Genomic DNA, 56576 nt, shown 5'->3' with positions numbered 1-56576 from the left:
GGTGGCAACTGGAAGCCCTTTACCGCTCCAACGCCAAGTACCACCCCGAGTGGTACCCCCGCTTCATCTGCTACGGCGAGACCGCCTCCCTCGCCCGCATCAGCCTCGCCTCCGGCATCGCTGAGGGCTTCGTCTCCGTACCGTCACTGCGCCAACTCTGGGGAAAGGGGCACCAGAAGAGCGGACCGCGGCCCGCGACCACGGCAGGTCTGCCGCCTCTGTCCGCGCTCGACCTCGACAGCGAGGACGAGGGTCCTGAGAGCGGCCTGCCCGAACAGGTCCGCGTCCGGCACCACAAGCTCGACCGCCTCCGCGCCGCCGGCATCGACCCGTACCCGGTCGGCGTTCCGCAGCGCACCCACACCCTCGCCGAGGTCCGCACGGGGGACCAAGTCACCGTCGCCGGGCGGGTGATGCTCGTGCGCGACCTCGGCGGCATCGTCTTCCTCACCCTGCGCGACTGGTCCGGCGACCATCAACTCGCCCTGACCCGCGCTGAGTCGGGCCCCGGCCTCGACCGCTTCGTCACCGACACCGACATCGGCGACCACATCACCGCGACCGGCCGCGCGGGCACCAGCGACAAGGGCGAACCCACCGTCTTCGTCACCTCCTGGCAGCTCACCGGCAAGTGCCTGCGCCCGCTGCCCGACAAACACCGCGGCCTCACCGACCCCGAGGCCAAGGTCCGCATGCGCTACCTCGACCTCGTCGCGAGCCCCGCCGCCCGGGACGTCGTCCGGGCCCGCTCCACCGCCGTACAGGCCCTGCGCCAGGGCCTGTTGGAGCGCGGGTACCTGGAGGTGGAGACCCCGATGCTGCAACAGATCCACGGCGGCGCCAACGCCCTCCCCTTCACCACCCACATCAACGCCTACGACCTCGACCTGTATCTGCGCATCGCCCCCGAGCTGTACCTGAAGCGGCTCTGCGTCGGCGGCCTGGAGAAGGTCTTCGAGATGGGCCGCACCTTCCGCAACGAGGGCGTCTCCTACAAGCACAACCCCGAGTTCACGATGCTGGAGGCCTACCAGGCGTACGCCGACTACGACGTGATGCTCGACCTCGTCCGCGAACTCGTCCAGGGTGCGGCCATGGCTGCCTTCGGCTCGCCCGTCGCCCGCAAGGACGGCGAGGAGTACGACATCTCCGGGACCTGGCCGGTGAAGACCGTCCACGGCGCGATCTCTGAGGCGCTGGGCGAGGAGATCGACGCCGACACCGAACTCGCCCGCCTGCATCGGCTGTGCGACCGCGCGGGTGTGCCGTACGGCGCCGACGACGGCCGCGGGGACGTCGTACTGGAGATGTACGAACGGCTCGTGGAGGAACCGACCCGGCTGCCGACCTTCTACAAGGACTTCCCGACCGACGTCTCCCCGCTCACCCGCCAGCACCGCACCGACCCCCGGCTGGCCGAACGCTGGGACCTGGTGGCCTTCGGCACCGAACTCGGCACCGCCTACTCCGAGCTGACCGATCCGGTGGAGCAGCGCCGCCGCCTCACCGCCCAGTCGCTGCTCGCCGCCGGGGGAGACCCCGAGGCGATGGAACTGGACGAGGACTTCCTGGACGCCCTCGAATACGCGATGCCGCCCACCGGCGGACTCGGCATCGGCGTCGACCGACTCGTCATGTTCCTCACCGGTCTGACGATCCGTGAGACCCTGCCGTTCCCCCTCGTCCGGCGCCGCTGAGCGCGCAAGAACTGGGCCGGGCGGGTGTTTTCCTGCCGCCGCACCGGTGTTGCCGTGGGGCGCCGGGTCCCGCGCGGGCGACTGATGAGTCATGAAGAAGGATCAGTCGCTCACGCGCCGACGGGCCCTGCTCGCCGGCGCCGCCGCCGTCGGGGCGGCCGGCACCGCCGGTCTGCTGTACTCCGGACTCTCGGACGACGCCCCGGTCCGGGCCGCCGCCCCCGCAGCCGGGCCCCCGCCGCGCCTCGCACGCAAGCCCTCCTCCTACCGCCTCCAGCCCGTGGCCGGATACGGCGCACCCCACGCCGCCCCCGCCCGTGTCCCGGTGCGGCACGAGCCGTTCCTGCGCATGTCGGGACGCGGCAACACCATGGTCCTGACCTTCGACGACGGACCCGACCCCCGCTACACCCCGCACATCCTCGACACCCTCGCCGAGTACGACGTCCGTGCCACGTTCTTCGTGTGCGGCGAGATGGCCGACTGGAACCGGGACATCCTCGCCCGCATGTCCGACGAGGGCCACATCGTCGGCAACCACACCTGGTCCCACCCCCTGCTCACCAAGATGACCCGCGGTCAGATCCGCTCGGAGATGGAACGCACCAGCGACGTCATCGAGGACGCCTACGGCGAACGCCCGCAGTGGTTCCGCGCGCCCTACGGCGCCTGGAACCGGGCCGCCTTCCAGCTCGGTTCCGAGATGGGCATGGAACCCCTCGCGTGGACCGTCGACACCCTCGACTGGGACACCCCCGGCGTCCCCCACATCGTCAACGCGGTCGAGGACGGCGCCGCCCCCGGCGTCGTGGTGCTCTCGCACGACGCCGGGGGCGACCGGACCCAGAGCGTGAAGGCGCTGCGCGAATACCTGCCGCACCTCCTGGACTCCGGCTACCACATGACGCTGCCGCGTCGGCGCACCACCACCTGACGGGCTTTTCGCCCGCCCGGCCGGGGAACGCTCAGCGGACCTCGACCAGGCGGGCGAAGACGACGACGTTCCCGTCGTAGCCGTTCTGCTTGGAGAAACCGCCGCCGCAGGTGATGACGCGGAGTTCCGGAGTTCCCTTGGACGCGTAGACGCGGTCGCCGGGGAAGTCCTTCTTCTCGAAGACCTCGATGCCGTAGATCTCGAATACGGCGGTCTTTCCGTCCTTGCGCTCGACCTCGACGCGATTTCCCTTCTTGAGGGCCCCGAGTCCGTAGAACACGGCGGGGCCCATTTTGTTGTCGACGTGGCCGACGACGACCGCCGTGCCCTTTTCGCCGGGGGAGACGGCGCCGGTGAACCAGCCCGCCAGGTTCGGGTCCTCCGGCGGCGGGGCGCCGACCCAGCCGTCCGCGTCCAGGCCCACCGGCATGACCGGGGCGTCGACCCGGATCGCGGGGATCCGCACCCGGTCGGCGACGGAGTACGGCAGCGGGGCCGGGACCTTGCCGAACGTGGTGTGGCCGGTCCGGGCGTCCGCGGCCGCGGCGGAGGCCGGCTGCGGCGGCCCGACGTCGAACTCCCCGGAACCATTCCGAATGAGCGCGAGACCGGTCAGCAGAACAAGCGCTATCACTCCCCATGGGGCGCGCTTCTTCTGCCGCTCCTCCTCTTCGGCAAGCTCGGACAGCTCCGACGCAGACATTCGCCATCCCCTCTCGACGCGGCCGTCGCCACGTCAATCGCGCATACGAGAACGCTAAATGCCGAAGACGGAACCGGCGACGGGGGAAGCGCGAACGGGTGGCCCGGTCATCCTTATGTGCGCCATACGAGTTGGCGCCCACAGGAATTTTCTGACGGTGTGTGACCTGCGGCAATATCCGATTGTGCGCTTTCCCTCCGGCGTGTCCTCTCACCAGGACGGACCATTCTCGAAATGCGGGCGCGCGCAAGGCATCTGAGGGTGCGTCTGGGAGGCGTTTTCTCGCCGATCGACCGGGGACGGGTCCCGGGGCGCCTTCCGCGGAGGATGACATGCGTACTACTCGTGCCCTGGCTGCCGCCGGTGCCGCGGTGGCCGTCCTGGGGCTCGCCGCCCCGGTGGCCGTCGCGGACGGCATGGGCGCCAGCCCCAGCAACATCGTCGCCCTGCCCAGCGTGATCGCCCGCGGCGGACAGCTCACCGTCACGGTCGACGGCTGCTTCAGCGGCGGCAACGCCATCGCCACCTCACCGGGGTTCGAACGCCCCGCCAACCTGTCCCTGCTCGGCGGCTCCGGTACGACGTCCAGCGGCACGGCCAGGATCAGCCGGTCGGCCACCCCGGGTTCGTACAGCATCACGGTCCGCTGCTCCAACGGCTCCTCGCTCACCCGTGACGACGCCTACACCGTCATCGGCGGTGTCCGCGGCGGGCTCGGCGGCAGCAGCAGCGCCGGGGCGACCCCGACCGACATGGCGATCGGCGGCGGCCTGGTCGCCGCGGCCGTCGTGGCCGGCGGGGTGTTCTGGATGCGCCGCCGCACCGAGCGCGGGATCTGACCTCCTCCCCTTCGGAGTTCAGGCGCAGGTGACAGGCCTTCGCCCCGGACCCTTGCGGGTTCCGGGGCGAAGGCCTGTGCGGGTGGTGCCGAGGTCAGGCGCCGTCCTCTCCGGTGCGGCGGCGGGAGAAGTGGTACGCCGCTCCCACCGAGCCCGCGATGAGGGCCGCGCCGATGCCGAGTTCCTTGAGGTCGAAGCCGGCGATGCTGCCGCCCTCACCGGCGTGGACCCCTCGCGGAATCTGCTGGGCCGGCTGCAGCGGCTGGATGTTGTTGTTCGTGCGGCCCGACGCGATGGTCAGACCCGTGGAGCCGCTCACGCCGTCACACGTGAACGTCACCTGGTACACCGCCCCCGGCCGCGCGTCCCAGTCGACCATCGCCGACGCCGAGGACTGCCCCGGCGAGATCCGGACGGTGTCGAAGACCCCGGAGGAGACCGTGGCGGAGCCCTTGCAGCCCCCCTGGTCACGGTCGAGCTGCAGAGTCACCTGGCCGCCCGCCGCGATCGTCGAGGGCAGGATGCTGAAGCCGAACGGCGTGATGTTGTGGTTGCCGTCGCCCTTCGCGACGGCGACCGGCGCGGACAGGGCGAGGGCGCTGATGCCCAGCAGTGCGGCCGAAGCGACGCGTATCGCGCGCATGGTGATTCCTCCGGGTCCCCGAGGAGCAGCAGCGGACCTTTTCCGCTTGCGCCGTAAATGCACCTCGATGACCGAAACGCTAGGAACATGTGTGCGCTCCCGCGATCGCAGTCGCGCGAATGGGGCAATCGTGTGGGCCGCACAGGGGACCCCGTTCGTGCGACCGGGGGACGCCCGCGGCGTGGCGGACGTCCCCCGATGGCCTGCTCCGGTGAGGGGCCGTCAGTCCTTGATGTGCGGGAAGAGGTTCAGGAACGGCTGCGCCGAGGCCGTGATACCGCGGCTGTACGGCGCGTCGAAGTCCCAGATCAGGAACAGCAGGAACGCGATCAGCGCCGAGAACAGCCCGGCGAGGATCAGCTCCCGTGTCGTACGCCGGATCTGCAGCGCGAACACCATGCCGATGGTGATCACGGCCCCGGCGAGCAGCCCGAACCACACCACCGACGGCATGGTCGCCCCCGTGGAGTCCGAACGGGCGTTGCGTGCCGAGTCCACGGCGGTCACCTGGTCGACCAGCGGCTGGTAGGCCTGCGCCTGGAAGTCCGTCGTCGGCCGGTAGTCGGTGACGTCGGCGCGGATGCGCTGCAGGAGGTCGGTGCCGCGCTGGGTGAGCTTCTCGTGGTCGGCCATCGTCTTCCACTCGACGTTGACGACCTGGGAGACATAGGCCTCGACGTCGGCCCGCACGCGGTCACGCTCGGCCGGCGGATAGACCCGCACCCGCTCCGAGATCTCGTGCAGCGCCTGCGCCTCCGCCTGTACGTGGTCCTGGGCGGCGCTGCGGGCCTCCCAGACACCGGCGATCGCGAGGCCCAGGACGATGGCGTACACCACGCCGATCCACATCGTCATGTACTCGATGACGTCCGGGGTCTCACTGGGGTCCTCGTCCTCGGACGCCGAGCGTTCGCGCAGGAAGGTGACGATGACGACGACGACACAGGCCGCCGCCATCGCGAGGACGAGAACAAGCCATTCCGACAAGAGGTTCCTCCGGGGATCAGCGTGGACGCAGCGCGACGATGGCGACCACCGCGGGCAGGGTGATGAGCAGGACGTAGACGACCGGCGGCGTCCGGTTGGGGGCCGGCCGCGGACTCGGCTGGGAGTGGTACTTCGGATAACTCACCGGGGACGCCGAGGGATGCGGGGTGGGCTTGGGCGTTGGAGTCGGAGTCGGAGTGGGCGTCGGTGTGGGCGTGGGTGTCGGGATCACCCGGGGTACCGGAGCCGCGGGGGCCGGCCGCGGCGCCGGGGCGGGCGGTGGCGGGGTGGGCTTCGGCGTGGGCCGGGGCTTCGGCGTCGGCTTGGGGGTCGGGGTCGGGGTGGGTTTCGGCGGGGGAGGCGGTGTCGGCTTGGGCGGTGGCGGGGTGGGTGTCGGCGAGGGGCAGGGCGGCGGCGGGGTCGGCTCCGGGCAGACCGGGGGAGTCGGCCAGTCGCCGCCGGCCACCGCCACCGCCTCCGTGCCGTCCGGCCCCGTCGAGGCGTACGCGCACGCGTCGGCCGCTGCCAGGCCCGCCGGTGCGCCCGCCAGCAGCCATGTCAGCGTCACCAGGGTCAACACCCTTGCGGCGAGGGCGGTTCGGGTCGGTTCGGGTCCATGCACGACGGAGATCATGAGGCCTCGCGGGCGGGGGCGCGCCGGGGCGCGGGAGGAATGCCCCGAAGGAGTGGAAGACGGGGTGCGGCCGTTTGACGCACCGGCCGCCGGACATGGCCGGATGCGCACGGGCGTACGAGAAGGAGCCGCCGGGTCACAGGGGTCGGAAAGAAATTTGTGCGGCGGTTGAACACTTCCGTGGTCCCCACCCGTACCTAGGACCGTGCGGCGGCACAGACGGGCGCTGCAACATCCAGGTGATTATGGGGAGTTGACGATGAAGACCTCCTGGCGGAGCGCCTCACTCGCGGCGACGGCCGTGTCCGTCATGGCGTTGACGGCGGCGTGCGGTTCGGAAAATGTGACCACGCCTTCCTCTGCGGCACAGAACGTCGGTGCCACGGCGGCGGCCGGAGGTTACGGAAGCGTCGGTGCCACGGCGAGCGCCAGCACCGGTGCCGGCAACGGGTACGGAGCCGACGGCCAGCAGGCCGCCGCCGCCGAGCCCGCGGGCCAGTTGACCGTTGCCAACAACCCCGACCTCGGCAAGGTGTTGAGCGACGGTGCGGGTCTGACCCTCTACCGTTTCGACGCCGACACGGCCAATCCCCCCAAGTCGAACTGCGACGGCGACTGCGCCACCGCCTGGCCGCCGGTTCCCGCGGACGACGCCACGGCCGGCGCCGGTATCGACAAGGCCCTCCTCGGCGAGGTGACCCGCACCGACGGCACCAAGCAGCTGACCATCGGCGGCTGGCCCGCCTACCGCTACGCCAAGGACGTCAACGCCGGTGACGTCAACGGCCAGGGCGTGGGCGGCAAGTGGTACGCGCTCGCCCCCGACGGCAAGAAGGCGACCCTCGCCTCGCTGCCCGGCCTCTCCGTCCGCAAGGACGCCAAGCTCGGCGACATCGTCGTCGACAAGAACGGCCACACGGTCTACCGCTTCCTCAAGGACAAGGCATGGCCGAAGTCGGTCTCGAACTGCCTCGGCGACTGCGCGAAGAAGTGGCCGGCCGTCGGCATCGTCTCGGCGAGCGACACCAAGGGCGTGCAGAAGAAGGGCCTCATGGGCTTCACCCGCTCCGACGGCGTGAAGCAGATGACCGTCAACTGCTGGCCCATCTACACCTTCTCCGGTGACACGGCCGCCGGACAGACCAACGGACAGGGCGTGGGCGGCACTTGGTACGCCGTCTCCCCTGAAGGCAAGCCGGTCGGCGCGCCCGCGGAGTAGCGAGAACCTCCCCAGGGTTGATCGCCCCCCGCCCACTCGGCACCCGAAACGCGGAAGGGAGGGTCGCGGGCAAGCGACAGAAATGCCGAACAACACAGCAGCGCGCGCGACCCCAGGTCCGCCCCCTCCGCACCGCACGGAGGGGGCGGGCCGCTTTGGCGTTTTCCTGGCGCCAATTCCGGCATTCGCCGCGCCTCTCCGCATGTCCCCGCACGTCAATTCGGCACGTGCCGCTGGCAATCGGCGGGAACGGATGGTCAATTTCCGTTTCCGCTCGACCCTTTGGCGGGCGATCAGTAGCCTCAGCTCGAACACCGGATCGCCTACGCCTTGGAGAGATACATGGAGCGTCCCGCCTGGGCACCACGAAGCATCGACATCTCGGTGCCGAGCGTTTCGCGTATCTACGACTACTACCTGGGCGGTTCGCACAACTTCGAGGTCGACCGGGAGGCGGCTCGCAAGGCCATGGAGTTCCTCCCGGGACTTCCCAAGATCATGCAGGCGAACCGGGCGTTCATGCGTCGCGCCGTACGCTTCGCGGCCGCCGAGGGCATCACCCAGTTCCTCGACATCGGCTCCGGAATTCCCACCTTCGGAAACGTCCACGAGGTCGCCCAGAAGGCCAGCCCCGGCGCCCATGTCATGTACGTCGACCACGACCCGGTGGCGGTCGCGCACAGCCAGGCCGTCCTCGCGGGCAACGCGACCGCGGACGTCGTCGCGGCCGACCTCCGCAAGCCCCAGGAGATCCTGGCGAGCGCCGAGGTGCGGCGGCTGATCGACGTGAATCGGCCAGTGGCGCTGCTTCTCGTTGCCATACTGCACTTCGTGGAAGACGCGGACGACCCGTACGGAGCGGTGGCACAGCTGCGCGAGGCACTCGCGCCCGGCAGCCTGCTGATCCTCACGCATGCCTCGTACGAGGGAATCCCGTTGCCACCGGAGCGGGCGGAGGGCGCGGTGGACGTGTACAAGGACATTCGCAATCCGCTGATCATGCGCTCGCGCGAGGAGATCGCGCGGTTCTTCGAGGGGTACGACATGGTGGAACCGGGACTGGTGCCGATGCCGGAGTGGCGGCCGGACACAGTGCTGGAGGACGAGGATCCGTACTCCTTCTCCGGATTCGCCGGCGTAGGACGCGCGGCGTGATCGCCGAGCCGGACGGGCCGGAGGACAGACTGCGCAGGTTCGCGACCATCTGGAGCAGGGCGGTGTTCCCGGCGACCTCCACGTCGCTGACCCGGCCCGAGTTCGAGGAGCTTCTCCTGCCGCTGGCACGGCGGTTGAGCGAGGCGCTGCGCGCCAGGACCTTCGAGGCCGAGGAGGGCAAGGCGGTCGGCTCCGCCCTCGTCTCCGCGCACTGCACCGACCCCGACGCCCTCACCCGCAGCCTGGAGTGCGTCGACGCCTACCTGGTGCTCTACTGCGGCGGCGACGGCTCCCAGGAGGACCTGCGGATCCGCTCGGCCCGCCTCCAGCACGCCATGGCCGCCGGCTTCGCCCAGGCACTGCGCGAGCGCACCCTGGCCGAGCAGGAGGCCATCTCCGTGGCCGCCCTCCAGGCCCAGGGCGTCGTCGCACAGGCCCTGCACGCGACCGAGGCCCGCTTCCGCGCGGTCTTCGAGGGCGCGGCCATAGGTATCGGCATGGCCGACCTCGACGGCAACATCCTCCAGGTCAACGGCGCGCTGCTGCGCATGTTCGGCATCAACGACCAGACCATGGGCGGCCGCAACGTCCGCGAGTGGACCCACCCGGACGACGCGCCCCAGACCTGGACCCTCTACGACGAACTCGTCCGCGGCGAGCGCGAGCACTACCACGTCGAGAAGGCGTTCTACCGGCCTGACGGAACGGTCCTGTGGACCAACCTCACGGTCTCCCTCCTGCGCGACGCCGACGGCAACCCCCAGTACCAGCTCGCCCTCATGGAGGACACCACCGAGCGCCGGCTGCTGAACCTACGGCTGCGCTACGAGGCGACCCACGACGCCCTCACCGGCCTCCCGAACCGCACCCTGTTCTTCGAGCGCCTGGAGAAGGCGCTCGGCGCGGGCAACAACCAGCGGTTCGGCCTGTGTTACCTCGACCTCGACGGCTTCAAGACCATCAACGACAGCCTCGGCCACGCGGCCGGCGACCGGCTGCTCGTCGAGGTCGCCGACCGGCTGCAGTCGTGCGCGACCGCACCCGGCGAGATGGTCGCCCGGCTCGGCGGCGACGAGTTCGTCGCGCTGACCACAGGCCCCGACACCGAGCGCGAGGTCGACGAACTCGCGGGCCGCATCATGAACGCCCTGATCACCCCCGTCAGCATCGACGGCCGTGACCTCACCGTGCGCGGCTCCATCGGCATCGTCGAGGGCCCGGCAGGCGAGCGCGGCCCCGCGGAGGTGCTGCGCAGCGCCGACATCACCATGTACCGGGCCAAGTCCGCGGGCGGCAACCGCTTCGAACTCGCCGACCCGGAGGCCGACGCCCGCGCGATCACCCGCCACGGCCTCACCACGGCCCTGCCGGCCGCCCTGGACCGCAACGAGTTCTTCATCGAGTACCAGCCGCTGGTCCACCTCGGCGACGGCAGCGTGCGCGGCGCCGAGGCCCTCGTCCGCTGGCTGCACCCGCAGCACGGCGTGCTCGGCCCCGACCGCTTCATCCCGCTCGCCGAACACACCGGCCTCATCGTCCCGTTGGGCCGCTGGGTCCTGGAACAGTCCGTACGACAGGCCCGCGCCTGGCGTGAGACGTACGGCGACGCCGTCCCCCTGCGCATCAACGTCAACCTCTCGCCCTGCCAGCTCACCCACCCCGGCCTGGTCCAGGACACCGTCGACATCCTGGAGCGCACCGGCGTCGCCCCCGACGCGCTCTGCCTGGAGGTCACGGAGTCGGCCCTGATCGGCGCCGACGACGACCTCCTGAAGCCGTTGCGGCGCCTCGCCGAGATGGGCGTCGACATCGCCCTGGACGACTTCGGCACCGGCTACTCGAACCTGGCCAACCTCCGCCGCCTGCCGGTCAGCATCCTCAAGCTGGACCGCTCCTTCACCCAGAGCATGCAGCAGTTCCCGGCCGACCCCGTCGACCTCAAGATCGTCGAGGGCATCGTCTCCCTCGCCCACAGCCTGAACCTCGCGGTGACGGTCGAGGGCGTCGAGACCGGCGCCCAGGCCGAACAGCTCCGCATACTGGGCTGCGACACGGCCCAGGGCTGGTTCTACGCCCGCCCGGGCCCGCCGGAGCGGCTGCACGACCTGGCGCTGGTGGACGCGACCGGCTGAGGGCACAAGTCGGTTGCGGGAGGCCAGGGTTCGAGGGTGATCATGTGCGGGTGAGTGAAGCGCGTGCGTCAGACGCCGTGAACGAAGCGATCGCGGGCGAACTGGCCCTTCTGGACCCGGCCGTCCGCGCCTCCCGCAGCGAGGCCGTCCGGCTGCTGGACCCCGAGTTCGTGGAGATCGGCGCCTCGGGCCGCCGGCCATCACGGGCACCCTCCTCGCCCCCGGCCTGGCGGATGTTCTACCACCAGGGGACTCCGGTGCCGCCGGACATCGAGTAGGACCTGTGCGAGGGGCGTCGGCGGGAGAGGATGCCCTCATGGCGGCCGAACAGCCTCCCGCGTCTCACCGAAGGAGTTGGGCTCGATGAGTACCGAACTGCAGGGCAGGACCGCCGTGGTGACGGGCGCCAGCAAGGGCATCGGGCTGGCGGTCGTGAAGGCGCTGGCCGGCGCGGGCGCGAGCGTCGTCGCCGGGTCCCGTACGACGACCGAGGGGCTGGACGCGCTGGTCAAGGAGTTCCCGGTCACCTGGGTGCCCGTGGACCTCGCGGAACCGGGTGCGGCCGAGCGGCTGATCGAGGCGGCGGACGGCCGCGTCGACATCCTCGTGAACAACGTCGGTACGGCACCGCCCCGCACCGGCGGCTTCCTCTCCGTGACCGACGAGAACTGGGCGCGCACCCTCGACCTGAACCTCCTCACGGCGGTACGCGTCACCCGCGCCGCCCTCCCCCTGATGCTGGCCGCAGGGCGAGGCTCCGTGATCACGATCGGCTCGGTCAACGCCACCCTGCCCGACCCGCTGGTCATCGACTACAGCGCGGGCAAGGCCGCCCTGGTCGCCTTCTCCAAGGCCCTGTCCAAGGAGGTCGGCCCGAAGGGCATCCGCGTCAACACGGTCAGCCCCGGCCCGGTCGAGACGGAACTGTGGCTCGGCGGCGGTGGCGTCGCCGCGACGGTCTCGGCCGCAGCCGGCCTCACCCCCGAACAGGTAGTGGCCCAGGCCTCCGCCGCTACCGTCACCGGCCGCTTCTCGAAGCCCGCCGAGATCGCCGACGTGGTCCTGTTCCTCGCCGGCGACCGAGCGGCGAACCTGACCGGCAGCGACCTGGTGATCGACGGCGGGTTCATCCCGACCTGGTGAGCCACCCGGGCGCCGAGGAGCGATGAACTCCCGTACCCCGGCGCCCGGTTGTCACCTCTCCAACAACATCCGCTGCAACTCCCGCGCAGCCCTCGGTGGAGCCACATCACTGCGATGCGCGAGCGCGATCGTCCGGTGCAGCCCGGGCCGCGCCAGCGAGGTCACCCGCAACCCCCGCCCCGACTTCGTCGCGACCATGCGCGGAACGACGGCCACGCCGAGCCCCGCCCGGACGAAACCGAGGACCGCGTCCATCTCGCCGCCCTCCACCGCGAAGTCGGGTTCGAAGCCCTCGGCGCGGCAGGCGGCGACGGTCAGTTCGCGCAGGTCGTAGCCGTGGCGGAACATCACCAGGCGCTCGCCCTCCAGGTCGGAGATGCGCACCGTACGGCCGCGGCCCGGCGCCGGTGCCTCCGGGGAGGAGACGACCACGAGGTCCTCGCGCAGGAGCTCCACCGTCGTCAACGCGGGTGAGGGCGTGGGCAACGGCAGCACCACCAACGCCAAGTCGAGCGCCCCGCGCGCGAGTTCGCGTACGAGATCGTGCGAACCGCCCTCCTCGATCAGCAGCCGGATGCCCGGATAACGGTCGTGGAAGGCGCGCAGGACGTCCGGGAGCAGGCCCGTGCAGAGGCTCGGGGTCGCGCCCAACCTGATCCGGCCGCTGCGGAGTTGGGCCAGCTCCTGCACCTCGTGCCGGGCCGTGTCCGCGTCCGCCAGGATGCGGCGGGCCAGCGGCAGCAGCGCCTCGCCCGCGTCGGTGAGCGTGATGTTGCCGCGGGCCCGCAGGAACAGATCCGCGCCCAGCTCCCGCTCCAGCGCCTTGATCTGCTGGGACAGCGACGGCTGTGCGACATGGACGAGATCGGCGGCCCGGGTGAAGTGCCGGGTCTCGGCGACCGCCACGAAGTACTGGAGCTGCTGGAACTGCATGCACCCACGATAGCCGCAGGCTATGGAAACCAGGCAGACCATGTCTTGGACCGATCGGCCCCTTGACACTTAGCGTGCTTGCCATGGCTCTGGCAACGCGGACGGACCGACGGCCGTCGATGGCGCGCACGGTGTGGGACAGCTCCGTCGGCAAGAAGACGGTGATGGCCGTCAGCGGCCTGATCATGCTGCTGTACCTGGTCGTCCACATGATCGGCAACCTGAAGATCTTCTTCGGCGCGGGCGAGTTCAACCACTACGCCCACTGGCTGCGCACCGTCGGTGAACCCTTCATGCACTACGAGTGGACGCTCTGGCTGATCCGGATCGTCCTCGTCGTCGCCGTGATCGCGCACGCCGTCTCCGCGTACCAGCTCAGCCGCCGCGACATCAAGGCGCGCCCCAGCAAGTACGTGCACAAAAAACGCCGGGCGACCTACGCGACCCGCACCATGCGCTGGGGCGGCATTATCCTCGCCCTGTTCATCGTCTGGCACATCCTCGACCTGACGACCGGCACCGTGCACTCCGGCGGCTTCCAGGAGGGCCACCCGTACCAGAACGTCGTGGACACCTTCTCGACCTGGTACGGCGACACCATCTACATCGTCGCGATGCTCGCCCTCGGCCTGCATGTCCGGCACGGCTTCTGGAGCGCGGCCCAGACCCTCGGCGCGGGCAGCCGCAGCCGCGACCGTGCCCTGAAGACGATCGCCAATGTCCTCGCGCTGCTGCTCACGGCCGGCTTCATCGCCGTGCCCGTGGGCGTCATGACCGGAGTGGTGAGCTGAAATGGCCCTTGAATACGCCGACTTCACGACCGGGGAACCCGTCGCCGACACCAAGTCGCCCACCGGCCCCATCAACGAGCGCTGGGACACCCGCCGTTTCGAGGCCAAACTCGTCAACCCCGCCAACCGCCGCAAACACACGGTGATCGTCGTCGGCACCGGCCTCGCGGGCGGCTCCGCGGGCGCCACCCTCGCCGAACAGGGCTACCACGTCGTCCAGTTCTGCTACCAGGACTCCCCGCGCCGCGCCCACTCGATCGCCGCCCAGGGCGGCATCAACGCGGCGAAGAACTACCGCAACGACGGCGACTCCGTCCACCGCCTCTTCTACGACACCGTCAAGGGCGGCGACTTCAGGGCCCGCGAGTCCAACGTCCACCGCCTGGCGCAGATCTCGGTCGAGATCATCGACCAGTGCGTCGCGCAGGGCGTCCCGTTCGCCCGCGAGTACGGCGGCCTCCTCGACACCCGCTCCTTCGGCGGTGTGCAGGTGTCGCGGACTTTCTACGCCCGCGGCCAGACGGGCCAGCAACTCCTCCTTGGCGCCTATCAAGCCCTCTCCCGGCAGATCGCCGCCGGCAACATCGAGATGCACCCGCGCACCGAGATGCTCGACCTGATCGTCGTAGACGGGAAGGCGCGGGGGATCGTCGCCCGCGACCTCATCACGGGCCGTATCGACACGTACTTCGCGGACGCCGTCGTCCTCGCCAGCGGCGGCTACGGCAACGTCTTCTACCTGTCGACGAACGCCATGAACTCCAACGCCACCGCCGTCTGGCGGGCTCACCGGCGGGGAGCCTTGTTCGCCAATCCATGCTTCACGCAGATCCACCCCACCTGCATCCCGCGCACTGGCGACCACCAGTCCAAACTCACCCTGATGAGCGAGTCGTTGCGCAACGACGGCCGGATCTGGGTGCCGAAGGCCAAGGGCGACACGCGCCCCGCGAACGAGATTCCCGAGGACGAGCGCGACTACTACCTGGAGCGCATCTACCCGGCCTTCGGCAACCTCGTGCCCCGCGACATCGCCTCCCGCGCCGCGAAGAACGTGTGCGACGAGGGCAGGGGAGTCGGCCCCGGCGGACAGGGCGTCTACCTCGACTTCGCCGACGCCATCGGGCGGTTGGGGCGCAAGGCCGTCGAGGAGAAGTACGGCAACCTCTTCGACATGTACGCCCGGATCACCGCCGAGGACCCGTACACGGTGCCGATGCGGATCTACCCGGCCGTGCACTACACGATGGGCGGACTCTGGGTCGACTACGACCTCCAGACCACGATCCCGGGCCTGTTCGCGATCGGCGAGGCCAACTTCTCCGACCACGGCGCCAACCGCCTCGGCGCCTCCGCGCTGATGCAGGGCCTCGCCGACGGCTACTTCGTCCTCCCGGCGACGATCAACGACTACCTCGCGCGGAACCCCGGACACGAGGACATCGGCGTCCAACACCCCGCCGTACAAGAGGTGTTGGCGGAGACCGAGGACCGACTCAACCTGCTCCTCGCGGTGGACGGCGACCGCACTCCCGACTCCTTCCACCGCGAACTCGGCGAACTCATGTGGGAGTTCTGCGGCATGGCCCGCACCGACAGCGGACTGCGCAAGGCGCTGGAACGCATCCCGCAGATCCGCGAGGAGTTCTGGCGGCGGATCAAAGTCCCGGGCACCGGCGAGGAGTTCAACCAGTCGCTGGAGAAGGCGAACCGCATCGTCGACTACCTCGAACTCGCCGAGCTGATGTGCCTCGACGCGCTCAACCGCGCCGAGTCCTGCGGTGGCCACTTCCGCGAGGAGTCCCAGACGCCCGACGGCGAAGCGGAGCGCAGGGACGAGGAGTTCAGCTACGCGGCCGCCTGGGAGTTCACCGGCACCGGCTCATCTCCCGTACTGCACAAGGAAGACCTGGTCTTCGAGTACGTCCACCCCACTCAGCGGAGCTACGCATGAAGCTCACCCTGCGCGTCTGGCGGCAGAAGAACGCCGACGCCGAAGGCGCCATGTCCACCTACCAAGTGGACGGAATCTCCACGGACATGTCGTTCCTGGAGATGCTCGACACCCTAAACGAGGAACTCATCCTCAAGGGAGAGGACCCGGTCGCCTTCGACCACGACTGCCGCGAGGGCATCTGCGGTGCGTGCAGCCTGGTGATCAACGGCGACGCACACGGGCCGGAGCGCACGACCACCTGTCAACTCCACATGCGGTCCTTCGAGGACGGCGACACGATCGACATCGAACCGTGGCGTGCCTCCGCCTTCCCGGTCGTGAAGGACCTGGTGGTGGACCGTTCGGCCTTCGACCGGATCATTCAGGCGGGCGGCTACATCACCGCCCCGACCGGCGCCGCCCCCGAGGCCCACGCCACCGCCGTACCCAAACCGGACGCAGACTTCGCCTTCGAGCACGCCGAGTGCATCGGCTGCGGGGCGTGCGTCGCCGCGTGCCCGAACGGCGCGGCGATGCTGTTCACCTCCGCCAAGGTCAACCACCTCAACGTCCTCCCGCAGGGCGCACCCGAGCGCGAGACCCGCGTCCTCGACATGGTCGCGCAGATGGACGAGGAGGGCTTCGGCGGCTGCACCCTCGCCGGCGAATGCGCCACCGCCTGCCCGAAGGGCATCCCGCTGTTCTCCATCACCGGCATGAACAAGGAGTGGCTGCGGGCGACCCGCAAGGCCGCCAAGCGCTGAACTCGCCCACAGCACAAGAACGTTCGCCGACAAGGTGCGGACGGGCGGGACCGGAGGTGGTGCTCATCCCCGGTCCCGCCAGGCACCGAGCCCCTCGGTAGGCTGCCCACATGATCTTCACAGGCAAGGGGAGGACGCGGTTCCGCGACGCGGTGGCGGGCTTCGAGACCGCTGTTCGTCAGGGGGACGGCGAGCGTGCGCAGCAGGCGATGCAGGACGTCCAACGGCACTTCGAGCACGCGCGGGACGCCGACCTCGCCGAGGTCGGCCCGCGTCTGGCCGCACTGCTGGCGACGGTGCCGCCCGGCCCCCGCGCGCTGGTCGCCGTACTGGTCGGCGCCTGTGTCGAGCGGGGCGCGGACCCCGGCGGCTGCGCGCCGCAGATCTTCCAGGGGCTGGTCGAAGCAGTCGGTGTCGCCCAGGAGTTCTGCGAGCGCTGGGCGGCGACCGGCGGCGGAGACTTCCCCGAACCCGACCCGGCCGCCCTCACCGAGGCCGCCCTCGAACGGGTCGGACAGGACGCCGCCGTCGGCTGGATCACCTTGCCGCAGTGGGAGATGGCCTCCAACGCCATGCTCAACCACCACGTGGTGCGCACCACCCTCCCGCCCGAAGTGCGCCTCGGACTCCTGCGCGCCCTGCACGAGATACGGGAGGCGTCCGGCCACGAATTCAAGTGCCTGCGCTACGCCCTCGTCGTCCTCGACGACGAACCCCTCCTCGTCCTGCACCGCCCCACCGGCACCGGCTACCTGCTCCGGATGACCGGCATCGGCGACAACTTCCAGCTGCACACCCTCCTCGCCGACGTCCTCATCGGCGGCGGACACGTGCCCGGACAGGCACCCTCCGCGCAGGAGGCGGCGGTGTGCCGGGACGCCCCGGGCCAGGTGCCGACCACCGGTGCCTTCAACCTCGTGAACCCGAGTGGTGAATGGGTGTGGAACGAGGGAACTCCCACCGACATCCCGGTCGTTGACGGCATACGGGTACTGGTCCTCGACCCGGCGCCGTACAGACGCGGCTGGCCCGCGGGCCGGTTCTTCCCCGGTATGACGGGTGACCTGGTGCTGGAGCGGGTGCTCGGCGCCGACGAGGCCGGGGAGCGGCTGGGGCGGTGCGCCCCGCCGAAGTGAACGGCGGGTGCTGAGCGCCGGGGGCGGGGACGCCGTTCAACAACCCCACATCCCGGCTCCGGGCACAGGTCACGCGCAGGACGCCCGGCGTAGGAAGAACTGTTGCGGCTGGACTTACGGAACCGGCCAGCTTGTTCCTCCGCCGTCCCCGGCCCGTGATCAGGGAGAGCCATGACCGGCGTTTCCACCCTCGACCGTCCCTCGCAGCCCGCCGCGCCGACCCGCTACACCGTCACGCTCACCCGCGACGAGGACGATGTGCGTGCCGCGCAGCGGCTGCGGCACGACGTTTTCGCCGGGGAGATGGGCGCCCACCTGTCCAGCCCGCAGCCCGGCCTGGACGTCGACGCCTTCGACGCCTACTGCGACCACCTCCTCGTCCGCGACACGGTCACCGGGCAGGTGGTCGGCACCTACCGGCTGCTGCCGCCCGAGCGCGCCGCGGTCGCCGGACGGCTCTACTCGGAGAGCGAGTTCGACCTCGCCCCCCTCGACTCGATCCGCCCGGGCCTCGTCGAGGTCGGCCGCTCCTGCGTCCACCCCGACCACCGCGACGGCGCCGTCATCGGCCTCATCTGGGCCGGCATAGCCCGCTACATGGTCGACCGCGGCCACGAGTGGCTCGCCGGCTGCTGCTCCATCCCGCTCGCCGACGGCGGCGCCCTCGCCGCCGGCACCTGGGACCGGGTCAGCGCCAAGCACCTCGCCCCGGAGGAGTTCCGGGTACGCCCGCTGCTGCCCTGGAGCGCCGACGGCGTCACCCGTCCCGCCGGCCGCGTCGAACTCCCGCCGCTGCTGCGCGGATACGTCCGCCTCGGCGCCTGGGTCTGCGGCGAGCCCGCCCACGACCCGGACTTCGGGGTCGCCGACCTGTACGTGCTGCTGTCGATGCGCCGGGTCAACCCGCGCTATCTGCGGCACTTCCTCTCGCTCGTCCCGGCGTGATGAGCGTCTGGCTGCCCAGCGCGCCCTGCACCCCCAGGGCGTGCATCGAGTCGAAGGGGTCCGTCACGGCCGTACCGCGCGCCGTGCTGCGCTTCGTGACCGTCCTGGTCGTGGTGGCCGCCGGGGCCGCGCTCACCCCCGTCGGCAAGCGGATCCCCGCCCGCGCGGTGCGCTGGTGGTGCCGGACGATCGTCCGGTCCGCCGGCATCCAGCTCCGCATCACCGGCGCCACCACGTCCACCGGCGGACTGCTGCTGGTCGCCAACCACATATCGTGGCTGGACATCCCGCTGCTGGCCGCCGTACGCCCCGCCCGCATGCTGGCCAAGGCCGAGATCCGGCACTGGCCCGTCGCGGGCACGCTCACCGCGGGCAGCGGCGCCCTGTTCATCGACCGCGACCGGCTGCGCGCCCTGCCCGAGACGGTCGCCTCCATCGCGGGCGCCCTGCGCGCAGGCGGAGCGGTCGCCGTCTTCCCCGAGGGCAGTACCTGGTGCGGCCGGGCCCAGGGACACTTCCGGCGGGCCGTCTTCCAGGCCGCACTCGACGCCGGAGTCCCCGTCCAGCCGGTCGGCCTGCACTACCTGACCCACGGCACCGCCAGCACCGCCCCCGCCTTCGTCGGCAGCGACTCCCTGCTCACCTCGGTGTGGCGGGTCGTGTCGACGCGCGGGCTCGTCGCCGAGGTGGAGGTGGGCGAGACCATCGCCCCCGGCAGTCACCCCGACCGCCGCTCCCTCGCCCACGCGGCGCAGGCCGGGGTGACCGCTCAGCCCCAGCACCAGGACCACTGCACGTCGGTGGCACAGACCCCGGTGAAAATCCGCAGGACGGCGCGGAGGCGTCCTGTTAGCGTTGCGTCCATGAGGATCATCAGGCACACCCACACCACCGCGACCGCGCGAGCGACCAGCTCGCCGGCCGCCGACGCCTGAACCTCACTGACCTCTCCCGGCGGCCGGAAACGGACCGCCGGGTGTGTCGTTTCCAGCCCCCTCGCCGCCCTCCCGCGCGGTCCCTTCCGGTCTCCTCCCGACCCGCGAAGGGCTCACCGCCATGAACACCGACGACATCGTCCGTACGTTCCTCGACTTCTACCGCGAACGCGGGCACGAGCCGATCACCGGAAGCTCGCTGCTGCCGCCGCCGTCGGACCCGGTCCTCTTCACGACCTCCGGCATGCATCCGCTCACGCCGTATCTCCTGGGCCGTCCCCATCCGCAGGGGCGGCGGCTCGTCAACGTCCAACGCTGTCTGCGCACCACGGATATCGACGAGGTCGGCGACCTCACCCACCTCACCGTGTTCGAGATGCTCGGGTCATGGTCGTTGGGCGACTACGGCCATCCGCAGAGTCTGCGTTGGGGGTACGAGCTGCTGCGGGACGGGTTCGGTATCCCGCGCGAGAAGTTGTACGTCACTGTCTTCGGCGGTGATGAACAGGTGGGGCCCGATCTTGAATCGCTGGACACCTGGCGGGAGTTGGGGGTGCCGGTTGAGTCGACCCGGGACGAGAACTGGTGGTCCAACGGGCCGGTGGGGCCGTGTGGGCCTGACTCGGAGATCTTCTACTGGACCGGGGGCGGGTCGCCGGAGGGGAGCCCTATCAGTGATTCGCGGTGGGTGGAGATCTGGAATCACGTGCACATGCGGCTGGAACGGGGTGAGGACGGGGGGCTGGTTCCGTTGCGGCAGGTGAGCGTTGATACGGGGATGGGGTTGGAGCGGCTGGTGGCTGTTCTTCAGGGGCGGCGGTCGGTGTATGAGACGGATCTGTTTGAGCCGTGGATGCGGATTCTTCCGATGCTGTGGGTTCTGGGCGAGCGCGATATGCGGGTCGTCTGTGATCATCTGCGGTCGAGCGTGGTCGTCATCGGGGAAGGGGTGCGGCCGTCCAACACGGGGCGGGGGTATGTGGTGCGGCGGTTGATTCGGCGGGTGCTCACGGTTCTGTGGCGGGACGATGACTCGCGTACGTTGTCTGATCTGCCGGTGGAGCTTGTCGGGACCGGCACCGAGCGGGAGGTGCTCCTTGATGAGGAGCGGCGGTTTGGTCAACTCCTTGAGCGGGGGCGGCGGGTGTTGTCTCGGTCGGAGTTTCGAGGTCCTCTGAGTGAGGAGGACTACCACTACCTTCATGACACTCATGGGTTGCCCCGGGAATGGGTTGCCGGGCTTCTGAGGTAGTCGGTCGGGTGTCGGCCGGTGGGGGCTGGTCGCGCAGTTCCCCGCGCCCCTTAAGAACAAGGGAGTTCACGCGAGGGCGTTTGCCAGGTAGGGGGCCGTGGCGCTGCCGCTGGCCCCCGCCACCTCTGCTGGCGGCCCTGCCGCCACGACCCTTCCGCCCTCTTCCCCTCCACCCGGGCCCATGTCGATCACCCAGTCCGCGCCTGCCACCACCGCCATGTCGTGTTCGACGACCACCACGGTGTGGCCGGTGTCGACCAGGGCGTGGAGTTGGCGGAGGAGGACTTCTACGTCGGCCGGGTGGAGGCCGGTTGTGGGTTCGTCGAGGAGGTAGAGGGTGTGGGTGCGGTGGGCGCGCTGCAACTCCGTGGCCAGTTTGATGCGTTGGGCCTCGCCGCCGGACAACTCGGTGGCGGGCTGGCCCAGATGGAGGTAGCCGAGGCCCACGTCCAGGAGTGTGGTCAGGCTGCGGGCCACGGACGGAGTGTCCGCGAAGAAGGCCGCCGCGCTCTCCACCGTCAGGTCGAGGACCTCCGCGATGTTCCGTCCCCGGTACGTCACTTGGAGTGTCTCGGGGTTGTAGCGCGCCCCGCCGCAGTCAGGGCAGGGGGTGTAGGTGCTCGGGAGGAAGAGCAGCTCCACGCTGACGAAGCCCTCGCCCTGGCAGGTCTCGCAGCGGCCGCCCGTCACGTTGAAGGAGAACCGGCCTACGCCGTAACCCCGTTGGCGTGCCTCGTCCGTCGACGCGAACACCTTGCGGACGACGTCGAAGAGGCCGGTGTACGTCGCCAGGTTCGAGCGGGGAGTGCGGCCGATCGGCTTCTGGTCGACCGATACCAGGCGGCCAACACCCGGGAGTTCCTCGGTGATCTCGCCGATCAGTGTGGACTTGCCTGAGCCTGAGACGCCGGTCACCGCTGTGAACACGCCCAGGGGGAATTCGGCTGTTACGGCGTGCAAGTTGTGCCGCGTCACCGGGCCCACCTTCAACTCGCCTCGCGGTGAACGGACTTCGCGGGACGGCGTACGGGAGTCGTCGAAGAGGAAACGGGCCGTCGCTGATGCCTCCACCGCCGCGAGGTCCGCCACCGGCCCGCTGTGCAGTACCCGTCCGCCGTGCTCACCGGCCAGCGGGCCCACGTCCACCAGCCAGTCGGCGGCGCGCATGACGTCCAGGTGGTGCTCCACCACGAACACCGAGTTGCCCGCGGCCTTCAGGCGGTCCAGCACCGTGAGCAGGGCCTTGGTGTCCGCGGGGTGCAGGCCGGCGGACGGTTCGTCGAGGACGTAGACGACACCGAAGAGGCCGGACCTCAACTGGGTTGCCAGGCGCAGGCGTTGGAGCTCGCCTGCTGAGAGGGTGGGGGTCGCTCGGTCCAGGCTGAGGTAGCCGAGGCCGAGTTCGAGGATCGGGGCGATGCGGGAGGTGAGGTCCTCGGTGAGGACGCGGGCCGCCTCCGATGTGCCGTTGAGTGTGCCTGCCAGCTCCGCCAGTGGTAGCGCGGCCAGGTCGGCGATCGTGCGGCCCGCGATCGTCACCGCGAGGGACTCGGGGCGCAGTCTGCTGCCTCCGCAGAGCGGGCAGGGGGAGCTCGTCAGGAAGCGTTCCGCCTTCGCCCGTAGGGTCGGGCTTTTTGTGTCCGCGAACGTCTTCATGACGTAGCGGTGGGCGCTCATGTACGTGCCCTGGTACGGGCGTTGGATGCGGTCCGCGTCCCGGACGGGGTGGACCGTGACCACCGGTTGTTCGTCCGTGAAGAGGATCCACTCCCGCTGCTCGGCGGGGAGGTTGCGCCACGGCACGTCCACGTCGTAGCCGAGGGTGTCGAGGATGTCGCGCAGGTTCTTGCCCTGCCAGGCGCCCGGCCACGCTGCGATCGCGCCCTCGCGGATCGAGAGGGAGGGGTCGGGGACCAGGGACTCCTCCGTCGTGCGGTGCACCCGGCCCAGGCCGTGGCACTCGGGGCACGCGCCCGCCGCCGTGTTGGGGGAGAAGGCGTCCGAGTCGAGGTGTTCCGCGCCGGGCGGGTAGTCGCCGGCGCGGGAGAACAGCATCCGGAGGGAGTTCGAGAGGTTGGTGACCGTGCCCACCGAGGAGCGGGAGGTGGGGGTGGAGCGGCGTTGCTGGAGGGAGACCGCCGGGGGGAGGCCGGTGATCTCGCCGACCTTCGGCGCGCCCACCTGGTGGATCAGGCGGCGGGCGTACGGCGCCACCGACTCGAAGTAGCGGCGCTGGGCCTCCGCGTAGATCGTGCCGAAGGCGAGGGACGACTTTCCGGAGCCGGAGACGCCTGTGAACACGGTCAACACGTCCCGCGGGATGTCGACGTCGACGCCCTGGAGATTGTGCTCGCGGGCGTCGCGGACACGGACGTAGGAGTCGGGGATGTGGGACGTGCGAGGGCTGTGCATGACGCGGCGAGTCTATGCGAGCACGCCGTGTGGTGCCCGGTGGCCTGCGGGGGTGCGGGGGCGTCCGCGCTGTGACACGTTGGAAGACACGGATGCCAGTCGCCGCACGGAAGAAGGCCCGTGGTCATATGAGCACTCCCGGTTTCGGTTTCGGACGCAGCCCCTTCGAGGAATTCGACGAGCTGATGTCCCGGTATTTCGGCGGTTCGGGACCGGCGTCACCGGCCCGCCGGGCCCAGCGCGTCGACATCGGGAGTCTGCTCTCCGAACGGGCCCGTGAGCTGGTCGCCCAGGCGCGGGACATCGCCGCCGTCGAGGGCAGCGAGGAACTCGACGCCCGGCATCTGCTGGCCGCCGCCACCGAGCAGGAGTCGACCCGGCGGCTGCTCGCCGAGGCGGGCGCCGACCCCGACCGGATCCGGGAACGGCTGACCGCCGGTGAGGGCAGTGGGCCGAAGACCGAACCGACCACGCTCACCCCGGCCGCCAAGCGTGCCCTGCTCGACGCGTACCAGATCTCCCGCGCCGAGGACTCCTCGTACATCGGCCCCGAGCATCTGCTGCGCGCGCTGGCCGCCAACCCCGAGTCGGCCGCCGGACAGGCCCTCACCGGCAGCGGCTGGGAGAGCGACCGGGTGCCCACCGGTGCCGAGCCGGAGCGGAAGAAGCCCAGTAGTACGCCGACCGTCGACGAGTACGGGCGTGACCTCACCGAGGACGCCCGCGCCGGGCGGCTCGACCCGGTGATCGGGCGGGACGAGGAGGTCGAGCAGACCATCGAGGTGCTGTCCCGGCGCAGCAAGAACAACCCCGTCCTCATCGGCGACCCCGGCGTCGGCAAGACCGCCGTCGTCGAGGGCATCGCCCAGCGGATCATCGCCGGTGACGTGCCGAAGACCCTGGCGGGCAAGCGGCTCGTGTCGCTGGACCTGGCCGGGATGGTCGCGGGCACCAAGTACCGGGGCGAGTTCGAGGAGCGGTTGAAGAAACTCCTCGACGAGGTGAGCGAGCACAGTGACGAACTGGTGCTGTTCCTCGACGAGTTGCACACCGTCGTCGGCGCGGGGGGAGGGGGCGACGGCGCTCTCGACGCCGGGAACATGCTCAAACCCGCCCTGGCCCGTGGGCAGTTGCACCTCATCGGTGCCACCACCGTCGACGAGTACCGCAAGTACATCGAGAAGGACTCCGCGCTGGAGCGCCGCTTCGCGCCCATCCTGATCGGCGAACCGACCGTCGACGACACCATCGAGATCCTGCGCGGTCTGCGCGACCGCTACGAGGCCCACCATCAAGTCCGTATCACCGACGAGGCAGTTGTCGCCGCGGCCGAACTCTCCGACCGGTACATCACCGCCCGCTTCCTGCCCGACAAGGCCATCGACCTGATGGACCAGGCGGCGGCCCGCGTACGGCTGCGCGCCAAGACGCCGCTCTCCGACGACCGGGAGGTCGAGGACCGGCTCGCGGCCCTCAACCGCGAGAAGGACCAGGCCGTCGCCGACGAGGAGTACGAGCGGGCCAAGGAGATCCGCGACCGGATCAAGGACACCGAGGCCGAGTTGAAGGCGGGCGGCTCCGCCGAGGAGCAGGCGCCCAAGGTCACCGCCGAGGACATCGCCGAGGTCGTCTCCCGCACCACCGGCATCCCCGTCGCGCAGCTCACCGAGGAGGAGCGCGCCCGGCTGATGAAGCTGGAGGAGCACCTCCATGAGCGGGTCGTCGGTCAGGACGAGGCCATCACCGCCGTCGCCCGTGCCGTACGCCGTGCCCGGGCCGGCATGAGCGACCCGAACCGGCCCATCGGCAGCTTCCTCTTCCTCGGCCCCACCGGCGTCGGCAAGACCGAACTGGCCCGCGCGCTCGCCGCCGCCCTCTTCGGCGACGAAGGCCGCATGATCCGCCTCGACATGAGCGAGTTCCAGGAGCGCCACACCGTCTCCCGCCTGGTCGGAGCGCCTCCCGGATACGTCGGCCACGAGGAGGCCGGCCAGCTCACCGAGGCCGTCCGCAGGCAGCCGTACGCCGTGCTGCTGCTCGACGAGGTCGAGAAGGCGCACCCCGACGTCTTCAACACACTGCTCCAACTCCTCGACGACGGACGGCTCACCGACTCGCAGGGCCGCACCGTCGACTTCAAGAACACCGTCGTGATCATGACGTCGAACATCGGCGCCGACCGCATCCTCGCGGCGGGGGTCGACGACTACGCCAAGGTCCGCGAGACGGTGATGCCGGTCCTGAACCAGCACTTCCGCCCCGAGTTCCTCAACCGCATCGACGAGATCATCGTCTTCCGCGGCCTGGAACGCGCCCAACTCCGCGACATCGTCGACCTGTTGCTGGAACACACCCGGCGCAGGCTGCACGCCCAGGACGTCACCCTGGAGGTCAGCGACGCGGCGGCTGACCTGCTCGCGAACCTCGGGTACCAACCCGACTTCGGTGCCCGCCCGTTGCGCCGCACCATCCAGCGCGAGGTCGACGACCGGCTCGCCGACATGCTCCTCGCCGGTGATCTCAACGCGGGCGACCAGGCCCGGGTCGACGCGAGCGACGGCACGATCGAGATCAGGGCACGTCAGGCGGCCGAGCACTAGCCCAGTCGCATTCGCACCCCTCTGGGAGACAGGCATGAGCAGTTATCGAGTCGCGCAAGTGGGCGCGGCCGGCGGCGAGTTCACGATCGCCGAGCGGAACGTGCCGGAGCCGGGACCGGGCCATGTGCGGATCGCCGTGGAGGCCTGCGGGATCTGCCACAGCGACACCTTCTTCGTGAACGCCGGAGTGCCGGGTGTGCGGTTCCCGCTTGTCACCGGGCACGAGATCGCCGGGCACATCGACGCGCTCGGCGAGGGCGCGTCGGACCGTGGTTGGCGGGTCGGCGACCGGGTGTGCGTCGGCTGGTTCGGCGGCAGCTGCGGGTACTGCACCCCGTGCAGGCAGGGCGACTTCATCGTCTGCGAGAACATGAAGGTGCCTGGCTGGGCGTACGACGGAGGCTTCGCGGAGATGACCGTGGCGCCGGTCGACGCACTCGCCCGGATCCCTGACAGCCTCTCGGCGAGCGCCGCCGCGCCCATGGGATGTGCGGGCGTGACCACGTTCAACGGGCTGCGACGCAGTTCCGCGGGGCCGGGCGACCTGGTCGCCGTGCTCGGACTCGGCGGCCTCGGTCACCTGGGTGTGCAGTACGCGGTGGCGATGGGGTTCGAGACCGTGGCGATCGCGCGGGGTCCCGAAAAGGCCGATTTCGCCAAGCAGTTGGGCGCGCACCACTACGTCGACAGCACGGCGGACACCGAGGTCGCGGACGCGCTGAAGGCCCTCGGCGGTGCCAAGGCCGTGCTGGCCACGGCGGGCAACGCGGATGCCGCGACGGCGACCGTGGAGGGGCTGCGGCCCCGTGGCGAGCTGGTCGTCGTCGGGGCGGACACCGCGCCGTTGGGGATCAGTCCGCTCCAACTGCTCATGAGCGCCAAGGTCGTTCGGGGTCACCCCTCCGGCACCTCGCAGGACGTGCAGGACACGCTGGCCTTCAGCGCCCTGCACAACATCCGCCCGATGGTGGAGACCGTCCCCCTGGACCAGGCGGGCGAGGCCTATGAGCGGATGCTGTCCGGTGCCGCGCGCTTCCGGATGGTGCTCACGCCCTGAGCGAGGCGAGCCGCCGGTAGGAGTCCAGCAGGGCCTCGCGGTCGTAGGTGCTGGTGGTGACGAGGACCTCGTCGGCCGCCGTCTCCTTCAGCACCGTCTCCAGCTCGTGGGCCACCTGTTCCTCGGTGCCCGCGAGCTGTCCGGTGAGCCCGGCCTCGTAGAAGCCGAACTCCTTGTCGGTCATGGGCAGTTGCTCCACGCGCTCGGCGGGCGGCAGCGGCGGGAAGGTGCCGTGGGTGCGCGAGTACGCCATCGACCAGGCCTCCGGGACGAGCAGCCGCCGGGCCGCCTCGGGGGTGGCGGCCACGGCGATCGTGCCCGAGATGACGACGTACGGTTCCGGGGCCCAGGGGGAGGGTCGGAAGCTGTCGCGGTAGCGGTCGATTCCGTGCCGCATCTTGTCCCGGTTGCGGAGGTCCCCGATGACCATCGGCAGACCGGCGCGGGCCGCGATGTCGGCGCCCTCGCCCATCGCGAGCACGAACGGTGGGACGGTCAGCCCCTCGGACGGCCGCGCGTGCGCGCCGGTGGGTGACGTACCCCGGAACCAGCCGAGGAGTTCGTCGAGTTGTCCGGCGAAGTCGTCTGCGTCGTCCTTGTCGCGGCCCAGCGCCTTGCGTACGCCGGTGGTGAAGCCGACCGAGCGGCCGAGTCCCATGTCGATCCGCCCGGGGAAGAGTGACTCCAGCACCCCGAACTGCTCGGCCACGACCAGGGGTTGGTGATTGGGCAGCATCACCCCGCCCGTCCCGACGCGGATGGTCCGGGTGGCCGAGGCGACGGCGGCGGCCAGCACGGTCGGCGCGGAACCGGCGACCCCGGGCACGCCGTGGTGCTCCGACACCCAGAACCGGTGATACCCCAGCTCCTCGACCTCCCGCGCGAACCGCACGGTGTCACGCAGCGCCTCGGCGGCCGGGTGCCCCTCGCGGGTGCGGGACCGGTCGAGGACGGAGAAAGGGGTCGTAGCGATCACGGAACTCACGTCTGTTTCAACGCCCCGGAGGCCTCGGCATTCCCGCGGCCGCGGTCAGTCCTCGGGGCGCAGCAGCCCGCGCTCGTACGCCTTCGCCAGGCGCTGCGGGACGAGGTGGCGTACGCCGTCCACGGTGACCGGCACGAGCGTGGGTGTCGTGGCCTTCCACTGGGCGCGGCGGTGGCGGGTGTTGCTGCGGGACATCTTCCGCTTGGGGACGGCCATGGGGATTCCTCCTCGGTGGGCGGGCAGGCACCGAGGACGCTATATGAAAATGGATCCCATTAGCAATCGGGGGTCGGGTGCACAGTTCTCACCGCCGGGAGCGGACGCGTGCGTCCCGGGGCGGGTCGATGAATTGGAGCTCCAGCGTGACGGGGGGCGCGGCGATTCCCGGGCCGCCCGCGGCCGCCCAGTCCAGCACTTCCTCCGTGCAGTCGTCGTCCATCGCGAACCCGACCCAGGTCGGCCGCCCGCCGGCCCGCCGTCCCGCGGCCGACGGCTGGACGACGATCACGTTGGCCTGGTCGCAGGGGCCGAGACAGTCCGTCGTACGCACCGCGAAACCGTGCTCGGCGGCACCCGCGCGCAGCCGTTCCAACTGCCAGGCGTGGTCGGTGCCGGGGTGTTTGCGCGGGTCGCCGCAGCAGCAGCCCCGGCAGACGACCAGGGTGCAGGGCCGCTCGCGGGCGGCGCCTATGAGGAACGTACGGGGAGCGGGAGTGGCGGCAGACATGCAAGAAGCATGAGGCCAGGACGATTGCGGGCCGTTGCCGGGGTGGAGGATCCGACTGTCTAGGGTGGGCGGGTGACCGCCGACAACAAGCGCCCGCTCGCCGTGTTCGACCTCGACAACACCCTCGCCGATACGGCCCACCGGCAGCGGTTCCTGGAGAAGAAGCCGCGCGACTGGGACGGCTTCTTCGGTGCCGCGCCGCAGGACCCACCCCTGGCCGAGGGCATCGCGCTCGCGCTGGGGAGTGCCGAGGAGTGCGAGGTCGTCTATCTGACCGGGCGCCCCGAACGCTGCCGGCGCGACACGCTCGCCTGGCTCGCCGCGCAGGGGCTGCCCGAGGGGCGGGTCCTCATGCGGCGCAACGACGACCGCAGGCCCGCCCGGCGCACCAAGCTGGAGAAACTCAAGCAGCTCGCCCGTGACCGCGACATCCGGGTCCTCGTGGACGACGACGAACTGGTCTGCGACGACGCCGAGCGGGCCGGTTTCAGGGTCGTACGGGCCCGCTGGACCTCCCCCTCCGCCGCGCTGGAGGCGGCACAGGAGGGGGAGGGCCGGACCTGACAGTCGTAGAGCCGTAGAGCCGTAGCCGCTACGGCCGTCAGTCCTCGTCCTCGATGCGGAAGCCGACCTTCAGGCCGACCTGGAAGTGCTCGATCTGCCCGTTCTCGATCTGGCCCCTCACCTGGGTCACCTCGAACCAGTCCAGGCTGCGCAGGGTCTGCGCGGCGCGGGCGACGCCGTTGCGGATGGCCTGGTCGATGCCCTCGTGAGACGTGCCGACGATCTCGGTGACCCGGTACGTGTGGTTGGACATGCGGGTACTCCTCTCGGCCGTGACGGGCGCGTCACGCGTTACTCCACCGTGCCCCACGGCGCGGCAGTGCGCGAGACGGCCCGTCACCCGATGTCAGCGCACCACGCTCAGTGACAGCGCGAAGCGTCCCTCCCGGTCGGTCCACCAGTGGGTCAACTCCAGCCCGGTGGCGGCCAGTTCGGACCGCACGCCCTCCTTGCGGAACTTCGCGGAGATCTCGGTGCGGAGTTCCTCGCCGGCCGTGAAGTCGACGGCGAGATCGAGCGCGGGGATCTTCACGGTCTGGTCCGTGCGGGAGCGCAGCCGCATCTCGATCCACTCGTTGTCGCTGTCCCAGAGGGCGACGTGGTCGAAGGCGTCGGCGTCGAAGTCGGCGCCGAGTTCGCGGTCGACCACGGTCAGGACGTTCTTGTTGAACGCGGCCGTCACTCCGGCCGCGTCGTCGTACGCCCTGACCAGGACGTCCTCGTCCTTCACCAGGTCCGTGCCGAGCAGCAGCGCGTCACCGGGGGAGAGGAGCGAGCGGAGTCCGGCGAAGAACGTGGCGCGTTCCGCCGGGAGCAGGTTGCCGATCGTGCCGCCGAGGAACGCCAGCAGACGCGGGCCCGGGGTCGCCGGCAGGGTGAGGTCGCCGGTGAAGTCGGCGATCAGGGCGTGTACGTCGAGACCTGGGCGCTCCTCGATGAGGGCGTGCCCGGCCTGCGTGAGCGCGCTCTCGCTGACGTCGACCGGGACGTACACGGCCAGGCCGGTGAACGCGTCCAGCAGGTGGCGGGTCTTGTCCGAGGACCCGGAGCCCAGCTCGACGAGCGTGCGGGCGCCGGTCGCGGCGGCGATCTCGCCGGCCCGGTCGACGAGGATCTCCCGCTCGGCGCGGGTGGGGTAGTACTCGGGCAACTCGGTGATCTGCTCGAAGAGTTCGCTGCCGTGGGCGTCGTAGAACCACTTCGGCGGGAGGGTCTTCGGGGTGCTGGTGAGGCCCTCCAGGACGTCGGCGCGCAGAGCCGCGTCGGTGGCGTCCTCGGGCAGGGTGCGGGTGAGAAGGAACGGGCTCACGTGCGGGGCTCCTTCGACGGTGCGGGTGCTAGGTCCTTCAGGGGGGTGAGGAGGACCTCCGTGCGGGTTGCGGTGAGCAGAGTGCGGTCGGGGGCCTCCTGCCAGTGCGGGTCGTCGTCGTAGGGCTCGGACGCTACGACCGTGCGGCGGCCGGGCTCCGAGAGGTACCAGAGGGTGTCGCCCCAGGCCGTCGCGGCGATCGAATCGCCGTTGGTGAGAAGGAGGTTGAGGCGGGAGCCGGGGGCCGCGTGGGCGACCTCCGTCACCGTGTCGGCCAGGGCCTGGCCCTCCTCGTCGCCCGCCCGCAGCCGGTTGAGGACCAGCGCCCAGACGAACGCCGAGTCGCAGCGGGCCTCCAGCGACAACAGGTCCACCGGCGGCAGGCGTTGGGCCAGCGCCGCCAGTGTCCGCGGCCAGCCGGTGACCGCGCCGTTGTGGCTGAACAGCCAGGGGCCCGCGGCGAACGGCGCCGCCGCGGCCTCCCCGTCGGCACCCGCGAACGTCGCGTCGCGTACGGCGGCCAGCAGCGACCCCGAGCGGACCACGCGGGCCAGGTCGGCGAAGGACTGGTCGCCCCAGATGGGTACGGCCCGCCGGTAGCGGCCCGGTACCGGGTCGCCCTCGGCGTACCAACCCACCCCGAAACCATCGGCGTTGACCGTCCCGTGCCGTTGGCGTCGAGGCTCCCAGGACTGGCGGTACAGGCTGTGCTCCGGGTCCACGAGGAGCCGGCCGAGCGGCTCCTCGGGTCCCAGGTACGCCAGATGACGGCACATCAGACGGCCCCCGAGCGGGCGGTGCGGAAGCCGGAGAAGATCTGCCGCCGGATCGGATAGTCCCAGTTGCGGAACGTGCCCCGGCAGGCCACCTCGTCCACGGCGAAGGAACCGCCCCTCAGCACCTTGTACTCCGGGCCGAAGAACACCTCCGAGTACTCCTTGTACGGGAACGCCTTGAAGCCCGGGTAGGGCAGGAAGTCGCTCGACGTCCACTCCCACACGTCACCTATCAACTGGCGTACGCCGAGGGGTGATTCGCCTGCGGGATAGCTGCCTGCGGGTGCCGGGCGCAGATGCCGTTGGCCGAGGTTGGCGTGCTCGGGTGCCGGGTCGGCGTCGCCCCACGGGTAGCGCATCGAGCGGTCGCTCGTCGGGTCGTGGCGGGCCGCCTTCTCCCACTCGGCCTCGGTGGGCAGTCGGCGTCCGGCCCAGCGGGCGTAGGCGTCGGCCTCGTACCAACAGACGTGTACGACCGGCTCGTTCAGCGGTACCGCCTCCGTGACGCCGAACCGGCGCCGCAGCCACTGGCCCGCCTCCCGACGCCAGAACTCCGGCGCCGTAAGGGAGTTGCGGCGGACGTGCGCCCAGCCCTCCTTCGTCCACCAGCGCGGGTCGTCGTAGCCGCCGTCCTCGATGAACGCCAGATACGCGCCGTTCGTCACCGGGGTCGTGTCGATGTGGAACGGGGCCACCTCGCGCCGGTGCGCGGGCCGTTCGTTGTCCAGGGCCCACGGCTCGGTGGAGGTGCCCATCGTGAACGGGCCGCCGGGGACGAGGACTTCGGACGGGCCGGTGAACAGCGGGACCGGCTCCGGGTCCGGAGCCGTCAACGCCTGCGGACCCGTGCGGAGTTGATGGGTGATCAGCATCGTTTCGTCGTGCTGCTGTTCGTGCTGGGCGACCATCCCGAAGGCGAAGCCCAGGTCGGTCAGCTGCGTCCCGCGGAAGGCGTGGCTCGCCAGGATGTCCGTCACCCGGCCGCGCACCTCGGCCGCGTACTGCCGGGCCTCCGCGGGCGGCAGCAGGGGCAGCGAGGGACGTTCGGAGCGCGGGTGCTCGAACGCGTCGTAGAGGCCGTCGATGTCGGGCCGCATCGCGTCCCGGCCGCCGACGGCGCGCAGCAGCCACAGTTCTTCCTGGTTGCCGATGTGTGCGAGGTCCCAGACCAGCGGGGACATCAACGGCGAGACCTGGGCGGTGAGTTCGGGCTCGTCGACGCAGCTCGTGAGGAGCGTGGTGCGGTCCCGGGCGGTGGTCAGGGTGGTCAACGCCCGTTGCCTGAGCGCCTCGATATCGATGTCAGCGGAGGTGTCGGCGGCGGTGTCGGCGTCGGTCATGTGCGGATGTCCTTCCCGTGCGGGCGGCTGTCCGTGCCGCGCACGCGGTCGAGCAGGTCGTCGGCGGGGCAGCGGCCCCGGACGACATAACGGTCGAAGTACGCGCGGACGGCGTCCGTGACCCCCGTGGTCGCGCCGAGGCGCGGCAGGGCCTCCAGGGCCGCCGCGAAGCAGACGAGGGCGACCTCGTGCAGCTCCGGGTCGGACAGCCCGTAGCGGGCCGCGTCGATCCACAGCGGATTGTGCGGCGCGGGCAGCCCCTGGGTCCGTTCGGCCAGCGGCTTCACGGCCCGGTAGGCGGTCTCGGCGGCCTCGGGGTCGTCGAACAGCGCGGTCGTCACGGCCAGCGGCACGATCCAGCCGTCGTCCCCGGGCTGCGCGTCGATCATGCGCAGTTCGAGATGGCCACGCGGTCTGACCGGCGGGAACAGTGTCGAGACGTGGTAGTCGAGATCCTCACGGGTCGGCGGCCTCGGCGACCCCGACCTGATCCACTCCCGGAACGTCAGCTCCTCCGGGACCTCCCACGGGCCGCTGTCCTGCCGTATGCACATCACCGGCGAGTCCAGGACGTGGTCCGTCCAGGCGTCGCGCGGCAACGCGTCCAGGGTCGGACCGCCCGCGCGGCCGGGGCCGATCTCCATCCAGATCAGCTGCCGGGTGGAGCGCCAGCCGGTGGGGCTGCGGCCGACCAGCGGGGAGTTGGCGAACGCGGCCACCAGGACCGCGCCCAGCTGGTGCGCCAGCCACCAGCGCCGCCCGAGGCCGAGCGGACCCGGCTCCTCGTAACCGGCGTCCAGACACACCTGCACGGACGCCGAGGTGCACATCATGCGGCGGCCCGCGGGCCCGGTGCGGTCGAGGCAGCGCTCCATGGCGTCGTAGCGCGGCTCGTGCAGGAACCGGCGCGGCGGATGCCAGGGATCGTGACCGACGCCGACCAGCCCCAGGCCGTCGCGGCGCAGCACCGCGCGGACGGCGTCCAGGTCTTCGGAGACGGAACCGATGCACTCCATCAGGGAGGCGGCGGGCGACGAGCTGAGTTCCAGCTGGCCGCCGGGCTCGACGGTGAGCGCCGACCTCAGAGGCACGGTCTTCAACGCGGCGTACGCCGCTTCGAGTCGTTCAGTTGTCACGGGGAGCTGCGGCAGCCGCAGCTCGTGGACGAGCCATTCCACTTCGACCCCGAGCGTGCGGGGCGGACCGGTCTTGAAGCAGATGCCCCTGACCAGGGCCTCCACCTCGGGTTCGGTGACCGCGGTACGGGGCTCCGTACAGTCGCTACAGTCACTTGCCGTATCGGACATGTCGGGATCCTCCTGAGATTCCACCATGCCACCGGCCCGGTTTCTGTTGGGCCCGGGTCGGCACACTCGTACCACCCAAGACCCTCGCGGCTGGTCGCACAAGGGTGCGTATTGCCACGTTCGGGATCGGTAATCTCCGGTTCGCCGGCCGTTCGCGGGGCCCGGAAACTCCGTTGCACCGCACGACCAGCATCGCTCAGGATGAAGGTATGAGCACGACGGGGGAGATCGCGGGGCGCGCGGTCATGGCGTACACGGGGGTTATGCCATGAGCGCGCGCCTTCGCGGTATCGCGCAGCAGACCGAGCAGATCGTCGAGGCCGGGAGCTACCGCGCGGCGGACGGGCGTGAGGTGTTCATCGCCGCGGAAACCGAGGCGGCCCGCGCGGGTACGAGCCTTCACGGGCCGGAACCGGTGCGGATACCGCTGTTCTCACCGATGGAGACATCCTTCGAGGTCACCGGCGAGAGCAGCCTGGAGGCCGCCCGCCGCCTCACCGGCCCGGTCGCCGTCCTGAACTTCGCCTCCGCCCGCAACCCGGGCGGCGGTTTCCTCAAGGGCGCACAGGCCCAGGAGGAAGCCCTGTGCCGCGCCTCCGCGCTGTACACGTGCCTGCTCGAGGCCCGCGGTTTCTACGACCACCACCGCGCCCACCGCGACCCGTTCTACACGGACCGGGTCATCCACTCACCGGCCGTCCCCGTCTTCCGCGACGACAAGGGCCGCCTCCTGGACGAGCCGTACACCGCCGGTTTCCTGACCGCCGCCGCACCGAACGCCGGGGTCGTCCTGCGCACGGCACCCGAGCGCGCGGCCGAGCTGCCGCACGCCATCGCCGTCCGGGCGGAGCGGGTGCTGGAGACGGCCGTGGCGCACGGCTACCGGAGGCTGGTCCTGGGCGCCTGGGGGTGCGGGGTCTTCCAGAACGACCCGGCGCAGGTCGCGGGCGCCTTCCACGCGCTGCTCGGGCCGGGCGGACGGTTCGCCGCGGCCTTCGAGCACGTGGTGTTCGGCGTCCTGGACCGCACACCGGGTGCGACGGTCCGGGACGCGTTCGTACGAGCCTTTCCGGAGCGCCAGCTCCAGAGCTAGCCGCTCAGGTCCAGCCGTAGCGCTCGTGCAGCCGGTGCCGGACGAGGTTGAAGCGCATCTGGTCGATCGCGCACGCCTCCCGGCGCATGCCGTCCTCGTGCAGACGCAGGACGCGGTCCACGTCGACCCACGAGTCGCGGCCGGACTTGTCCCAGGGGCCGCTGCCGATCGCCACCCACTCGCGGTCGCCGTCGTGGCGCTTGCTGGACAGCTGGACGGCGAGCAAGGTCCCGCCGGGCTCCCGGGCCACGACGAGGACCGGGCGGTCCTTGCCCCGGCCGTCGTTCTCCTCGAACGGCACCCAGGTCCAGACGATCTCGCCGGGGTCGGGGTCGCCGTCGTGCGCGGGGGAGTACTCGGTGCGGACCTTGCCGACCTCACGCGGGTCGGCCTCGGTCGTGGCGGAGGGGCCGAAGCGGCCCGGAACGTTCTCATCGGTAAAGGCGGTCACGGAGGCACCTTAGAACGTGCCTCCGTGACCCCGGACGCCGGGCGCCCGTCAGACGATCACCGCTACTCCTTCTCCACCGGCACCTTCTGCGACGGCGGAGCCGTGCTCCCGTTCAGGGCCGAAGTCCCGTTCGGGGTCTGCCCGTTCTGGTTCATCGAGGAGAGCAGCTGGCGGGCCAGGCCGAGACCGGTACCGCCCATGGTGAGCGCCTTGGCGAGCATCTCGGCCATGCCGTCGGCCCCGTTGAGGACCACCATGTTGTCGACGCTGCCGAACGCGGACGCGCCGGCCTTCACGATCTCCGGCCAGTTCTCGGCCAGTTGCTGCGCTACGACGGCTTCCTGGTTCTCGGCGAGGGCCGCTGCCCGCGCCTTGATGGCCTCCGCCTCGGCGAGACCCTGGGCCCGGGTCGCCTCGGCGGCGGCCAGACCCTTCGCCTGCGCGGCGGCGGCTTCCGCCTCACCGGTCGCCCTGGTCGCCGTAGCGGCCGCGGCACCCCGTGCCTGGGTCGCCTCGGCCTCGGCGATCGCGGCCGTCTTGATCCGGCTGGCCTCGGCCGTGGCCGCCAACTCGGTCTCCTTCGCCTTGGCTTGGGCCGCGGAGATCCGCGCGTCACGCTCGGCCTCGGCGCGCGCCCGGGTCTCGTAGGCCTGGGCGTCCGCGGGCTTGCGGACGTCCGCCTGGAGCTGCTGTTCCCGGCGCAGGGCGTCGAGTTCGGCGATCCGGGTCTCCTGGACGACGACGTCCTGCCGGGCGGCGGCGTCCGCGAGGGGTCCGGCCTGTCGGGCCTTCGCCGCCGCCTTGTCGCGCTCGGCCTGGTAGCCGGCCTGGAGGATCTCGCTGTCCCGGGTGGCCTCCGACATCCGTGCCGCGGCCTTCTGTTCGGCCTCGGTGGCCAGCCGGTTGGCCTCGGCCTGCGCGATGCGCGCGTCCCGCTGTACGGCGGCGGCGTGCGGCATCGCGAGGTTCTTGATGTACCCGGTCGGGTCCTCGATCTCGTGGATCTGCAGCGAGTCCACGATCAGACCCAGTTTCTCCATCTCCGTACCGCACGCGGCACGGGTCTGGCCCGTCAGCTTCTCCCGGTCGCGGATCATGTCCTCGACCGTCAACCCGCCCACGATGGAGCGGAGATGACCGGCGAACACGTTGTGCACCCGCTCCGACATCATCTTCTGCTGGTCGAGGAAACGACGGCCCGCGTTGGCGATCGACACGAAGTCGTCGCCGACCTTGAAGATGACCACGCCCCGCACCTTGAGCGGAATGCCCTGCGTGGTCACACAATCCACGTGCAGCTCGGTCTCGTTGAGGTCCAGCGAGATCTTGCGCACCGCCTGCACACCGGGCAGCACCAGCGTGCCGCGCCCCGTGACGATGCGGAACCCCATGCCCTCTTCAAGGCCTTCGGTGCGGTGCTTGGAACCCGAGATGATGAGTGCCTCGTTGGGTTCCGCAACCCGCCACATCGACTTGAACAGACCGATCAGTACGAGAACGGCGACAACCGCCGCCCCCGCTACGACGCCGATGACCATCGGCATACGCCCCCTTTTGAAGGTGCCCTTTCGGCACCGAACGAAGGGAGTGTGCGCCTGTGCGACACCGGGGTACAGACGCTGACGGATCCTTGTTGCAATCTTGACGCATACGCCCCTGGACAGCTCTCACCTGCGACGGAGGCAGCTCAACTGTCGTATGCCTGCGTGACGTAGACCGTCCTCGGCGGCAGGTACTCCACGACCATCACCACGGTCCCCCGCTCGATCCGGTCCGTGCCGGTGGCCGCGTACGCGAGGAAGTGCTCGGCGCCCCCGCGCACCCGGACGATCACCTCGCCGACGAGCCCGGGCCCGACCGTCCCGGTGACCCGCCCCATCAGCCCGACCATCGACGCATCCTGCATGGTCACAGGGTACGGGCCCAACCCGCCTATGCCGCCGGGGAATCCGCGGTGACCGGCTCCGGCCACCTCTCGTGCCAGCGCAGGTCCGCCTCCAACTGCGCGGCCAGGGACAGCAGGAGAGGCTCGCTGTTCGACGGGCCCAACAGTTGGGCGCCGACCGGGAGTCCGCCCGCCACGAAGCCCGCGGGGACGTTGACGCCGGGCCAGCCGAGGATGTTCCACGGCCAGGCGTAGGGGCAGGCGGCGACCATCGCGCGGTCGGTGGCCAAGCCGCCCAGGTCGAGCATCGCGCCAACCAGGGGCGGGGGAGCGGCGGTTGTCGGCGCGAGGACCAGGTCGTACCTCCCGAAGAACGCCCCGAACCGGTCGTGCAGGGCCGCCTCCGCGCGTCGTGCCGCCCGCAGCGCGGCCCCGCCGAGCCGTCGGCCCAGGCGCGCGGCCTCCAGGGTGCGCCGGTCGAGAAGTTCGGGGTGCGGCGCCTCGCGGACCCGCTCGGCGATACCGGCGGTGGCGCGGGGGAGGAAGGTCAGCCCGATCTGCCCGTACGGCGGATCGTCCTCGACGACCGTGTGGCCCAACTGGGCGAGTTTCTCCGCGAGTTCGAGGACCCTGGCCCGGACCTCCGGCTGCAGCCGGGCGGGCAGGGCGGTGAACGGCGGCTTCAGGGAGAGGGCGATGCGCAGGCGGCCGGGGTCGCGGCCGACCGCCTCCGACAGGGTGAGCGGGGGTGGGCGGTGCAGGTCCCCCGCGTGGTTGCCGCTCGCCGCGTCGAGGAGCAGGGCCGCGTCCGCGACCGTGCGGGCGAGGGTGCCGTTGACCGTGATGCCCTGGAAGGACTCGCCGCGCGGCCAGGTCGAGATGCGGCCGCGCTGCGGTTTGACGCCGATGAGGTGGGTCCAGGCGGCCGGGATGCGCACCGAACCGGCGCCGTCCGAGCCGAGCGCGGCCGGCACCAGCCCCGCGGCCACCGCAGCCGCCGATCCTCCTGACGAACCCCCGGGCGTATGACGGGAGTTCCACGGATTGCGGGTCGCGCCGAACGCGGGCCCCTCGGTGAACGGCCACTGCCCGAACTCGCAGGTGTTGGTCTTCCCGACGACGACGGCACCGGCCGCCCGCAGCCGCCGTACCGCCTCCCCGTCTTCGGCGACCAGCGGGAACTCGCCCCGGCAGCCGAACGCGGTCGGTTCGCCCGCCACGTCCATGTCGTCCTTGACGGCGACCGGCACGCCGAGGAGCGGTTTGCGTACTCCGGCGGCCAGTTCCTTGTCCGCGGCTTCGGCCTCGGCGAGGGCCGCGTCCCGCCGTATGACCCGAAAGGCGTTCAGGGAAGCCTGAGTTGACTCGATCCTGGCCAGAGTCTCCTCGGTGAGGGCCCGTGCGGTCACCTCCCCGGCGGCCAGCGCTCGGGCGGACTCGGCCAGGCCTGCGGAACGGTCGGGCGTCATGCGGCACCTCCGGAAGCGCGTGGTCTACCGAACGGTAACGTCCGGGCGGCCGGTGTGGTGCGGATGCGTCAACTTCCCCCGGGGCGCGGGTGGTTCGGCCCTCGCCACAGGCGTCCCACAGAGATCATCCAGCATTGCGCAAACCATTGACGTGCTCCTGACCCACCCCTACCTTCTGACCGAATTCACGAACTGGGTTCGATATGACGAACATCCGAGTCTCCGGGAGAGCCGCCCGTGACCACACGTCCCCCCACGCCGTCCCGACGTACCCTGCTGCGCGCGCTGGCCGTCCTGCCCGCCTCGGCGCTCGTCCTGGGCGAGGCCCCCGGACTGCTCGGCACGGCCCTGGCCGCCGCCCCGGCGAGCGGTTACGCCACCCGGTACACGATCGTCCCGTTCCTCGACAGCGACGACGGCACCGTCAACGTCTACCAGTCCGACGACGCCACCGACTTCCGCCTCGTCCAGGCCTCGGCCTACACCCCGCCGAGCAACCGCATCCGCGACGCGAGCGTGTTCAAGCACACCGACGGCTACTACTACCTGACGTACACCACCCACACCTGGGAGGACGTCAGCACCACCATCGGCTTCGCGCGCAGCGCCGACCGGATCAACTGGACGTTCCTGTACGACTACACGGTCCCGATCACCAACCTGTCGCGCGCGTGGGCGCCCGAGTGGTTCGTCGACAGCGACGGCAGTGTCAACGTCATCGTGTCCTGCTCCACCACCGACGACGAGTGGATCTTCACGCCATACCGGCTGAAGGCGACCAACTCCGCGCTGACTGCGTGGAGTTCACCGGTCGCCCTGTCCGGCATCGGCCCCAACCACATCGACACGTACATCGTGCGGATCGGCTCGACCTACCACGCCTTCACCAAGAACGAGACGGCGAAGTACATCGAGTACGGCACCGCCACCAGCCTCACCGGCCCCTACACGATCTCGAGGACCGGCGACTGGGCCGGCTGGGGCAGCTACCGCGAGGGCCCCTCGGTCGTACAGCTCGACAACGGCGGCTGGCGGATCTTCTTCGACGGCTACGGCGACGGCAACTACTACTACAGCGACAGCTACGACACCTTCGCCACCTGGTCCGCGCCGACCGCGCTGACCACGCTCTCCGGTACGGCACGCCACTTCACGGTCATCAAGGAGACGGTGTCCGGCGGCCCGAGCCTCGCGACCGGCGTCACCCGCTCGTTCCAGTCCGCCAACTACACCACCCGCTACTGGCAGGAGGTGTCCTCGCTGCTCAACCTGCCGGTGGTGACCAGCTCCAGCACCACCGCCCTGAAGCAGGCGTCCACGTTCACTGTTGTTGCCGGCCTCGCCGACGCGACCGGCTTCTCCTTCCGGGACTCGGCCGGCAACTACCTGCGCCACTACGACTTCCGGGGCCGCTTCGACACGAACGACGGCACGGCGACCTTCGCCGGGGACGCCACGTTCTACGCCCGGACCGGCACCACCACCGGTGCGCTGCGCTTCGAGTCGTACAACTACCCCGGCTACTACCTCCGCCACTACAACTACCAACTCCGGGTGGACCCGACGGACGGCACGGACCTCTTCCGGACGGACAGTTCGTTCGTGCCCGTGACGGCGTGGGCCTGGGCCACATGACTGTGATCCACCGGAACGGGGCAGGATGCGAACGGAATTGATCAGCCATGGCCTGGAGGCGCTGGGCGCATGAGCAGTACGGCAGCGACACGGATCCGCGAGCTGATCGTCACCCCGATCGCCTTCCGCGACCCGCCCCTCCTCAACTCGAACGGCGTCCACGAGCCGCTGGCCCTGCGGTGTGTCCTCCAACTCGTCCTGGAGGACGGCACCGTGGGCCTCGGTGAGTCCACGGGCGGCGAGGTCCGGCTGGAGCGACTTGAGGTGGCGGCGAAGGTCGTCGTAGGCATGGACGTCTTCGATGCGACGGCTGTCGTCGCCGCGATCGACGCCGCCCTGCTGCCGACCGTGCCCAGCTCCCACGAACGCGGCTGGACCAGCTCGGCGGTCGAGGTGGCGTGCCTCGACGCCCAGGGCAAGCTGCTGGGACGGCCGGTCAGCGATCTGCTCGGCGGCAAGGTGCGCGACGCCGTGCCCTTCGCCGCGTACCTCTTCTACAAGTGGGCCGAGCATCCCGCGCTCGACGGCAGGCCCGCGCTGGGTGACGACTGGGGCGAGGCGCTGGACCCGGCCGGGATCGTCGAGCAGGCCCGGCTGATGCAACAGCGGTACGGCTTCCGGTCGTTCAAGCTCAAGGGCGGCGTCTTCCCGCCCGACGAGGAGATCGCCGCGATCAGGGCACTGGCCGAGGCCTTCCCGGGGCAGCCGCTGCGGCTGGACCCCAACACGGCCTGGACGCCGGAGACTTCCACCTATGTGGCCCGTCAACTGGACGGCGTACTGGAGTACTTGGAGGACCCGACCGCCACCATCCCCGGCATGGCGCGGGTCGCGAAGGAGTCACCGCTCCCGCTCGCCACCAACATGTGCGTGATCGCCTGGGAACATCTGCGGCCCGCGATCGAGCAGCACGCGGTCCAGGTCCTCCTCACCGACCACCACTACTGGGGCGGGCTGCGCCGGACCCGCGAACTGGCCGTCGTCTGCGAGGTGTTCGGGCTCGGGCTGTCCATGCACTCCAACTCGCACCTGGGGATCAGCCTCGCCGCCATGACCCATGTCGCGGCGGCCATCCCCAACCTCGACCACTCCTGCGACACGCACTACCCGTGGAACTCGGCCGACGACGTCATCGTCCCCGGGGTACTGGAGCTGCGCGATGGCGCGGTCAGGGTTCCGACCGGTCCCGGCCTCGGCGTGGAACTCGACCATGACGCCCTCGACCGGCTGCACCGGCTCTACGTCGAGTCGGGTGTGCGTGGCCGGGACGACACCGGCTACCTGCGGCGGGTCCGGCCCGACTACGAACTGAGACTCCCGCGCTGGTGAACTCGCCGTGTTCAGACGGTAATCGAGGCGGCGCGGCGCCGGGTCTCCGTGAGGTGGGTGTCGACGTACCGGCACATGATCACCCCGCTCTGCGGGTTGTCGGCCGCGAGGCTGATACGGCGGAGCAGGGTGACCGAGTCCAGGGCGACGCCCTCGCGGGCCAGCACGAAGACGAGGGCGAGGAAGGCGGAGCGGGCGTTGCCGTCGTCGAAGGGATGGAAGAAGCACACGTCGAGACAGACGCGGGCGGCCCGGGCGGTCAGCGGGAGGGGCCGGTCGGCGTCCCGCGTGCTCTCGGCCAGGCAGGCGTCGAGGCGTTCACGGGTGTCGGGGCCGATGCCGTAGCGCTCCCTGCCCTTCTTGGCGAAGGGCGGCAGGGTGCGGAACGACGGTGGTTCGGGTGTGCCGAGGACGTGCTGCTGCCAGCCGCGCAGCAGCTCGAAGTCGAGCGTGGCGCCGCGCGCCGCGTCGGCCCGCACCAGGTCCAGGGCGGTGAGCAGGCCCTCGCCGCGAGCGGTCGACAGGGTGCGGTCGAAGGCGCGCATGTCCTCCGCCGCGCCGTCGCGCAGCGGAACGACCGGCTCGTCCCCGCCGCCGTCCGGGGCGTCCTCCCACGCCACGGTCTCGCGCATCGCGAGCCAGCTCCGCAGATGGTCCGGCAGGGGGCCGGGGTCGGGCGGCCGTACGGTGTCGTCGGGCCGTAGCGAGAGTGCGAGGCGCTCCGCGACGTCGTCGAGCAGGACCCGGTCGGGGCCGGTCCAGCTCTTGAACCGGCCGTCGATCGCCTCGTCGACCAACTCCCGTGCCACATCGGGGTCGACGTGCCAGCGGCTGAGGAACCAGGTGAGCACCTGACAGCAGTGCCCGTACCAGGCACTGCCGGAGCCGGTGCGGTCGACCACCTGCACGATGAGGTTCCGGGCGGCGCACTCCCACAGGATCCGCTGGTCCGCCACGTCGGTCAGGTCCAGCGGGTACGCCTCGAAGAGATCGGCGAGCCGCTCGAGCCAGTCGCGCCACTCGCACAGCCCGGAGACCACCCGGTCGAGGGTCTCCTCCGATGTGGTGAGCGAGTACCTCGCACGGGACCAGCTGCCGACCGGCCCGCCGTCGAAGTCCCCCTCGTCGTGCGCCCAGCGCCAGCCCACGGCCCAGTCGCCGTAGTGCTCGGCGAGAGCGTACGACATGGCGTCGGCCCAGGGCTCCGCCACCTCCCAACCCCACTCGTGCAGCACGGGATCGCCGTGGCCGACGTCGGGGCGGGTCGGTATCCGGCGGGCCGGTCCGAGTGAACGCACCACCTCCGCCGCCGAACCGGGGTCGAAGGGATGACGCGCGGGGTCCACCTCGTCCCAGTCCAGATCACGCGGGTTCAGTTCCATGTGCACCGCGCAAGCCTGCCCACCTCACGGCCCGCGTTCAACCGAAATAGCGCCGGGTCAACGCGTGCTTGTGGAGGGCTCGTTGGGGAGCATCGCGGGCGTCGGCCGGTCGGCGGACGCGCGTAGCGTCGGCTCCGTGCGCAGCCGTACGAAGGTGATGGCCAGGGCGATCGCCTGGACGAGGGCGCAGCACAGGACGACCGTGTCGAGGTGGGTCGGCGGGGTGACGGCCACGAGGATGCCGGCCACCGGGAAGGGCAGCAGCAGGAGCAGCATGGTCAGGGAGAGCGTGGTGCCGAAGGCCGTCGCCGGGATGACCAGCGAGCGCAGGGTGCGCAGGACGACCGTAAGGCCGCCGTCGCCCGCCATGAACAGCGCGATGAGGACCATGTAGGCGGCGTAGGACGGGGCTTGGGGCAGGGCGAGGCAGGCCGCGGAGGCGAAGGTCGCGCAGACGACCCCCACGCCCCAGAGGTCGATGCGGCTCAGGGCGAGCCGGCAGCAGGTGACCGCGAGGAGGGTCGCGGCCGCGGCGGCGGACCACAGGGTGCCGACGTCGGCGGAGGAGCGGCCGAAGTTCTCGACCACGATGATCGGGCTCGCGGACTGGAGCAGGCCGAGGGCGAGATTGGAACAGGCCAGGCCCGCCACCAGCCAGCGCAGGGCGGGGAGTTTGCGCAGCATGCGCAGCCCGGTCCGCATGCTGCCGGGGGTGCGTTCGCCGACCGGCCGTCCGGCGCGGAGCGGGGTGGGCGGGGTCTGGAGTCCGAGGACGGCCGCGAGCAGGGACAGCCCGGTCAGGCAGCCGAGCATCCAGCCCGGGCCGACCAGCAGCAGGAAGCCCGCGAGCAGGGGGCCGACGAGCATCGCGGTCTGGTCGATGCCGATGAGGACGGACTGCACGCCGTGGGGCCGGTTCTCCGCGCGCCGGGTGACGATCGCGCCCACGGCCTCGTTGGCGACGAAGCTGAACTGGGTGAGGGTGCCGGTCACCGCGGCCAGCACCAGCACGGTCACCGTCTCCGCGGTGCCGCGCGGCAGCATCACCAGCGCCACGGCGGCCCCCGCGAGGACCAGGGCGCGCAGCAGCGAGGCGAGGAAACACACGATCGCGGCGCCGCGCCGGTCCACCACGTTGCCCGCCAGCACGAACGCGGCGATCCGTGGCGTCCACTCCAGGGCGAACGCCAGGCCCGTCAGCGACGAGGACCGGGTGATCGCCAGGACCAGCAGCGGCATGGCGTACGTCGACATGGAGAACGCCAGGGCGTCACTGGTGCGGGGTGCGTAGATCCGTCGGAACAGGCTGCCGGACGGAACGGCTGCATGGCGACCGGCGGGGGGCCGGTCCTCGTGCAGGGTGATGGCCACGGAATGGAAAGCTTTCAGTGAGGCGTATCACGGAGGGGGAAACGGTTGGTACCGACCTGGGGCGAAAAGAATTCGCGGAGGCGGGGAGAGGGGAAAACGCCTATGGCTAACGTCAGTTGAGGCGTGAAATATAGCGCAGTCAAATGAGATTCGGCATATCCCGAGCGGACATCTCCGCACGGCGTACGCCTCACCTCCCCGTACCTGGAAGGCGGAAGGAGAAAAGAAAGCCGCTTTGTCGCAAATAGGGTGCGGGGATGCTATGCATTCACGGCATTTCCAGTGCCACCTGCCGTTACGGGCGGAAGAAACCGGCTCCGTCGAATCGTCCGGCGTTCAGGAGTTCGTCGGGCAGTGAGTTCTGGGCATACTGCCGCAACTCCTGCTCGGCCAAGGCGAACGCGGCAAAGGACTGGCGGTCGTCGAAGGCGCCAGTCTGCTCATGGCGCTCAACGCGAATGCCGAAGCGGCGGCCACCGACACGACGTCGGTGGCCGCCGCTCCACGTCCCTAGTGACCGTGCCCGGCCTTCTTGACCTTGCGGGACACCGTGAACCGGTCGACCTCGGCGCCGGTCGCGGCCAGCGCCCGGACGGTGAGGGTCGTCGTACGGCCGGGCGTGGCGGGTTCGACGTCGACGCGGATGAACGAGTAGCCGGTGTAACGGACCCGGGACCAGTCCACGTTCTCGGTGACCTGGCCGTCCTTGCCCGTCCAGTACGTCGGCACCGAGTCGATCGCGTCCTCGTGGCCCTCGTAGCTGTCGGCGACCGGGAAGCTGTACACGCTCTCGCCGCCCGCGCCCGCCGTCACGTAGACGACACCACCGCGGGTCGGCTCGTGGGTGCCGCCGATCGGCAGGGTGCGGACGGCCTTGTCCTGGACGACCGGGTCGGTGCGCTCGTAGACGTGGTTGTGGCCGTTGACCACGAGGTCCACCTGGTGCTTCTCGTACAGCGGCACCCACTGCTCGCGCACCCCGCCCTCGGAGGCGTGCGAGCTGGTCGTCGAGAACGCGCAGTGGTGGTGGAAGACGACGATGAAGTCGACGTCCGTACGGGCCCGCAGCTCGGTGAGCCGCTTGTCGAGCCAGGCGGTCTGCTTGCCTCCGGTGTAGCCCTTGTTGGCGGGGATCTCGTACGACACGTCGTTCGCGTCGACCGAGACCACACCCACGTTGCCGTGGACGAAGGAGTAGACGCCGGGAGCTGACGTGGCGTCAAAACCGTTGGTGGGCAGGGTGAAACGGGCCTCGTTGCCGCCGTAGCCGTTGGGGGAGTACCAGGACTCCATGTCGTGGTTGCCGAACGCCACCATCCACGGCACCCGGCTGGAGAGCGGCTCGATCTGCGCGAGGAACGAATCCCATTGGCGGGCGTCGTAGTTGCTCGCGTCAGCGGGCAGCCCGTGCCCGGTCTCCTCCGCGTAGCAGATGTCGCCCGCGTGGAGGTGGAAGGCCGGATTCTGCGCCTGCACAAGGGCGTTGAGGCCGATCGAGGTGTAACTCGGGTTCTGGTCACCGAAGGCGGTGAACGTGAACGGCCGGGTGCTGTGGGTGCGGGGCGCGGTCCTGAAGGAGTAGACGGTGTGCGCGGCACCCGCGTCGGCCGGGTCGAAGCCGTCGTGACCGACTCCGTAGTAGTACGTGGTGTCGGGGCTCAGGTTGTCCAGCGCCGCGTGCACGTAGTACTGGTCGATGTCCGCGCTCTTGCCGATCCCGGCCGGGGTGAACAGGTCGCGCACCTCCGCCGGTATGCGGTGGCTCAGGTCGAGGGGGCTGCGGCCGATGCGGAGGAAGGGTTTCCGCACCGGGAGCGGCACCTGCCAGGACACCCGCATCTGCGTCCGCGGATCGGCGCCGTAGGCGATGTGTCTGCCGAACGGCGCGACCAGCGAACCGTGCACGTTCGCGGTGGCGGAACCCGGCACCAGCGTGGGCGTCGCCGCCGCCGCGGCACCGGCGGCGCCGCCCGCGAGGGCGACCCCGGTCGCGGCGACCGCGCCACCGCGCAGCAGACCGCGGCGGGAGAAGGCGCGGCGGAGGTACTCGTGTTGCTCGGGCATGCTCAAGGTGTCGGCGAGCCGTTCGGGAAGGCCCATACGAGGAGTGTTCATGGGCGCGACGCTGGCAGCGGCGGTTGAACGACCGATTGCCGCATGCCCATGGGCCGGCCATGTCCCGCCCATTGCCTGGCTCGTTTCCTATGCCCCGGATGTCCCCGGCGGCCGCGTGAAGTGGCGGGCGGCGGTCAGGACGAGCACCGCCAGCGCCGCCGGTGCCGCGTACGCGAGCCGGAACTCCCCGGTGGAGCCGAGGAGTCCGCTCACCGCGCCGCCGGTGACGACGCCCGCGTAGTTGAAGAGGTTCAGCCGGGCCAGCACCGTCTCCGACGCGGCGGGCCGCAACCGCGCGGCGGAGGCCAGACACAGCGGCGCCAGCACCGACGCCCCCAGCCCCACAACTCCCGCCGCCGGCACGGCGAACGCCCAGCCCGGAGCCATGGCGACACCCACCAGCCCACCCGCCACCACCAGGGCGGCCGTCCGGACGACGGCACCGGTACCGACCCGCTGCACCAGCCGGTCCACGGTCGCCCGCCCGACGACCGTGCCCGCCTGGTACGCCGCGTAGGCCATCGGCGCCACCGCGAGGGACGCGCCGAGCGTCTGCCGCAGATACACCGCCGACCAGGCGGAGACGGTCGAGTCCACGACGTAGACGACGAGCAGGACCAGCCCGAAGGGCAGGATCCGCAGCCACAGCCGGCGCCCCAACGGCGGCTGTGCAGACGGTACTTGGGAGGAGGGAAGGGTGTGCGTGCGCAGGCAGAGGGCGACGACGAGCAGGACACCCGCCTGCACGGCCAGTCCGTCGCCGACGGACCGGTCCAGCCGGGCCACCCCGGAGGTGAGCAGCGCCGCGAGCACGCCACCCACGCTCCACGCCGTGTAGAAGGACCCGAAGACGCTACGGCCGTAGGCGCGCTCGATCGCGGCGGCCCGGGTGTTGATCCCGACGTCGAGGCCGCCGAGCGCGAGGCCGAAGAGGACGTACGCGCAGATGACGGACTGCGGGCCGGGAGCCCAGCCGATCAGCGGGAGCGCGATCGCGGCCGTCAGCAGCGCGCCGCGCACCGTGGCGACGGGACCGGCGACGCGGACCGCGGCCAGCCCCAGGAAGCTGCCGACCCCGGCCGTCAGGGCCACCCCGACCAGCGTGGCCGTGGTCAGGAGCGGGGACAGTCTCAGGTGTTCGGTGACGGCGGGGACGGTCGTGTACACGGCGGCGACGGACATGCCCTGCGCGGCGAACGCGAGGGTCGTCGCCCTTCGGGCACCGGCCCGGTCGGCGGGGCGCCCGACCCGGGCCCGGCCCGGAGTGCTGACTGACATGCACAGACCGTAGTCAGCCGTGGCGGGACGGACGCAGGACGCCGGGGGCCGTTGAGGGGACTTCGGCGGCCAGCACCCGCGACCGCTGCCGCCCGGGTGCTTACGGTGGTCGCCCACGAGGAGGTGAGCGCGATGTTCCCAGCCCCGGCCCCGGCGGACCCGCACGGGACCAGCCGCAGCACGTCGGCGACGATCCAGCCGAACATCCTGCGCTATCTCGTCGTCGTCGCCGACGCACGCGGCGTCGATCTACGGCCCCTGCTGAACGAGGTCGGCCTGGACGAGACCCTCATGCGCTCGGCCGCGCTGCGGGTGTCGTACCGGCAGGGCAGCGCGGTGATCCGGCGCGCGGTGGAACTCACCGGGGACGAGCGGCTGGGCCTGCGGGTCGGCGCGTCACAGCATCTGACCGCGTGGGGCCTGCTCGGCTTCGCGCTGATGGCCGCCGACACACTGCGGCACGCCATCGAGACCGGCGTGAAGTACCAGAACCTTTCCGGAGCAATGACCGTGTGGTCGACGGGAGTTGGCGACGACGGCGCCTTCGTCCTGCGCGCAGACCTCCCCGACCCCGCCGTCGACCCGAGCGTGGCGTCCTTCCTGATCGAGGAGGGGTTCGCCTCCGTCGTCACCCTCTCCCGGCTCGCCATCGGCCCGGACTTCGCCCCGCGCGTGGTCGAGTTCTCCGCACCGCCACCCCGCCAACACGAGCTCTACGGCGCCCTGTTCGGCTGCCCGGTCCGCTTCCGCGCCCCGGCCGACCGCATCGTCGTCGACCCCGCCTGGGCCGCCGCCCGCATGCCCGGCCGCGACCCGGTGACGTACGCCTCGACCCTGGAGACCCTCGACGCCCAACTCGCCTCCCGCACCGACCAGCAGGACCTCCTCGAAGTCCTGGAGGTCTCCGTCGCGCAGAGCCTCCCGGTGATCCCGTCCTTCGGTGAACAGGCGCGACGGCACGCGACGAGCGAACGCACACTGCGCCGACGGCTCGCCGACTGCGGCACGACGTACGAGGCACTGGCCGAGGGCGTACGCCGGGAACGCGTCGAACAGCTGCTGCTCCGCCCGGAGTTGACGCTGCGTGAGATCGCGCGCCGAGCCGGGTTCTCCGACGAACGCGCCCTGCGCCGAGCGGTGCGCCGCTGGCACGGTACCTCCCCGGTCCAGCTGCGGGAGCACCTGCTCCGGGCGGCGACGCACCGCGAGTGACCCGTCAGCGGATGGTCAACGGGTGCGTATCCAGACCGTCTTCACCCGCGTCCACTGGTCGAAGGCGTTCGTCGACTTTTCCACGCCACCGAACCCGGACTGCTTCCAGCCGCCGAAGGGTGTGGTGATGTCGCCCTCGCTGTACGCGTTCACGGAGACCACGCCCGCCTCGATGCCCCGGGCCAGCCGCAGCGCGGTGTCGAGGTCACGGGTCCAGACCGAGGCGGCGAGCCCGTACTCGGTGGCGTTGGCCAACCGCACCGCCTCGTCCTCCGAACCGAAGGTCTCGACGGTGACGACGGGACCGAACAACTCCCTTGTGAGTACGGCGCTTTCGGCGGGGGCGCGGGTGATGACCGTGGGCGGGTAGTACGCGCCGCGTGCGGGCAGGCCGTGGGGGAGTCCCGCGGTGTGGATCTGGGCGCCGGCCGCCCTGGCGGCATCCACGGCACCGGCGACCCGGTCGAAGGCGGCGCGGCTGATGAGCGGTCCCTGCTGGGTGCGCGGGTCGGCCGGATCGCCGATGACGAGGTCCCGCGCGGCGGCTGTGAACCTCTCGACGATCTCGTCGGCGATGCTGTGGTGCACCAACACCCTTGAACCGGCGGTGCAGTTCTGCCCCATCGTCAGGAACGCGGCCTCGATCATGTCGCCGATGAGCTCGTCGCTGTAGGAGAGCGCGTCGGCCATCAGCACCTGCGGACTCTTGCCGCCCATCTCCAGGGAGACGCGCTTGAAGTTGCTGTCGGCGGCGGCCTTGAGGATGTGGCGGCCCGTGGCGGTGGAGCCGGTGAAGGAGAGGGCCTGGACGAGGGGGTCGCGGGCGAGGGCCGCGCCGGCTTCGGCGCCGTAGCCGGGGAGGACCGTGAGTACCCCGTCGGGCAGACCGGCCTCGGTGGCGAGGGTGGCCAGGTGGAGGGCCGAGCGCGGGGTCGCCTCGGCGGGTTTGAGCAGAAGGCAGTTGCCTGCGGCGAGGGCGGGGCCGACCTTCCAACTCGCCATCGCCAGGGGGTAGTTCCAGGGGAGGATCGCCGCGCCCACGCCGACCGGCTCGCGGGTGATGAGGCCCAGGCCGTCGGGTCCGCTCGGCGCGACCCGGCCGAAGACCTTGTCCGCCGCCTCGGCGAACCAGCGGATCGACTCGATCGCGCCCGGCACGTCCCCCGTACGGCACTCCGTGATGGGTTTGCCCGCGTCCTCGCTGTCCAGCCGGGCGAGGATCTCGGCGTCGCGTTGCATGAGGTCGGCCAGGCGCAGGAGTACGGCGCCGCGTTCCCGGACCGGAAGTCGCGACCAAACTCCGGAGTCGTAGACGTGCCGGGCCTGTTCGGCGGCCTTGGTGACGTCGTCGGCGCTCGCGGCGGGGAGGGTGGTGATCGGTTCGCCGGTGGCGGGGTTGACGATGGTCAGTGTGTCGTTCTTGGTCATGCCTCCTCCACCAACTCCCAGCGTCCGTCGGTCTGTCGGGCCAGTCCGCGGCGGCGGAGTTCCTCCAGGTAGCGGGCCATGCCGCGGTCGCCGCGCTTGCGGAACAGGGGGAAGATCCGGGGCAGCAGGTTCGGTACGAGCATCGCGCAGCGCACCAGACGGGACTCACCGGAGCGGGGGTAGGCCTCCAGGCGGGGCTTGTCCAGCAGGCTCACGACGGCCGTGACGACGTTCGCGGGCTGTTGGGGTGGGTCCTGGAACTGCATGGAGTTGCCGCCGTCCACGGCCTCCTGGCGCAGCATCCGGGTGTCGGTCGCCGAGGGCAGTACCGACCCGGCCAGGATGCCCTTGCTCCGCAGGTCGAGGCCGATGGCGAGCATCGCGCCGCGCAGTCCGAACTTGGACGCCGTGTAGATCGGGGTCTCGCCGAGCGGGAAGATCCCGCCGAGGGAGACCGTGGTGACCACCCGGGCATCGCGCGAGGCCTTCAGCAGGGGGATCGCGATCCGGGTGGCGACCAGGGGGGAGGTCAGGTTGAGGGTGATCTCCCGCTCGATGCTCTCCACGCTGCGCACGTCGAAGCGCTCCGAGCTGGTCATGCCCACGTTGTTCACCAGCACGTCGATGCGGCCGTAGACCTCGGCGACCCGCTCGAACAGCCGCTCCAGATCGGCGCGTTGGAGCAGATCGCAGCCGACGCCGGTGTGGCCGAGGCCGGGTAGCTCAGCGGCCACCTTCTCCGCGCGGACCCCGTCGATGTCGACGACGACACAGCGCGCGCCACTCGCCGCGAAACGCCGGCACAGCGCGCTGCCGATGCCGCCCGCGCCGCCGGTGACCAGCATGACCCTGTCGGTGAAGTCGAACCTCCTGCTCATGCCGTGGCCTCCACGCGCTCGGCGGCGGGCCGCACCGGCGGCGCCTGGCCCTCGGTGCGCCAGCCCATCTGGCGGGCGACCTTGCCGAGGTACTTCACGAACGCCCCGCTGTCGACGTAACCGGTGTGACGCGGCGAGGCGACGAACTTCAGTCCGCCGGAGAGGTCGGGCCGGTCGGCGCGGATCATCTGGGTGAACCGCTCGGCGTTGGGCAGACCGTGGCGCGCGTCGTTCAGATACCCGGCGATCAACTGGGCCTGGCTGTCGAAGAGTTGGTAGGCGCCGGAGTTGGTCTCCACGAACCCGATCCCGAACAGGCCCCGGTGCTCCCGCGAGAACGACGACAGATACAGGTCGGGATGCTGCTCGTCGCCGAAGTACCGCTGGGCGACCGGGACTTTGTGGACGTAGCCCGTCGCCAACAGGATCAGGTCGAAGTCGTCGCTCGTGCCGTCCGTGAAGTGCACGGTGCTGCCCTCGGCGCGGGCTATGCCGGGCCTGGCGGTGATGTCGCCGTGCTGGAGGTGGTGGATCAGCATCGAGTTGATGGCCGGGTGGGTCTCGAAGAGCCGGTGGTCCGGCTTCTGCAGGCCCAGGCGCGTCGGATCGCCGTTGACGAACCGGAGCAGGCCGCCGAAGACACGCTGTGCGAGCCACATCGGCAGGTGCGGACCGCTGTTGGCGATGGTGTCCACGGGCCGCCCGAACAGGTGCTTCGGGATGAACCAGTACCCGCGCCGCATGCTGATCACCGCGTGGTCCGCCGTCCGGGCCGCGTCGCAGGCGATGTCGCAGCCGGAGTTCCCCGCGCCCACGACCAGCACCCGCCTGCCCCGCAGCTCCTCCGCGCTGCGGTAACCGGCGGTGTGCCGGACCTCGCCGCTGAACTGCCCGGGAATCTCAGGGATGTTGGGGTGCCACTGCGAGCCCGTGCACACCACGACCTGCCCGTGCAGAGTCTCCTGCCCGTCGGCCCGGACGACCGTCCAGGTGCCGTCCGCGTTCTTCTCGACGCTCTCCACCCCGGCGCCGAACTCGATCCGGTCCGTCAGCCCGTAGGCGTCGGCGAAGGACCGCAGGTACGACAGGATCTGCCGGTGCGGCGGATAGTCCGCGAAGTCGTCCGGCATCGGGAAACCGCCGAAGCCCGACAGGGTCCTGCTGGAGATGAAGTGGGCCGACTCGTACATCGGCCCGCCCGGGTTCTCGATGTCCCAGATCCCGCCGAGCCCGGTGTGCCGCTCCAGATGCGTGTACGGCAGGTTCCGCTCGGCGAGGGCCCGGGCGACGGCCAGCCCGGCAGGTCCCGCCCCGATCACACACGTGTCCAACTGGCTGTCTTCCTTCACGAGCCTGCCTCCTCGTTCGTCCCGTTCGACGGGTGGTGGAGGAAACGTATGCACTCGCTGAGCTGCCCGAACTGACCCACGCGGCCAGGGACCGGACCTCAGCGGCCGCGACGCGGTCACGGGCGTAGGGCTGCACGGATCCCGACTTGTTCGGACGACTTGTTCGTTGGACTCAGTCGGTATGATGGGGCCATGGCTCACGTCTCCGCGGCCGAGCGCCGCCCCCAGCTCATCAAAGCGGCCATCGACTTCATGACGAGGGAGGGGGTCGCGGCCGGCAGCACGCGTGCCATCGCCGCCGAGTTGGGGGTCGCCCAGGCCACGGTGCACTACACCTTCGGTACGAAGGAAGGGCTGTACCTCGCGGTCATGGAGCAGCTCACGGAGGATCTCGTGGCGCAGGTCGAGCGGGCCGCGCCGGCCGACGGAGGGTTCGAGGAGACGGCGAGCGCGTTGGTGGCCGCGCTGTGGCGGACGGTGCGTGAGCAGCCCGAAAGCCATCAACTCCTCACGGAACTGACCATGTTCGCGCTCCGCTCGCCCGCTCTGAGCGAGGCCCTCGAAGCCCACTACCGGGGGGTGACCGTGGTGACCGCGAAGCTGATCACCGAGGCGGCCGAGCGCACCGGCCAAGTCCTTGCCCAGCCCGTGGACGCGATCGCGCGGTTCTTCCTCGCCGGCTTCGACGGGCTCATGCTGCAACACCTCGCGCTGCCCGACGAGGAGGCCGAGCGCACCTGCCTCCAGGCCTTCGTGGCCGCCGTGGTGGCGATGGCGGGCGGACGGCTGGAGCTGGTGCCGGTGCCGCTGGGCTGACGCGGCGAAGGGCGCCCTCGTACGGTACGAGGGCGCCCTTCGCGTGTTGCCGGTCAGCCGTGCGCGCCAGCGGTCTCGGAGCGGATCAGGGTGTTCAGGCCGGCCATGGAGGTGCGCATGTTTGCGCGCATGCCCGGTCGCTGTATCCGGTCGAGGAGGAGTCCGGCCGGTCCGAGACCGATGACGTACTCCACCCGGTAGGTCATCCGCGTGGCCTCCCTCCCGTCCGCGTTCCGGGTCGACTCGAACTCGAAGACGCTGGTCACATCCTTCATCGGGGCGAACCCGACGCTGGTGTCGACGCGGCGCCGCAGCGGGTCGATTCGGGACAGACCGGGCGTGGCAACAGTGAGGGGCTTTGCTCAGCTACAGGGTCCTGGGCTCTGGCTGCCCGTGGCGGTGTGGTCGGTGCCGGTCTCGGTCTGCGGCGCTTCGACGGGGAAGAGGATCGGGCTGATCAGGTACTGCGTGCGGTCGGGTGATGGCTCGTTGGCCAGGTGGGGGGCGATCGCCTCCCGCATCCTGTCGATCATCCCGTGCAGTTCCCCAGGGCTGAGCCAGACGGCATGCTGCCGGTAGCCGACCAGGTCGGCTACCGGGTCGGCCGTGTCGCGGTCGAGATACGCGGTGAATTCGGCAGCCAGAACCGCCAGAGCGGCGGCGAATGCGCTGCGATGGTCGTCGAGCGAGAGCGAATTGACCGTGTCCGCATTGATCCCCGCGCGGTCGCGGCGCAGCCGGTAGCGGCGCTCTACGGCGCCGCGCACGCGTCGTTCCAGGGCGACTTCCAGGACCCCACCGGCTGCGAGCAGATCGACGTGCCGGTAGACCGTGGCCTTCGAGACGTCCCGAATGCGGTCGCACAGCTCGGCGGTGGTCAGCTCTCTGCCGCCGCACATCGCATGAACCACTCGCAACCGCACTGGGTGGGCCAGGAGTTCGAAAGCATCCATCCCGTAATGATCTCACGTCATGCTACCTTTCGCATCAGATGAGAAAGGTTGTGATGGGATGCCTGACGGCGCTTCGACAGAGTCCATGACCGGCTCAGAACTCGCGTGGATGCCACCGCCCTATGCCGAGCCCGGCCGCTTCAGCGAGCACGAGGTCACCGTCGGCGCCGGCCCGCTCGCGGTGTCAGGCACGGTGAGCGTCCCCCGGGGTCAGGCTCCCGGCCCCGGAGTGGTGCTGCTCGCCGGTGGTGGGCCGTTCGACCGTGACGAGACCGGCGGGCCGAACAAGCCGCTCAAGGACCTGGCCTGGGGGCTCGCCAGCCGCGGGGCGACGGTGCTGCGCTTCGACAAGGCGACATACGCCCACCACGATGTGGCCGCGGCATCGGACCTGACCATGACGCAGGAATACGTGCCGCATGCCGTCGACGCGGTCGGCCTGCTCCGTGGCCACCGTTCGGTGGATCCCGAGCGGGTCTTTGTCCTCGGTCACAGCATGGGCGGCAAGGTCGCCCCCGCCGTCGCCGTCGCCGCGCCCGCGGTGGCGGGCCTGGTGATCATGGCCGGTGACACGCAGCCGATGCACCACGCCGCTGTCCGCGTCGTCAGCTATCTCGCCACCGTGCTTCCCGACCAGGTCCCACCCGCGGTCATCGAAACCTTCCAGCAGCAGGCTGCCCTGGTCGACAGCGCGGAGCTCACGCCCTCGACCCCCGCAGCGGAACTGCCGTTCGGCCTGTCCGCGCCGTACTGGCTGGAACTGCGTGACTACGACCCGGTCGCGATCGCGGCCGGACTCGGCAAGCCGATGCTCATCCTCCAAGGAGGACGCGACTACCAGGTGACCGTCGCCAACGACCTGGTGCGATGGCGGACGGGCCTGGCCGGCCGCCCGGAAGCCGATATCCGTGTCTACGAAGCCGACAATCACCTGTTCTTCCCCGGCGCGGGACCGTCCACTCCCGCCGAATACGGAACTCCGCAGCATGTCGACCCAGCCGTCGTCGCCGACATCGCCCATTGGCTGAGCCACGGCCAGGGATGAGTGTTCGCGCCCCTGTGAGCCAGCGCTCGGCAGCCTCCTGGCGGGACACCAGCACACTGCCGACCCCGCGCACCGAGGGTTGTGTCCCGCTCGCCCGCCCTCGCGCCGGGCGCCGAGCGCCGACAGGCCGGGTACAGCCGAACTCAACGCTCGCCGTCGCTCGGCGCGAGCGAACGCTCGCAAGGCGCACCCTTCGGCAAGCACTCTCGCGGATCGGTGAACCGCCCCGCAGCAGGCCCATGCCGGACAGGCCCTCGGCCCGCCAGAGCGGGGTGTCGTAGACGGTCACGCACTTCATGAGCTTGCCGAACGGCAGCCGTTGGAAGAGCTGGTCCTGCTGCGGCGGCAGCAGCGGGTCCCAGACGATGCGCGAAGCGAGGAGCGGTGGTACGGCGACGACGACCCGGTCGGCCCGCCAGTCGCCGGCGTCGGAGACCACGGTGACGCCACCGGTGTCCTGGCTGATCCGCCGTACCGGGGCCAACAGGTGGACGCGGCCGTCGAGTTCCTCGGCCAGCCGGGTCGCGACGAGCTGCGAGCCGCCGACGAACCGGCTGTCCTGGGCGCCGCCGGAGGTGCGGGTGCCGCGCTCCATGGTGCCCGGGTGGAGCTCGTCGCCGAACGTCGAGACGTACCAGAGGCTGAACAGCGCCGACGCGTCGCGCGCCTCGCCGCCGTACGCGGAGTTGAGGAAGATGTTGACCAAGTCGACGGCGTCGCCGGTGAGTTCGGCCTTGCGCAACCAGGTCTCGTACGACATTCCGTCCAGGGCACGGGCGTTGGGGTCCCGCCACGGAGCGGCCGGGGGCACCTTGGCCGCCGCCTGGCCGATGCGGGCCAGCGCGATGCCCATGTCGGGGAGGGCGAGGAGGTCCGGGGGAGTGTGCCCCGCGAACCGCCTGGCCCTGCCGTCGCGGACGTAGACCCGGTCACCGGGCACGGCGGCCTCATACGTTGCCACGCCCACCTCCTTGGCCAGCGCCAGGACGTGGTCCTGGGTCGGGCTCACGAACTGCCCGCCGATCTCGGTCA

At 70.7% G+C, this 56576-nt stretch carries 51 protein-coding genes and 1 pseudogene (2 of these 52 running past the window's edge); 24 read left to right on the top strand and 28 right to left on the bottom strand.

From position 1 onward, the window contains the following. Positions 1–1697, top strand: the 3' portion of a protein-coding gene (gene lysX, locus OO69_RS04385) for a bifunctional lysylphosphatidylglycerol synthetase/lysine--tRNA ligase LysX (protein WP_033279041.1). 1570 nt of this gene lie to the left of the window's left edge; the window shows 1697 of its 3267 coding nt (coding positions 1571–3267); its start codon lies beyond the left edge, outside the window; its stop codon occupies positions 1695–1697. A gap of 91 nt (positions 1698–1788) precedes the next feature. After that, positions 1789–2631 carry a polysaccharide deacetylase family protein gene (locus OO69_RS04380; RefSeq protein WP_033279040.1) on the top strand — a complete coding sequence of 281 codons (843 nt, stop codon included), beginning with the start codon at positions 1789–1791 and terminating at the stop codon, positions 2629–2631. 31 nt (positions 2632–2662) lie between these two features. Here the strand turns inward: OO69_RS04380 and OO69_RS04375 are convergent, their stop codons facing one another. Beyond that, entirely contained in the window at positions 2663–3334 is a 672-nt protein-coding gene (locus OO69_RS04375; protein WP_033279039.1) for a class F sortase, read from the bottom strand. A 332-nt stretch (positions 3335–3666) separates the two neighbouring features. Here OO69_RS04375 and OO69_RS04370 point away from each other — a divergent pair, with 332 nt between their 5' ends. Then, a complete protein-coding gene (locus OO69_RS04370; protein WP_033279038.1) occupies positions 3667–4173 on the top strand; it encodes a hypothetical protein in 507 nt (168 codons plus the stop codon). Between the two features lie 94 nt (positions 4174–4267). On the opposite strand, the gene OO69_RS04365 is transcribed toward OO69_RS04370, so the two are convergent. The 3 genes from OO69_RS04365 to OO69_RS52875 form a co-directional block, all read right to left on the bottom strand. Beyond that, complete coding sequence (locus OO69_RS04365) at positions 4268–4816, bottom strand: hypothetical protein (RefSeq protein WP_033279037.1); 549 nt, start codon at positions 4814–4816, stop codon at positions 4268–4270. Between the two features lie 222 nt (positions 4817–5038). Then, positions 5039–5773, bottom strand: a complete 735-nt coding sequence (locus tag OO69_RS04360; RefSeq protein ID WP_033279036.1) for a DUF4239 domain-containing protein — start codon at positions 5771–5773, stop codon at positions 5039–5041. A gap of 46 nt (positions 5774–5819) precedes the next feature. Continuing rightward, entirely contained in the window at positions 5820–6425 is a 606-nt protein-coding gene (locus OO69_RS52875) for a hypothetical protein (RefSeq protein WP_158713351.1), read from the bottom strand. Between the two features lie 271 nt (positions 6426–6696). Here OO69_RS52875 and OO69_RS04355 point away from each other — a divergent pair, with 271 nt between their 5' ends. From OO69_RS04355 to OO69_RS04335, 5 genes are all read left to right on the top strand, one after another. Further along, on the top strand, positions 6697–7656 hold the full coding sequence (locus tag OO69_RS04355; RefSeq protein WP_033279035.1) for an SCO0930 family lipoprotein: 960 nt from the start codon (positions 6697–6699) through the stop codon (positions 7654–7656). Between the two features lie 342 nt (positions 7657–7998). Next, positions 7999–8811 (top strand): SAM-dependent methyltransferase, encoded by an 813-nt coding sequence (locus OO69_RS04350; protein ID WP_033279034.1) that lies wholly within the window; start codon positions 7999–8001, stop codon positions 8809–8811. After that, the gene (locus tag OO69_RS04345; protein WP_033279033.1) at positions 8808–10943 is read left to right on the top strand and encodes a putative bifunctional diguanylate cyclase/phosphodiesterase; all 2136 of its coding nucleotides are present in this window, start codon (positions 8808–8810) and stop codon (positions 10941–10943) included. Before OO69_RS04350 ends, OO69_RS04345 begins: the two co-directional genes overlap by 4 nt. 50 nt (positions 10944–10993) lie before the next feature. Further along, positions 10994–11221 (top strand): hypothetical protein, encoded by a 228-nt coding sequence (locus OO69_RS04340; protein ID WP_078652296.1) that lies wholly within the window; start codon positions 10994–10996, stop codon positions 11219–11221. 85 nt (positions 11222–11306) lie between these two features. Continuing rightward, the gene (locus OO69_RS04335; protein ID WP_033279031.1) at positions 11307–12086 is read left to right on the top strand and encodes an SDR family NAD(P)-dependent oxidoreductase; all 780 of its coding nucleotides are present in this window, start codon (positions 11307–11309) and stop codon (positions 12084–12086) included. A gap of 51 nt (positions 12087–12137) precedes the next feature. Here OO69_RS04335 and OO69_RS04330 read toward each other — a convergent pair whose 3' ends face one another. Further along, positions 12138–13019, bottom strand: coding sequence for a LysR family transcriptional regulator (locus OO69_RS04330; RefSeq protein ID WP_033279030.1), 882 nt, complete (start codon positions 13017–13019; stop codon positions 12138–12140). A 119-nt stretch (positions 13020–13138) separates the two neighbouring features. On the opposite strand from OO69_RS04330, the gene OO69_RS04325 reads away from it, so the two are divergent. The 7 genes from OO69_RS04325 (at position 13139) to OO69_RS04295 (ending at position 20778) form a co-directional block, all read left to right on the top strand. Next, positions 13139–13810, top strand: a complete 672-nt coding sequence (locus tag OO69_RS04325) for a succinate dehydrogenase (protein WP_033279029.1) — start codon at positions 13139–13141, stop codon at positions 13808–13810. Position 13811: 1 nt separating this feature from the next. Next, complete coding sequence (locus OO69_RS04320; protein WP_033279028.1) at positions 13812–15764, top strand: fumarate reductase/succinate dehydrogenase flavoprotein subunit; 1953 nt, start codon at positions 13812–13814, stop codon at positions 15762–15764. Further along, positions 15761–16510, top strand: coding sequence for a succinate dehydrogenase/fumarate reductase iron-sulfur subunit (locus OO69_RS04315; protein WP_033279027.1), 750 nt, complete (start codon positions 15761–15763; stop codon positions 16508–16510). The genes OO69_RS04320 and OO69_RS04315 overlap by 4 nt, the downstream gene beginning before the upstream one ends. Before the next feature lie 110 nt (positions 16511–16620). Next, positions 16621–17646: a hypothetical protein gene (locus OO69_RS04310; protein WP_033279026.1), complete on the top strand. Its 1026-nt coding sequence runs from the start codon at positions 16621–16623 to the stop codon at positions 17644–17646. A gap of 171 nt (positions 17647–17817) precedes the next feature. Further along, a complete protein-coding gene (locus tag OO69_RS04305; RefSeq protein ID WP_033279025.1) occupies positions 17818–18591 on the top strand; it encodes a GNAT family N-acetyltransferase in 774 nt (257 codons plus the stop codon). Next, the gene (locus OO69_RS04300; RefSeq protein ID WP_033279024.1) at positions 18591–19526 is read left to right on the top strand and encodes a lysophospholipid acyltransferase family protein; all 936 of its coding nucleotides are present in this window, start codon (positions 18591–18593) and stop codon (positions 19524–19526) included. The genes OO69_RS04305 and OO69_RS04300 overlap by 1 nt, the downstream gene beginning before the upstream one ends. Before the next feature lie 121 nt (positions 19527–19647). Beyond that, complete coding sequence (locus OO69_RS04295; RefSeq protein WP_033279023.1) at positions 19648–20778, top strand: alanine--tRNA ligase-related protein; 1131 nt, start codon at positions 19648–19650, stop codon at positions 20776–20778. Positions 20779–20844: 66 nt separating this feature from the next. Here OO69_RS04295 and OO69_RS04290 read toward each other — a convergent pair whose 3' ends face one another. Next, positions 20845–23190: an ATP-binding cassette domain-containing protein gene (locus OO69_RS04290; RefSeq protein WP_033279022.1), complete on the bottom strand. Its 2346-nt coding sequence runs from the start codon at positions 23188–23190 to the stop codon at positions 20845–20847. Between the two features lie 128 nt (positions 23191–23318). Here OO69_RS04290 and OO69_RS04285 point away from each other — a divergent pair, with 128 nt between their 5' ends. Together OO69_RS04285 and OO69_RS04280 are read left to right on the top strand one after the other, a co-directional pair. Next, a complete protein-coding gene (locus OO69_RS04285; RefSeq protein ID WP_033279021.1) occupies positions 23319–25790 on the top strand; it encodes an ATP-dependent Clp protease ATP-binding subunit in 2472 nt (823 codons plus the stop codon). Between the two features lie 34 nt (positions 25791–25824). Further along, positions 25825–26847, top strand: coding sequence for an alcohol dehydrogenase (locus tag OO69_RS04280; protein ID WP_033279020.1), 1023 nt, complete (start codon positions 25825–25827; stop codon positions 26845–26847). Here the strand turns inward: OO69_RS04280 and OO69_RS04275 are convergent. The 3 genes from OO69_RS04275 to OO69_RS04265 all read right to left on the bottom strand — a co-directional run bounded on the left by OO69_RS04275 (position 26837) and on the right by OO69_RS04265 (position 28559). Next, a complete protein-coding gene (locus OO69_RS04275) occupies positions 26837–27832 on the bottom strand; it encodes an LLM class flavin-dependent oxidoreductase (protein WP_033279019.1) in 996 nt (331 codons plus the stop codon). The genes OO69_RS04280 and OO69_RS04275 overlap by 11 nt on opposite strands. Before the next feature lie 45 nt (positions 27833–27877). Next, positions 27878–28048, bottom strand: coding sequence for a 50S ribosomal protein L32 (rpmF, locus tag OO69_RS04270; RefSeq protein WP_019057611.1), 171 nt, complete (start codon positions 28046–28048; stop codon positions 27878–27880). Positions 28049–28136: 88 nt separating this feature from the next. Then, a complete protein-coding gene (locus OO69_RS04265; RefSeq protein ID WP_033279018.1) occupies positions 28137–28559 on the bottom strand; it encodes a hypothetical protein in 423 nt (140 codons plus the stop codon). A gap of 72 nt (positions 28560–28631) precedes the next feature. Here OO69_RS04265 and OO69_RS04260 point away from each other — a divergent pair, with 72 nt between their 5' ends. Next, entirely contained in the window at positions 28632–29123 is a 492-nt protein-coding gene (locus OO69_RS04260; protein WP_033279017.1) for a nucleotidase, read from the top strand. A gap of 37 nt (positions 29124–29160) precedes the next feature. Here OO69_RS04260 and OO69_RS04255 read toward each other — a convergent pair whose 3' ends face one another. The 5 genes from OO69_RS04255 to egtA all read right to left on the bottom strand — a co-directional run bounded on the left by OO69_RS04255 (position 29161) and on the right by egtA (position 33855). After that, positions 29161–29376 (bottom strand): dodecin, encoded by a 216-nt coding sequence (locus tag OO69_RS04255; RefSeq protein WP_033279016.1) that lies wholly within the window; start codon positions 29374–29376, stop codon positions 29161–29163. Between the two features lie 93 nt (positions 29377–29469). Next, complete coding sequence (gene egtD, locus OO69_RS04250; protein ID WP_033279015.1) at positions 29470–30432, bottom strand: L-histidine N(alpha)-methyltransferase; 963 nt, start codon at positions 30430–30432, stop codon at positions 29470–29472. Then, entirely contained in the window at positions 30429–31208 is a 780-nt protein-coding gene (gene egtC / locus OO69_RS04245; protein ID WP_033279014.1) for an ergothioneine biosynthesis protein EgtC, read from the bottom strand. The genes egtD and egtC overlap by 4 nt, the downstream gene beginning before the upstream one ends. Next, positions 31208–32548 (bottom strand): ergothioneine biosynthesis protein EgtB, encoded by a 1341-nt coding sequence (egtB, locus tag OO69_RS04240; RefSeq protein ID WP_033279013.1) that lies wholly within the window; start codon positions 32546–32548, stop codon positions 31208–31210. The genes egtC and egtB overlap by 1 nt, the downstream gene beginning before the upstream one ends. Continuing rightward, the gene (gene egtA, locus OO69_RS04235) at positions 32545–33855 is read right to left on the bottom strand and encodes an ergothioneine biosynthesis glutamate--cysteine ligase EgtA (protein WP_033279012.1); all 1311 of its coding nucleotides are present in this window, start codon (positions 33853–33855) and stop codon (positions 32545–32547) included. The genes egtB and egtA overlap by 4 nt, the downstream gene beginning before the upstream one ends. A 268-nt stretch (positions 33856–34123) precedes the next feature. On the opposite strand from egtA, the gene OO69_RS04230 reads away from it, so the two are divergent. Beyond that, positions 34124–34948, top strand: coding sequence for a TIGR02452 family protein (locus OO69_RS04230; RefSeq protein WP_033279011.1), 825 nt, complete (start codon positions 34124–34126; stop codon positions 34946–34948). Positions 34949–34952: 4 nt separating this feature from the next. Here OO69_RS04230 and OO69_RS04225 read toward each other — a convergent pair whose 3' ends face one another. The 4 genes from OO69_RS04225 to OO69_RS04210 form a co-directional block, all read right to left on the bottom strand. Then, positions 34953–35399, bottom strand: a complete 447-nt coding sequence (locus OO69_RS04225; RefSeq protein WP_019057621.1) for a type II toxin-antitoxin system PemK/MazF family toxin — start codon at positions 35397–35399, stop codon at positions 34953–34955. A gap of 62 nt (positions 35400–35461) precedes the next feature. Then, on the bottom strand, positions 35462–36943 hold the full coding sequence (locus OO69_RS04220; RefSeq protein WP_033279010.1) for a flotillin family protein: 1482 nt from the start codon (positions 36941–36943) through the stop codon (positions 35462–35464). A 143-nt stretch (positions 36944–37086) separates the two neighbouring features. Further along, positions 37087–37305, bottom strand: coding sequence for a hypothetical protein (locus tag OO69_RS04215; RefSeq protein WP_234444330.1), 219 nt, complete (start codon positions 37303–37305; stop codon positions 37087–37089). 26 nt (positions 37306–37331) lie between these two features. Continuing rightward, positions 37332–38753 (bottom strand): amidase, encoded by a 1422-nt coding sequence (locus tag OO69_RS04210; RefSeq protein ID WP_033279008.1) that lies wholly within the window; start codon positions 38751–38753, stop codon positions 37332–37334. Between the two features lie 237 nt (positions 38754–38990). On the opposite strand from OO69_RS04210, the gene OO69_RS04205 reads away from it, so the two are divergent. Next, the gene (locus tag OO69_RS04205) at positions 38991–40388 is read left to right on the top strand and encodes a glycoside hydrolase family 43 protein (protein ID WP_033279007.1); all 1398 of its coding nucleotides are present in this window, start codon (positions 38991–38993) and stop codon (positions 40386–40388) included. A gap of 69 nt (positions 40389–40457) precedes the next feature. Beyond that, positions 40458–41717, top strand: a complete 1260-nt coding sequence (locus OO69_RS04200; protein ID WP_033279006.1) for a glucarate dehydratase family protein — start codon at positions 40458–40460, stop codon at positions 41715–41717. An 11-nt stretch (positions 41718–41728) separates the two neighbouring features. Here OO69_RS04200 and OO69_RS04195 read toward each other — a convergent pair whose 3' ends face one another. The 4 genes from OO69_RS04195 to OO69_RS04180 form a co-directional block, all read right to left on the bottom strand. Further along, positions 41729–43099, bottom strand: coding sequence for a Fic family protein (locus OO69_RS04195; protein ID WP_033279005.1), 1371 nt, complete (start codon positions 43097–43099; stop codon positions 41729–41731). Positions 43100–43156: 57 nt separating this feature from the next. Then, positions 43157–44470, bottom strand: coding sequence for an MFS transporter (locus OO69_RS04190; RefSeq protein ID WP_033279004.1), 1314 nt, complete (start codon positions 44468–44470; stop codon positions 43157–43159). Between the two features lie 510 nt (positions 44471–44980). Then, positions 44981–46585 carry a purple acid phosphatase family protein gene (locus OO69_RS04185; protein ID WP_033279003.1) on the bottom strand — a complete coding sequence of 535 codons (1605 nt, stop codon included), beginning with the start codon at positions 46583–46585 and terminating at the stop codon, positions 44981–44983. An 87-nt stretch (positions 46586–46672) separates the two neighbouring features. Continuing rightward, complete coding sequence (locus OO69_RS04180; protein ID WP_234444329.1) at positions 46673–47863, bottom strand: MFS transporter; 1191 nt, start codon at positions 47861–47863, stop codon at positions 46673–46675. Between the two features lie 132 nt (positions 47864–47995). Here OO69_RS04180 and OO69_RS04175 point away from each other — a divergent pair, with 132 nt between their 5' ends. Continuing rightward, positions 47996–49075 carry an AraC family transcriptional regulator gene (locus OO69_RS04175; protein ID WP_033279223.1) on the top strand — a complete coding sequence of 360 codons (1080 nt, stop codon included), beginning with the start codon at positions 47996–47998 and terminating at the stop codon, positions 49073–49075. A gap of 15 nt (positions 49076–49090) precedes the next feature. Here the strand turns inward: OO69_RS04175 and OO69_RS04170 are convergent, their stop codons facing one another. From OO69_RS04170 to OO69_RS04160, 3 genes are read right to left on the bottom strand one after another with little or no spacing between them, the layout of a single operon-like run. Then, positions 49091–50503 (bottom strand): aldehyde dehydrogenase family protein, encoded by a 1413-nt coding sequence (locus tag OO69_RS04170; RefSeq protein WP_051800762.1) that lies wholly within the window; start codon positions 50501–50503, stop codon positions 49091–49093. After that, positions 50500–51381, bottom strand: coding sequence for an SDR family NAD(P)-dependent oxidoreductase (locus tag OO69_RS04165; protein ID WP_033279002.1), 882 nt, complete (start codon positions 51379–51381; stop codon positions 50500–50502). Before OO69_RS04165 ends, OO69_RS04170 begins: the two co-directional genes overlap by 4 nt. Next, positions 51378–52730 carry a flavin-containing monooxygenase gene (locus OO69_RS04160; protein ID WP_033279001.1) on the bottom strand — a complete coding sequence of 451 codons (1353 nt, stop codon included), beginning with the start codon at positions 52728–52730 and terminating at the stop codon, positions 51378–51380. Before OO69_RS04160 ends, OO69_RS04165 begins: the two co-directional genes overlap by 4 nt. Before the next feature lie 192 nt (positions 52731–52922). On the opposite strand from OO69_RS04160, the gene OO69_RS04155 reads away from it, so the two are divergent. After that, on the top strand, positions 52923–53546 hold the full coding sequence (locus OO69_RS04155; RefSeq protein WP_033279000.1) for a TetR/AcrR family transcriptional regulator: 624 nt from the start codon (positions 52923–52925) through the stop codon (positions 53544–53546). A 53-nt stretch (positions 53547–53599) separates the two neighbouring features. Here OO69_RS04155 and OO69_RS48750 read toward each other — a convergent pair whose 3' ends face one another. Both OO69_RS48750 and OO69_RS04145 read right to left on the bottom strand, forming a co-directional pair. Beyond that, positions 53600–53821, bottom strand: a complete 222-nt coding sequence (locus tag OO69_RS48750) for a hypothetical protein (RefSeq protein WP_051800761.1) — start codon at positions 53819–53821, stop codon at positions 53600–53602. Between the two features lie 87 nt (positions 53822–53908). Next, a complete protein-coding gene (locus OO69_RS04145) occupies positions 53909–54499 on the bottom strand; it encodes a helix-turn-helix domain-containing protein (protein WP_051800760.1) in 591 nt (196 codons plus the stop codon). 19 nt (positions 54500–54518) lie between these two features. Between OO69_RS04145 and OO69_RS04140 the strand changes: the two are divergent. Next, positions 54519–55379: pseudogene (locus OO69_RS04140) on the top strand (alpha/beta hydrolase family protein); the annotation flags it as partial. On the opposite strand, the gene OO69_RS49920 reads toward OO69_RS04140, so the two are convergent. Continuing rightward, a protein-coding gene (locus OO69_RS49920; RefSeq protein WP_234444328.1) for a flavin monoamine oxidase family protein crosses the window boundary here: on the bottom strand, positions 55312–56576 show its 3' portion. The gene runs 211 nt beyond the window's last position; only the last 1265 of its 1476 coding nucleotides appear in the window; the start codon falls outside the window, past its right edge; the stop codon is at positions 55312–55314. The pseudogene OO69_RS04140 and the gene OO69_RS49920 sit on opposite strands and share 68 nt — an antisense overlap.

Origin of the sequence: Streptomyces sp. NRRL F-525 (assembly GCF_000716605.1) — a bacterium.
GTDB lineage: Bacteria > Actinomycetota > Actinomycetes > Streptomycetales > Streptomycetaceae > Streptomyces.
Note: the sequence above shows the minus strand (reverse complement) of the source record. Positions and strands in the feature narration are given on the sequence as shown.

What these genes read in the sequence shown, in the direction of transcription:
- OO69_RS04380 (WP_033279040.1), top strand. Translation starts at nt 1,789, where the DNA reads ATGAAGAAGGATCAGTCGCTCACGCGCCGACGGGCCCTGCTCGCCGGC.
- OO69_RS04375 (WP_033279039.1), bottom strand. Translation starts at nt 3,334, where the DNA reads ATGTCTGCGTCGGAGCTGTCCGAGCTTGCCGAAGAGGAGGAGCGGCAG.
- OO69_RS04370 (WP_033279038.1), top strand. Translation starts at nt 3,667, where the DNA reads ATGCGTACTACTCGTGCCCTGGCTGCCGCCGGTGCCGCGGTGGCCGTC.
- OO69_RS04365 (WP_033279037.1), bottom strand. Translation starts at nt 4,816, where the DNA reads ATGCGCGCGATACGCGTCGCTTCGGCCGCACTGCTGGGCATCAGCGCC.
- OO69_RS04360 (WP_033279036.1), bottom strand. Translation starts at nt 5,773, where the DNA reads ATGGCGGCGGCCTGTGTCGTCGTCGTCATCGTCACCTTCCTGCGCGAA.
- OO69_RS04355 (WP_033279035.1), top strand. Translation starts at nt 6,697, where the DNA reads ATGAAGACCTCCTGGCGGAGCGCCTCACTCGCGGCGACGGCCGTGTCC.
- OO69_RS04350 (WP_033279034.1), top strand. Translation starts at nt 7,999, where the DNA reads ATGGAGCGTCCCGCCTGGGCACCACGAAGCATCGACATCTCGGTGCCG.
- OO69_RS04335 (WP_033279031.1), top strand. Translation starts at nt 11,307, where the DNA reads ATGAGTACCGAACTGCAGGGCAGGACCGCCGTGGTGACGGGCGCCAGC.
- OO69_RS04330 (WP_033279030.1), bottom strand. Translation starts at nt 13,019, where the DNA reads ATGCAGTTCCAGCAGCTCCAGTACTTCGTGGCGGTCGCCGAGACCCGG.
- OO69_RS04325 (WP_033279029.1), top strand. Translation starts at nt 13,139, where the DNA reads ATGGCGCGCACGGTGTGGGACAGCTCCGTCGGCAAGAAGACGGTGATG.
- OO69_RS04320 (WP_033279028.1), top strand. Translation starts at nt 13,812, where the DNA reads ATGGCCCTTGAATACGCCGACTTCACGACCGGGGAACCCGTCGCCGAC.
- OO69_RS04315 (WP_033279027.1), top strand. Translation starts at nt 15,761, where the DNA reads ATGAAGCTCACCCTGCGCGTCTGGCGGCAGAAGAACGCCGACGCCGAA.
- OO69_RS04310 (WP_033279026.1), top strand. Translation starts at nt 16,621, where the DNA reads ATGATCTTCACAGGCAAGGGGAGGACGCGGTTCCGCGACGCGGTGGCG.
- OO69_RS04305 (WP_033279025.1), top strand. Translation starts at nt 17,818, where the DNA reads ATGACCGGCGTTTCCACCCTCGACCGTCCCTCGCAGCCCGCCGCGCCG.
- OO69_RS04300 (WP_033279024.1), top strand. Translation starts at nt 18,591, where the DNA reads ATGAGCGTCTGGCTGCCCAGCGCGCCCTGCACCCCCAGGGCGTGCATC.
- OO69_RS04295 (WP_033279023.1), top strand. Translation starts at nt 19,648, where the DNA reads ATGAACACCGACGACATCGTCCGTACGTTCCTCGACTTCTACCGCGAA.
- OO69_RS04290 (WP_033279022.1), bottom strand. Translation starts at nt 23,190, where the DNA reads ATGCACAGCCCTCGCACGTCCCACATCCCCGACTCCTACGTCCGTGTC.
- OO69_RS04285 (WP_033279021.1), top strand. Translation starts at nt 23,319, where the DNA reads ATGAGCACTCCCGGTTTCGGTTTCGGACGCAGCCCCTTCGAGGAATTC.
- OO69_RS04280 (WP_033279020.1), top strand. Translation starts at nt 25,825, where the DNA reads ATGAGCAGTTATCGAGTCGCGCAAGTGGGCGCGGCCGGCGGCGAGTTC.
- rpmF (WP_019057611.1), bottom strand. Translation starts at nt 28,048, where the DNA reads ATGGCCGTCCCCAAGCGGAAGATGTCCCGCAGCAACACCCGCCACCGC.
- OO69_RS04265 (WP_033279018.1), bottom strand. Translation starts at nt 28,559, where the DNA reads ATGTCTGCCGCCACTCCCGCTCCCCGTACGTTCCTCATAGGCGCCGCC.
- OO69_RS04255 (WP_033279016.1), bottom strand. Translation starts at nt 29,376, where the DNA reads ATGTCCAACCACACGTACCGGGTCACCGAGATCGTCGGCACGTCTCAC.
- egtC (WP_033279014.1), bottom strand. Translation starts at nt 31,208, where the DNA reads ATGTGCCGTCATCTGGCGTACCTGGGACCCGAGGAGCCGCTCGGCCGG.
- egtB (WP_033279013.1), bottom strand. Translation starts at nt 32,548, where the DNA reads ATGACCGACGCCGACACCGCCGCCGACACCTCCGCTGACATCGATATC.
- egtA (WP_033279012.1), bottom strand. Translation starts at nt 33,855, where the DNA reads ATGTCCGATACGGCAAGTGACTGTAGCGACTGTACGGAGCCCCGTACC.
- OO69_RS04230 (WP_033279011.1), top strand. Translation starts at nt 34,124, where the DNA reads ATGAGCGCGCGCCTTCGCGGTATCGCGCAGCAGACCGAGCAGATCGTC.
- OO69_RS04220 (WP_033279010.1), bottom strand. Translation starts at nt 36,943, where the DNA reads ATGCCGATGGTCATCGGCGTCGTAGCGGGGGCGGCGGTTGTCGCCGTT.
- OO69_RS04215 (WP_234444330.1), bottom strand. Translation starts at nt 37,305, where the DNA reads ATGCAGGATGCGTCGATGGTCGGGCTGATGGGGCGGGTCACCGGGACG.
- OO69_RS04210 (WP_033279008.1), bottom strand. Translation starts at nt 38,753, where the DNA reads ATGACGCCCGACCGTTCCGCAGGCCTGGCCGAGTCCGCCCGAGCGCTG.
- OO69_RS04200 (WP_033279006.1), top strand. Translation starts at nt 40,458, where the DNA reads ATGAGCAGTACGGCAGCGACACGGATCCGCGAGCTGATCGTCACCCCG.
- OO69_RS04195 (WP_033279005.1), bottom strand. Translation starts at nt 43,099, where the DNA reads ATGGAACTGAACCCGCGTGATCTGGACTGGGACGAGGTGGACCCCGCG.
- OO69_RS04185 (WP_033279003.1), bottom strand. Translation starts at nt 46,585, where the DNA reads ATGAACACTCCTCGTATGGGCCTTCCCGAACGGCTCGCCGACACCTTG.
- OO69_RS04180 (WP_234444329.1), bottom strand. Translation starts at nt 47,863, where the DNA reads ATGTCAGTCAGCACTCCGGGCCGGGCCCGGGTCGGGCGCCCCGCCGAC.
- OO69_RS04175 (WP_033279223.1), top strand. Translation starts at nt 47,996, where the DNA reads ATGTTCCCAGCCCCGGCCCCGGCGGACCCGCACGGGACCAGCCGCAGC.
- OO69_RS04170 (WP_051800762.1), bottom strand. Translation starts at nt 50,503, where the DNA reads ATGACCAAGAACGACACACTGACCATCGTCAACCCCGCCACCGGCGAA.
- OO69_RS04165 (WP_033279002.1), bottom strand. Translation starts at nt 51,381, where the DNA reads ATGAGCAGGAGGTTCGACTTCACCGACAGGGTCATGCTGGTCACCGGC.
- OO69_RS04155 (WP_033279000.1), top strand. Translation starts at nt 52,923, where the DNA reads ATGGCTCACGTCTCCGCGGCCGAGCGCCGCCCCCAGCTCATCAAAGCG.
- OO69_RS48750 (WP_051800761.1), bottom strand. Translation starts at nt 53,821, where the DNA reads ATGAAGGATGTGACCAGCGTCTTCGAGTTCGAGTCGACCCGGAACGCG.
- OO69_RS04145 (WP_051800760.1), bottom strand. Translation starts at nt 54,499, where the DNA reads ATGGATGCTTTCGAACTCCTGGCCCACCCAGTGCGGTTGCGAGTGGTT.